At 57.9% G+C, this 42956-nt stretch carries 43 protein-coding genes, 1 tRNA gene, 3 pseudogenes and 1 riboswitch; of the genes and pseudogenes, 35 read left to right on the top strand and 12 right to left on the bottom strand.

Annotated elements, in window-relative coordinates:
* A partial coding sequence (locus SDD30_RS14825; RefSeq protein WP_434075710.1) for an AIPR family protein occupies positions 1 to 1428 on the top strand: 1428 nt, incomplete at its 5' end.
* 78 nt (positions 1429 to 1506) lie between these two features.
* Here the strand turns inward: SDD30_RS14825 and tnpC are convergent.
* The 5 genes and pseudogenes from tnpC to SDD30_RS14800 all read right to left on the bottom strand — a co-directional run.
* Positions 1507 to 3082 (bottom strand): annotated as a pseudogene (tnpC, locus tag SDD30_RS14820) (IS66 family transposase).
* Between the two features lie 142 nt (positions 3083 to 3224).
* A pseudogene (locus SDD30_RS14815) lies at positions 3225 to 4892 on the bottom strand (IS1634 family transposase).
* An 81-nt stretch (positions 4893 to 4973) separates the two neighbouring features.
* Complete coding sequence (tnpA, locus tag SDD30_RS14810) at positions 4974 to 5195, bottom strand: IS66 family insertion sequence element accessory protein TnpA (protein ID WP_434075709.1); 222 nt, start codon at positions 5193 to 5195, stop codon at positions 4974 to 4976.
* Between the two features lie 290 nt (positions 5196 to 5485).
* Positions 5486 to 6154 (bottom strand): hypothetical protein, encoded by a 669-nt coding sequence (locus SDD30_RS14805; RefSeq protein WP_434075708.1) that lies wholly within the window; start codon positions 6152 to 6154, stop codon positions 5486 to 5488.
* A 352-nt stretch (positions 6155 to 6506) separates the two neighbouring features.
* Positions 6507 to 6794 (bottom strand): annotated as a pseudogene (locus tag SDD30_RS14800) (DUF255 domain-containing protein); the annotation flags it as partial.
* A gap of 343 nt (positions 6795 to 7137) precedes the next feature.
* Between SDD30_RS14800 and SDD30_RS14795 the strand changes: the two are divergent.
* From SDD30_RS14795 to SDD30_RS14770, 6 genes are all read left to right on the top strand, one after another.
* Entirely contained in the window at positions 7138 to 7455 is a 318-nt protein-coding gene (locus SDD30_RS14795) for a hypothetical protein (RefSeq protein ID WP_434075707.1), read from the top strand.
* 440 nt (positions 7456 to 7895) lie between these two features.
* Entirely contained in the window at positions 7896 to 9149 is a 1254-nt protein-coding gene (locus tag SDD30_RS14790; protein ID WP_434075706.1) for an ATP-grasp domain-containing protein, read from the top strand.
* Positions 9150 to 9158: 9 nt separating this feature from the next.
* Entirely contained in the window at positions 9159 to 9449 is a 291-nt protein-coding gene (locus SDD30_RS14785) for a hypothetical protein (protein ID WP_434075705.1), read from the top strand.
* 35 nt (positions 9450 to 9484) lie between these two features.
* A complete protein-coding gene (locus SDD30_RS14780; protein WP_434075704.1) occupies positions 9485 to 10381 on the top strand; it encodes a succinate--CoA ligase subunit alpha in 897 nt (298 codons plus the stop codon).
* A 12-nt stretch (positions 10382 to 10393) separates the two neighbouring features.
* Complete coding sequence (locus SDD30_RS14775; RefSeq protein ID WP_434075703.1) at positions 10394 to 11290, top strand: HpcH/HpaI aldolase/citrate lyase family protein; 897 nt, start codon at positions 10394 to 10396, stop codon at positions 11288 to 11290.
* A gap of 84 nt (positions 11291 to 11374) precedes the next feature.
* Complete coding sequence (locus SDD30_RS14770; protein ID WP_434075702.1) at positions 11375 to 12595, top strand: NAD(P)-dependent malic enzyme; 1221 nt, start codon at positions 11375 to 11377, stop codon at positions 12593 to 12595.
* Between the two features lie 253 nt (positions 12596 to 12848).
* On the opposite strand, the gene paaI is transcribed toward SDD30_RS14770, so the two are convergent.
* The 3 genes from paaI to SDD30_RS14755 all read right to left on the bottom strand — a co-directional run bounded on the left by paaI (position 12849) and on the right by SDD30_RS14755 (position 14787).
* Positions 12849 to 13253 (bottom strand): hydroxyphenylacetyl-CoA thioesterase PaaI, encoded by a 405-nt coding sequence (gene paaI, locus SDD30_RS14765; protein ID WP_434075701.1) that lies wholly within the window; start codon positions 13251 to 13253, stop codon positions 12849 to 12851.
* 92 nt (positions 13254 to 13345) lie between these two features.
* A complete protein-coding gene (locus SDD30_RS14760) occupies positions 13346 to 13582 on the bottom strand; it encodes a hypothetical protein (protein WP_434075700.1) in 237 nt (78 codons plus the stop codon).
* A 62-nt stretch (positions 13583 to 13644) separates the two neighbouring features.
* The gene (locus SDD30_RS14755; protein WP_434075699.1) at positions 13645 to 14787 is read right to left on the bottom strand and encodes a glycerate kinase; all 1143 of its coding nucleotides are present in this window, start codon (positions 14785 to 14787) and stop codon (positions 13645 to 13647) included.
* A 134-nt stretch (positions 14788 to 14921) separates the two neighbouring features.
* A riboswitch (M-box (ykoK) riboswitch) is annotated at positions 14922 to 15087 on the top strand.
* A 58-nt stretch (positions 15088 to 15145) separates the two neighbouring features.
* On the opposite strand from SDD30_RS14755, the gene SDD30_RS14750 reads away from it, so the two are divergent.
* Positions 15146 to 16867, top strand: coding sequence for an ABC transporter permease (locus SDD30_RS14750; RefSeq protein ID WP_434075698.1), 1722 nt, complete (start codon positions 15146 to 15148; stop codon positions 16865 to 16867).
* A 14-nt stretch (positions 16868 to 16881) separates the two neighbouring features.
* Positions 16882 to 17631 carry an ABC transporter ATP-binding protein gene (locus SDD30_RS14745; protein WP_434075697.1) on the top strand — a complete coding sequence of 250 codons (750 nt, stop codon included), beginning with the start codon at positions 16882 to 16884 and terminating at the stop codon, positions 17629 to 17631.
* A 109-nt stretch (positions 17632 to 17740) separates the two neighbouring features.
* Here SDD30_RS14745 and folB read toward each other — a convergent pair whose 3' ends face one another.
* Together folB and folE are read right to left on the bottom strand one after the other, a co-directional pair.
* Positions 17741 to 18124: a dihydroneopterin aldolase gene (gene folB, locus SDD30_RS14740; protein ID WP_434075696.1), complete on the bottom strand. Its 384-nt coding sequence runs from the start codon at positions 18122 to 18124 to the stop codon at positions 17741 to 17743.
* A gap of 204 nt (positions 18125 to 18328) precedes the next feature.
* Complete coding sequence (gene folE, locus SDD30_RS14735; protein ID WP_434075695.1) at positions 18329 to 18886, bottom strand: GTP cyclohydrolase I FolE; 558 nt, start codon at positions 18884 to 18886, stop codon at positions 18329 to 18331.
* Between the two features lie 188 nt (positions 18887 to 19074).
* Between folE and SDD30_RS14730 the strand changes: the two genes are divergently transcribed.
* Together SDD30_RS14730 and SDD30_RS14725 are read left to right on the top strand one after the other, a co-directional pair.
* Positions 19075 to 19554, top strand: a complete 480-nt coding sequence (locus SDD30_RS14730; protein WP_434075694.1) for an AAA-associated domain-containing protein — start codon at positions 19075 to 19077, stop codon at positions 19552 to 19554.
* Between the two features lie 159 nt (positions 19555 to 19713).
* A tRNA-Ala gene (locus tag SDD30_RS14725) sits at positions 19714 to 19789 on the top strand.
* A 137-nt stretch (positions 19790 to 19926) separates the two neighbouring features.
* Here SDD30_RS14725 and SDD30_RS14720 read toward each other — a convergent pair.
* Positions 19927 to 20142 carry a tyrosine-type recombinase/integrase gene (locus SDD30_RS14720; RefSeq protein WP_434075712.1) on the bottom strand — a complete coding sequence of 72 codons (216 nt, stop codon included), beginning with the start codon at positions 20140 to 20142 and terminating at the stop codon, positions 19927 to 19929.
* Between the two features lie 9 nt (positions 20143 to 20151).
* Here SDD30_RS14720 and sfsA point away from each other — a divergent pair, with 9 nt between their 5' ends.
* The 17 genes from sfsA (at position 20152) to SDD30_RS14635 (ending at position 34389) form a co-directional block, all read left to right on the top strand.
* Positions 20152 to 20892: a DNA/RNA nuclease SfsA gene (gene sfsA, locus SDD30_RS14715; protein ID WP_434075693.1), complete on the top strand. Its 741-nt coding sequence runs from the start codon at positions 20152 to 20154 to the stop codon at positions 20890 to 20892.
* A gap of 604 nt (positions 20893 to 21496) precedes the next feature.
* On the top strand, positions 21497 to 21844 hold the full coding sequence (locus SDD30_RS14710) for an ArsR/SmtB family transcription factor (RefSeq protein ID WP_434075692.1): 348 nt from the start codon (positions 21497 to 21499) through the stop codon (positions 21842 to 21844).
* A 191-nt stretch (positions 21845 to 22035) separates the two neighbouring features.
* Positions 22036 to 22389 (top strand): DsrE/DsrF/TusD sulfur relay family protein, encoded by a 354-nt coding sequence (locus tag SDD30_RS14705; RefSeq protein ID WP_434075691.1) that lies wholly within the window; start codon positions 22036 to 22038, stop codon positions 22387 to 22389.
* A gap of 186 nt (positions 22390 to 22575) precedes the next feature.
* Positions 22576 to 22926 (top strand): DsrE family protein, encoded by a 351-nt coding sequence (locus SDD30_RS14700; protein ID WP_434075690.1) that lies wholly within the window; start codon positions 22576 to 22578, stop codon positions 22924 to 22926.
* A 91-nt stretch (positions 22927 to 23017) separates the two neighbouring features.
* Positions 23018 to 23314, top strand: a complete 297-nt coding sequence (gene tusB / locus SDD30_RS14695) for a sulfurtransferase complex subunit TusB (RefSeq protein WP_434075711.1) — start codon at positions 23018 to 23020, stop codon at positions 23312 to 23314.
* Positions 23315 to 23341: 27 nt separating this feature from the next.
* Complete coding sequence (locus tag SDD30_RS14690; RefSeq protein ID WP_434075689.1) at positions 23342 to 23569, top strand: sulfurtransferase TusA family protein; 228 nt, start codon at positions 23342 to 23344, stop codon at positions 23567 to 23569.
* Positions 23570 to 23580: 11 nt separating this feature from the next.
* On the top strand, positions 23581 to 24057 hold the full coding sequence (locus SDD30_RS14685) for a DsrE/DsrF/DrsH-like family protein (protein ID WP_434075688.1): 477 nt from the start codon (positions 23581 to 23583) through the stop codon (positions 24055 to 24057).
* Positions 24058 to 24072: 15 nt separating this feature from the next.
* On the top strand, positions 24073 to 24489 hold the full coding sequence (locus tag SDD30_RS14680; protein WP_434075687.1) for a glycine cleavage system protein H: 417 nt from the start codon (positions 24073 to 24075) through the stop codon (positions 24487 to 24489).
* 36 nt (positions 24490 to 24525) lie between these two features.
* Positions 24526 to 25002, top strand: a complete 477-nt coding sequence (locus SDD30_RS14675; RefSeq protein WP_434075686.1) for a 4Fe-4S dicluster domain-containing protein — start codon at positions 24526 to 24528, stop codon at positions 25000 to 25002.
* Positions 25003 to 25166: 164 nt separating this feature from the next.
* Positions 25167 to 26045, top strand: coding sequence for a CoB--CoM heterodisulfide reductase iron-sulfur subunit B family protein (locus SDD30_RS14670; RefSeq protein WP_434075685.1), 879 nt, complete (start codon positions 25167 to 25169; stop codon positions 26043 to 26045).
* Positions 26046 to 26048: 3 nt separating this feature from the next.
* Positions 26049 to 28892: an FAD-dependent oxidoreductase gene (locus SDD30_RS14665; protein WP_434075684.1), complete on the top strand. Its 2844-nt coding sequence runs from the start codon at positions 26049 to 26051 to the stop codon at positions 28890 to 28892.
* Complete coding sequence (locus SDD30_RS14660; RefSeq protein ID WP_434075683.1) at positions 28892 to 29332, top strand: hydrogenase iron-sulfur subunit; 441 nt, start codon at positions 28892 to 28894, stop codon at positions 29330 to 29332. The genes SDD30_RS14665 and SDD30_RS14660 overlap by 1 nt, the downstream gene beginning before the upstream one ends.
* A gap of 100 nt (positions 29333 to 29432) precedes the next feature.
* A complete protein-coding gene (locus SDD30_RS14655) occupies positions 29433 to 31025 on the top strand; it encodes a lipoyl protein ligase domain-containing protein (RefSeq protein ID WP_434075682.1) in 1593 nt (530 codons plus the stop codon).
* On the top strand, positions 31018 to 32040 hold the full coding sequence (locus SDD30_RS14650; protein WP_434075681.1) for a geranylgeranyl reductase family protein: 1023 nt from the start codon (positions 31018 to 31020) through the stop codon (positions 32038 to 32040). The genes SDD30_RS14655 and SDD30_RS14650 overlap by 8 nt, the downstream gene beginning before the upstream one ends.
* A 19-nt stretch (positions 32041 to 32059) precedes the next feature.
* The gene (locus tag SDD30_RS14645) at positions 32060 to 33109 is read left to right on the top strand and encodes a radical SAM protein (protein WP_434075680.1); all 1050 of its coding nucleotides are present in this window, start codon (positions 32060 to 32062) and stop codon (positions 33107 to 33109) included.
* On the top strand, positions 33099 to 34076 hold the full coding sequence (locus SDD30_RS14640) for a radical SAM protein (protein ID WP_434075679.1): 978 nt from the start codon (positions 33099 to 33101) through the stop codon (positions 34074 to 34076). Before SDD30_RS14645 ends, SDD30_RS14640 begins: the two co-directional genes overlap by 11 nt.
* A gap of 88 nt (positions 34077 to 34164) precedes the next feature.
* Positions 34165 to 34389: a sulfurtransferase TusA family protein gene (locus tag SDD30_RS14635; protein WP_434075678.1), complete on the top strand. Its 225-nt coding sequence runs from the start codon at positions 34165 to 34167 to the stop codon at positions 34387 to 34389.
* 7 nt (positions 34390 to 34396) lie between these two features.
* On the opposite strand, the gene SDD30_RS14630 is transcribed toward SDD30_RS14635, so the two are convergent.
* Positions 34397 to 35104, bottom strand: coding sequence for a LysR substrate-binding domain-containing protein (locus SDD30_RS14630; RefSeq protein WP_434075677.1), 708 nt, complete (start codon positions 35102 to 35104; stop codon positions 34397 to 34399).
* Between SDD30_RS14630 and SDD30_RS14625 the strand changes: the two genes are divergently transcribed.
* The 7 genes from SDD30_RS14625 to SDD30_RS14595 all read left to right on the top strand — a co-directional run bounded on the left by SDD30_RS14625 (position 34992) and on the right by SDD30_RS14595 (position 42816).
* Positions 34992 to 36887: a molybdopterin-containing oxidoreductase family protein gene (locus SDD30_RS14625; RefSeq protein WP_434075676.1), complete on the top strand. Its 1896-nt coding sequence runs from the start codon at positions 34992 to 34994 to the stop codon at positions 36885 to 36887. The genes SDD30_RS14630 and SDD30_RS14625 overlap by 113 nt on opposite strands.
* A 5-nt stretch (positions 36888 to 36892) precedes the next feature.
* A complete protein-coding gene (locus SDD30_RS14620; protein WP_434075675.1) occupies positions 36893 to 37588 on the top strand; it encodes a 4Fe-4S dicluster domain-containing protein in 696 nt (231 codons plus the stop codon).
* Positions 37581 to 38243, top strand: coding sequence for a formate dehydrogenase subunit gamma (locus tag SDD30_RS14615; protein ID WP_434075674.1), 663 nt, complete (start codon positions 37581 to 37583; stop codon positions 38241 to 38243). Before SDD30_RS14620 ends, SDD30_RS14615 begins: the two co-directional genes overlap by 8 nt.
* A gap of 152 nt (positions 38244 to 38395) precedes the next feature.
* Entirely contained in the window at positions 38396 to 40474 is a 2079-nt protein-coding gene (locus SDD30_RS14610; protein WP_434075673.1) for a PIG-L family deacetylase, read from the top strand.
* A 1-nt stretch (position 40475) separates the two neighbouring features.
* A complete protein-coding gene (locus SDD30_RS14605) occupies positions 40476 to 41462 on the top strand; it encodes a hypothetical protein (protein WP_434075672.1) in 987 nt (328 codons plus the stop codon).
* The gene (locus tag SDD30_RS14600; RefSeq protein WP_434075671.1) at positions 41456 to 42220 is read left to right on the top strand and encodes a phosphatidylserine decarboxylase; all 765 of its coding nucleotides are present in this window, start codon (positions 41456 to 41458) and stop codon (positions 42218 to 42220) included. Before SDD30_RS14605 ends, SDD30_RS14600 begins: the two co-directional genes overlap by 7 nt.
* On the top strand, positions 42217 to 42816 hold the full coding sequence (locus tag SDD30_RS14595) for a DedA family protein (RefSeq protein ID WP_434075670.1): 600 nt from the start codon (positions 42217 to 42219) through the stop codon (positions 42814 to 42816). The genes SDD30_RS14600 and SDD30_RS14595 overlap by 4 nt, the downstream gene beginning before the upstream one ends.
* Positions 42817 to 42956 lie beyond the last annotated feature (140 nt).

Here is a 42956-nt window from a genome sequence, read left to right as displayed (position 1 = left end):
CCTACCGGGGACGAAGTGCGCCCTCAATGTCAGGTTATTATGCGCTTAATTTCTCTACTTTCTCTTGACATAGCACACCTAAAGGAATCTAAAAACGTAGAACAGGAGTTATTGCGATTAGAGGGAACAGCAAGGGACATCCTACAAGGAAACTACAAAGACTGTGGTGTTGAAGAAATTGAAGTTAAAGCCACGGAAGTTGGCCAGCAAACACTTGAAGAGTGGTATAAAGCGTCATTAACACCCATATTGGTAACAGAAACATTCAGAATTAAAGTTTCTGGAGGCTATGAAATACGTTGTAAAGACTGGTGTGCGTTTGTCGCTGCAGTACCCGCATATTGGCTATATGAAGTTTATAAAGCTCATGGAGCTAAATTGTTCTCAGCTAATATACGCGACTACCTGGGAAGCAGGCGCAGTGATAGGAATATTAACAACGGAATTAAGGAGACCGCAAAATCTGATCCAGGCCACTTTTGGGTTTTCAACAACGGCCTTACAGGACTTGTTAATGACTTTCATGTAGAAGAAGAGAATCCGAAAACACTGGTCATTAAAGGCCTTTCTATAGTTAACGGGGCACAGACAACAGGGGCTATTGGATCATTACCAAATCCCCCAAAGGATGAGGCGATGGTTCCTGCTCGCTTTGTCAAATGCGATAACCAAGAAACCATCCAATCAATTATAAAATATAACAACAGCCAAAACAGGGTTGAGGCGGCAGACTTCCGTAGTAACGATGCTGTACAGGGAAGACTCTGCGAAGAGTTTAAAAAAATACCCAATGCCACTTACCTCGGGGGGAGAAGAGGTGGAGTTCAGGATACTATCTCCCGCCAGCCAAACTTAGTACCATCGAATACTGTTGCGCAGGCCTTAGCAGCATTTCACCAAGACCCGGTTACAGCATACAATGAGAAATCCAATATCTGGTCATCAGACAAGCTATACTCAACATATTTTAATGAAGGAACACATGCCGAACACATAGTATTTGCATACTCACTACTCCGTTGTATAGAAAACAAGAAATCCGACCTAAAAGCTGCAGAACGATCAGGGCAACCCATGACTGATGAGCAAAAAAAGCATCTTGGTTTCCTACGGCACAGGGGAGCTACGCTGTTATTTGTGGCGGCAGTGGCTAAGTGTTTAGAAACCTTCTGTGGTCAAAAAATCCCAAACCTATTCCGCTTGTCTTTTGGTCAGTTATCACCTCGAGATGCAGCCGAACGATGGGCTTCCATTGTTGACGCTACCATTCCATTTTGTGGGTGCCTGATACCGGCTGTGGAAAATGGGCTTAAAAGTAAAGAAAAGGTTACCGAAGTGACAGACCTGTTTAAGGCATTTGTTGAACAGAGCAAGGTTGTGATGCAAACGCATTATAGTAAATTTGCTGAGCACGTCGTTATAGATTAATAAGTCAGTACAATGGCTACTTCAAAGTAAGCGTAAAATAACCCCCACCATACAACTTAGGTGGGGGCTCAAACCAACTTAATTATTAACCCGGCAAAGTTGAGGCAAAGAAGTGGACCACGGTAGCAGCTCATCCAAGGCATTTTTATCGCCAGTATCCAGATTGGGAAGTCTTTCAAAGAGATAACCTAGGTACTGGAGGGGGTTCAACCCGTTTTCCTTGGCTGTCTCTATGATGCTGTAGGTGATGGCGCTGGCTTTGGCACCCCGCGGGGTGTTGGCGAATAACCAGTTCTTACGGCCGATGACGAAGGGCTTGATGGAGCGTTCGCTACGGTTGTTATCAAGCTCCAGGCGCCCATCCTGTAAAAAGGCGGTGAGTTTATCCCACTGGCCCAGGCAGTAGTTAATCGCCTGGCCGAAGGCGCTTTTGGGCAGCACCTGGGCTTTCTGGCTTTTAAGCCACGCCAAAAAGGCGTCCAGCAGGGGTTGGCTGCGCACCTGGCGGATTTGATAGCGTTCTTCTGGTGTTTTATCTTTCAGGTCCCGCTCGATGGCAAAGAGCCGGTTGCAGTATTCCAGCCCCTCCCGGGCGGCTACGGCTTTGTTGCGTTTATCTTCCGGCAGGGCCTTTAAGGCTTCGTCAAACTTGCGTCGGGCGTGGGCCCAGCAGCCGACCAGGGTGACATTGGCGAGTTCATTGTAGCCGGCATAGCCGTCGACGTGTAAATAGCCTTTAAAACCTGCCAGGAACCGGCGGGGGTGTTTGCTGGCCCTGGTGGTCTGGTAGTCGTAAAGGATGATGGGGGGGCCATCCCGCCCGGTACGATAAAGCCAGAGGAATGACTTGGTGGTAGCTTCCCTTCCCGGTTCTCTAAGTACCTGCAGGGTCGTCTCGTCGGCATGGAGGATATCTTTTTTAAGCAGGTATTCATGGAGACGGTCATAAATAGGCGTTAACCAGGTGTTCGCCCCGTGGAGAACCCAGTTGGCCAGGGTCTGCCGGGAGAGTTCAATCCCCAAACCTTTAAACTGCTGCTCCTGGCGGTAGAGGGGTAACCTCGCCCCGTATTTCTGGGTCATAATGTAGGCCAGGAGGGAAGGGGATACGGGGCTCCCGGGAAGTACGGGGGCCGGCATAGGTGCCGTGACAACGGGAGTACTTATCTCTTCCTTCTCGCAATTGCGGCAGGCATAGACGTAGCGCACATGTTTAACCACTTTTACCTGGGCCGGGATTATTTTGAGTTCCTGCTGTACCTCGGTGCTCATTTCGTGTAAAGGACCACCGCAGTGCGGGCAGACCTGCTCTTCCTCCGGCAGGCGGTACTCGACCGTCTCAACCGGCAGGTTATCCAGCACCATCTCCCGGCGGCCGCGCTCTTTACGGCGCTGGTAGGTGATGGTCTCCAAAGCCGGTTCAGCTGCAGCCGGCCGGGCTGCCACTTCCGCTTCATTAAAAAAGCATAAGCTGCTGGTGTTCCGAAGCGGTCCGTTCACTGGAAACACCAAATTGCCGCTTTTTACTTAAACGGAACTGCTCCATAAACCAATTTAACTTAGCGGTCAGTTCGGCGTTCTCCCGTTCCAGCTGAAGGTAGCGGCTTTGCAGCTCTTCTATGGTCATGGCAGCAATAGATTGCGAAGTGTTCATGCTTTAATGATTCGACGAATCGCGTCGAATTCCTCTAGAATCAACCACAAACAGAAAATATTTCTTTCTGGTGCTTTATATCCTACATTTCGCACCCTTGGATACAATTATCAATGTTTTCTTGGGGCACTAAAAAATACTTTTACCCGCCACCGCGAGGTGGGAAAAGGTAAATTTCCTTGCCGAAACCAGCAAGTTCAAGGGCTCTAATCACCTCCGACCCGTGATAGTTGATTAACGCCCGGTCCGAACCCTGTTTAACTACCAGGAGATAATCAAACATCTCCAGGAGTGCCCGTGCTGTAGGGTTAGTACTCTTACGTTTCCCCGGCAGGATTAAGGGGGACTCCTCTTGCTCCAGATTTTTTCTTACCCGATACTCCAGGTAAGCTGCCACCAGAAGGGCTAACTGGAAAACAAACGACATGGCTTCTACCCGGTTCTTATTCTTAAGGAAGATGGGCCTCAGGAGGATCGGCTGTTTTAAGAAACGGAACTGCCTCTCAACAGCGTTCTGTTCCTTATTCTCCTTGAGCACCGCCCGGTCGGGGTAAGCTTTGGTATCCATGAGATTGGTAATGAGGACAAAGGTGGAAGCCAGGTCTTTTTCATGGGCCATTGCTTCCCGGTCTTCCTCTATCTGGATATGGGCATGGTAAACGACTGTGTTCTGGGGCTGCTCTCCTTTTTTGGGCCGCCCAGGTCGGGCGTAGTTGCTCATTATTTCTTCAGCGACTGTGCCCTTTAGGATGAAAGGTTGGTGGCGGTATTCCCTTAAGAAGAGTTCCAGGGCTTTTTGGGCGTCGGCTTCACAGGCGAAAGGGCGCCGGGAAAGCTCCCGGGCGGCCTTTTCCATAACTTCTCTTTGCTTGGTCCACTTTTTCAAGAGACTATTCTTTTTACGTTTATCCAGGGTTGTGGAGTGGACCACGATTAACCGGAATTCATGACCGTCTATTTCCCGCACAAAGCTCTGGCTTTTATAGCAGGGAGCATCTTTCTTTGGGCTTAGTTTTCCGTTCTCCTGCCAGGTGCCGGTTCGGAAGGCTTCGGCCTTAATCTCCTCGTTAAGGCCGAAGTTCTCCGGTAACAGGGAGATAAACTGGAGGGCGGGTTTGTTATCTTCCTCTTGCATCAAAAGAGCCAGGTTATCCTTAGTTACCAGGGCGCAGTCCGCCACGAAGATAATCTCTTTAAGCTTTTCCGGGCTGAAGTTCTGAACCAATTCCTCAATAACCTGAGGATATCAGGACTTATCACTCGTATTGCCGTCCAGGCTCTGACCTAAAATGGGTAACCCGTCCTTGTTTACGGTTAAGCCGATGATAAACTGCTTGAGGTCCGGGCGATGATCTTTGCTAAAACCGAAGGTGATATCTAAATCTCCTTCGCCCTCATAGGCTCCCTGCACGGAAATGGAGGTAGTATCTACATGGATGCCCTCGATGGACACATCATGGGTAGCGGCGGCGGTTAAGGCAATGCTGGAAAACAACTTCTTCAGCTGGCCGCTGGCGAAGAGTTTATCCAGGGCCCGGCCCAGGGCGTCGTCGTTAAAATCTCCAGGCCGGACCTGTTGCTCAGCTCCAAACAAGACCTCCAGGTCCTGGTTCTCATAAAAGCGCTCCACATGAAAGAGGGCCTCCCGGTCTACCAAGAGATTAATGATCAGCGCCTTAACCCGTGTACCCGGGGAAAGATGGCATTGGACCGGGTCCCAGTCGACTACGGAATCAATAATTTCAGCTATCTTCAGGACATCACACATCCTGGCGATAAGGGCTGCGGCACCGGCCCGGAAGAAACGCATATTATCGATGGCTACAGGCATCGAACATTCCTCCAGAATTCTCTTAGAGGAATGATTCGATACTGAATTAGAAATTCCTGGTTAGAAGATTCTCTCTACTTTTATTTCCTTCTGTACCCTATAAAAATTATTTTTGGGTTGCTCACAGGGTGCGGAAGATGGGTTATACTTCTGCAGCCAGTACCATAACTGCCGGGGGCTAATGCCCTCATGGGTGGCACACCATTCTCTGACGCTCTGCCCGCTCATCTTATATTCGGCTATCCGGGTTGCCCATAGTTCCTGCAGTTCGGCTTTGGTCATATATATAATCTCCCTCCTTGGTATTCTTGTGGGAGATTATCCTATAAATCTTGCTTCGGTTCCAGGTGGGTTGTGTTTGACGCTTACTTACTTATGGTTAACCGGACCAGGGCAAGCCGCACCCGAAGGACCAGCCTGCTGCGACCGCCGGGACGGATCAAACGGCGATGCCGGACAGGGCGTGACGGCCGGGACGCCCGCGAGTTGAGGCTGACGCGGCCGGTTCATGAAAAAGCCCCGGTGCCCTCTTAAACGAGGGTCCGGGGCTTTTCATTGTCGGTACGATCAAGTTATTGCTGGACGGAAGGCGTCGACGGCGTCGGGCGAATCTTCCCTCCATGGCCGCCGAACTTACCAAAATGGGTCAGATCCATCTGCTCCAGTCTGGATAAAATCTTATTTTCAGTATCCTGGGTCATCTGGCCCTGGGCCACTTTCTGGTCCAGGGTCTGCTTTTCCTGGGCCACCAGCTTCTCCTTTAGCTGGTCCAGGGTCATGCCCTTTTCTTGCGCTATGTCCGCCAGGGTCTTACCGTTTTTCAACTCGCCGTTGAAGTCGGCCGGGCTCATGCCAAGCACGGAAGCCAGATTGGCGATGTCGCCGAAACCACCGGCAGGTGCCTTGGCTTTCCCGCCAAATTGCCCGAAGAAAAATCCTAACTTGTTATTGCCGTTCTCAATGGCTTGCTTGATCTGATCTGCCCTGTCCTGAGGAATTACGCCCTTGCTTACCGCCTCATCCACAGTTTCAATTGCCGATTGCTTAAAAGCCTGCTCGAGCTGGCTCACGTTAACCCCTAGGTTGGCCGCCAGGCGGGATATGAAAAACTGCTGCATCTCCCCGGCGTTTTGCCCCGGCGTTGTCGTGTTAGCGGCCACCGCCGCCCCGACCCCCAGGGCCAGAACCAGCACCAGGGCCACGACCCCAGCGATCCACTTTTTGCTTTTCAGTTTAAACATCACGAACCCCCCTTAATGATAGTTTTTGTTTGCAGGTTAATTGTATCATCTTCATGAGACTTTAACCTTAAAATTAGTTAAGAATTCAGGGCTGTTGTCGACTCCTTGGAACACCAGGGTATGGTATCCCCAAGGTGCCATCATCGTCGTTATTGGCCTGGGGGGATTTATTGCCTCCCTGCTTGCCATTTTAGCCTGTTGTCTTAGTTTTTTGACCCCTAATATTTGTCGCCTGTGGCCCGGGTTTCCCATCCTGCAGGACTACCGGCCGCTATACCATATTCCCCGGGCCACCCTTGAGGGTCATGGTTGTGCCAGCGGCATGGGCCTCGCTCCTACTAACGGTAGGGCTGAAAAGCTCCTCGACGTCCGGCCGCTCCTCCCGGTCGACCTTAATGGCGATAAAATCCTCGTTGAGGATGGCGGCCACTTCTTCATCGTTGAAGGATTCCCGGGCCATGACATGGCACCAGTGGCAGGTGGAATAACCGATGGATAGAAACACTGGCTTATCCTCCTGCCGGGCCCGGGCGAAGGCCGCTTCCCCCCAGGGGTACCAGTCGACGGGATTGTAGGCGTGCTGCAGCAGGTAGGGGCTTTTTTCCTGGATTAAACGGTTGGGCCGGCGTTGTGGGGGCATGGGCTCACCTTCCTCGGGGGTTATTTTACCCTGCCAGGTAGCAGATCATGAAGGGCGATAACAATTTTGGGAGCAGGCTTGGCACTCCCCTGTAATTGATAATTTTTGCCTTACTACCTTATCCCCCTCCGGACGACTTTCGATCCCTTTGCTGCCCGGAGCATAAAGGCAAGTAGAACCAGCAAGCAGGCAAAAGAGCAATATATTTAACCTGATAGTTAATTTTTTTCTCGTGTTGAAGGAGGATTCAAAGGCTAATTGTCGAACTACCTCGCAAAGTGCAGGTGGATGCCCGAAAAAACCAGCATTTTTGTTGTTCGGGAATGTGAAAGAGGTAATTAGCATGAAGACCCTATTCCTGGTGGCTATATTAGCGGTAGTATGGTTTTTAAGCATAATCGGCGTGCTGGGCGGGAAGATATCTTACTACTGGCATTACCGGCGGGAGAGGCAACAGGCTTTCTTGCCCACCGGCAACGTCGAACCGGCCGAGGGTAATTCCTCTACAAATTTATCTACAGCCGTGGCACCAGGAGCAGCGGGCGCTGGGGTTGACGCGGGGGTTGATAAGGTTGCGGGAAATATCTTCCCGGGAACTTTCGGCGTTCAGCCTCGTTCCGACAGTGATACTTCAGGAAATCCCCGGGCTTCGGGGCAATAACGGCCGATTAAGGAAACCGGTTGAGTAGAAGGGCAGCTGAAAACAAAAGGGAGGATGTTTTCATAGACCCCTATACCCATGGGTGGTAACGGAAAAGGGCGTAAAGTAGTGATGCCGGGTTATTTCCGGAGGATTTGCCGCTATTCATAGTACCCTGCCTACAAAATCTAATAAATTATTTATTGACACCATTTGTGAATATATGTTAAACTGGCCTTGTGAGGAGGAAGGAGATAGTGGCAAGCTTCCTTCCTCTAATTATAACCCCTTGCTACCCTGGCAGGGTATCCTGTAAGGTATTGCCAGGATAAGGCGGGGGGTATGAACAACGCAGAGAGATATCAGGAAGGGGGGAACAGTTTCCGGGTTGCAAGGCTTGCTAGCTGGAGCAAAGAAGCTGTGACAAAGTTTCTCTGCGGAAGGAAGGTTTAGATTAAGGCATGGCAAAATTACTGGAATATCAGGGGAAGGAATGGCTCCGGAAGGCCGGTTTACCGGTGCCCGTGGGCCGGGCGGCCTCATCGCCGGAAGAAGCCTACCAGATCGCCGGTGAGATCGGTAAACCTGTGGCCGTCAAGGCCCAGGTCCAGGCCGGCGGCCGGGGTAAATCCGGAGCGGTAAAGTTAGTTAACACCCCCGAAGAAGCCCGGGCCGCGGCGGCAGCCATCCTGGGCACCGAGATCAAGGGGTACCCGGTCCGGCAGGTGCTGGTAGAAGAAAAACTGGCTATCGCCCACGAGTATTACGTAACCATAATCGTTAATTCCGCCCGGGACGCCAGGTGCCCTATGCTGATGTTTAGTACCGAAGGCGGCATGGATATTGAGAGTGTTCCCGAAGAAAAGATCTTTCGTCTCTATATTAACCCCCTGGAGGGCCTGGAAGTCTACGACGCCGTAGATATGCTGGTCAAGGCCGGCATTCCCAATGACCACCTCCTGGATTTCGCCAACTTCCTGGTCAAATTTTGGGGCGCTTACCGTAAGTACGATTGCTTTACCCTGGAGACCAACCCCCTGGTCATGACGGCCAGCGGGGAGCTTTACGCCGCCGACTGCAAAATGGACGTTGATAACAGCAGCGTTTACCGCCACCCGGAAATGGGCATCGAGATTGCCCGCGACCTGGGCCATGAACCGACGGAACTAGACGTCCTGGGCTGGGGCATTGAAAAGACTGACCTTCGGGGTTCGGGCTTTGTCATGAGCATGGGCTTCGATGAAAAGAGCCCCGGCTATATTGGCTACCATCCCATTGGCGGTGGTTCGGCCATGATGGGTATGGACGCCTTGAATAACGTCAACCTGAAACCCGCCAACTACGCCGACACCAGCGGCAATCCCGTCGCTTCGAAAATCTACCGTGTCGCCAAAGTAGTCCTCTCCCAGCCAAACATCGACGGCTACCTCTTGGGCGGCTTCATGATGGCCAACCAGGAGCAGTGGCACCACGCCCATGCGGTGGTAAAAGTCCTGCGGGAAGTTCTCCCCCAGAAGCCGGGCTTACCCTGTGTTCTCCTCCTGTGTGGTAATAAAGAAGAGGAATCCCTGGCTATCCTGCGCGAAGGTTTAAAGGACGTTCCCGGTGCTACCAGAGTAGAGATCTATGGCCGCGAACACGTTACCGATACGGACTTCATCGGCCAGAGGCTGCTGGCTCTGGTCAAGGAATATCAAGAAGAGAAGCGAAAGTAGGGGAAAGCCGTGCTTGAATTCCTGGAAAGAAGCATCAAAGTCACCATTGACACTAGCAAGTGCCAGGAGTGCGAAAGTAAAGCCTGCATTGCTGCCTGCCAGAAATTTGCCCGGGGCATATTGCAGCTGCAGGATGGGATTCCCTCGGTGGCGCACCTGTCCGAAGATGAGGTTAAACGCCGGGGGACGGAATGCCTGGCCTGCGAATATGAGTGCTGGTTCCGCGGTAAGAGCGCGATCAAGATTGACGTTCCGGTTAAGGGTCTGGATGAGTACCTGCGTAAGCGCGAACTGGCCTGATCGCTATACCAAGGAAAGAATGAAGAGGGATTAAAATGGGGATTTTAATTGACAGGAAGACGACGGTGGTAGTTCAGGGCATCACCGGCCGGGAGGGTTCCCTGCGGGCGGCCTATATGAAGGAGTACGGCACCAAAGTGGTAGCCGGGACAAGCCCTGGGAAGGGTGGTCAGACCGTTGCCGGGATCCCCGTTTATCACACCGTCAAACAGGCAGTATACGAGCACGGGCCTATTGACTTCAGCGTCATCTTTGTTCCCGGCCGCGCGTTGAAGGCGGCAGTAAAGGAAGCCGCTGATGCTGGCATCAAAAACATCGTTCCCTGTGTCGAGTCGGTACCCATTCACGACATCATGGATATGGTCGCCTACTGCCGGCTGAAGGGCGTCCGGCTCATTGGTCCGGGATCCATCGGCATCATTACCCCCGGGGAGGCCGTCGTCGGCTGGCTGGGCGGTAATGTCGGCTGGGCCAACACCTTCTTTGAACCCGGACCCATCGGTGTCTTCTCCCGGAGTGGCGGCCAGTCGGGGACCATACCCTGGGTCCTCAAGGAAGGCGGCTTCGGCGTCAGCACCGTTGTCCACACCGGCACCGAACCCGTCCTGGGAACCTCCATGGCTGACCTGCTACCACTCTTTGAGGCCGACCCCCAGACCAAGGGCGTAGCCGTATTCTCGGAGATCGGCGGTACCCAGGAAGAGGAGTGTGCCGAAGTCATCGCCTCCGGCGGGTTCACCAAACCCTTCGTTATCTATGTCGCCGGTGCCTGGGCACCCGAGGGCCAGCGGTTCTCCCACGCCTCCAGCATTGTGGAGCGGGGCCGGGGTTCCGCTAAAAGCAAAATGGAAGCCATCAGAAAGGCCGGCGGTTATGTAGCCATGACGCCGACCGACATCCCGCGTATCCTTAAAGAAGTTGTCAAAGACTAGGAGGTCTTTATAATGGCTGTAATGCGCTCCATTCTCTATGTTCCTGGGAACAACCCCAAGATGGTGGCCAAAGCCCCCAGCTTCCCCGCCGACATCATCACCCTGGACCTGGAAGACTCGGTCCCGCCGGCGGAGAAGGAGAATGCCCGCAACATAATCAAGGAGAACATCAAGGCTGTTGGCGCCAACGGCTCCGAAGTCTACGTGCGGATCAATAACTGGGAAACGGAAATGACCAATGACGACCTGGAAGCCGTTGTTGTCGAAGGCCTGGCCGGTGTCACCCTGGCCAAAACGGGGCACCCGGACAACGTTAAACGTCTGGACTGGAAACTGGAAGAGCTGGAACGCCGCCGGGGCCTGCCCATCGGCAGCATTAAAGTATCCCTTCTCCTGGAGACCGCCAAGGGTATCATCAACGCCTACGAGTCTTGTATCGCCAGCCCGCGGGTAGTCAGCGCCATCTTTGGGGCCGTCGACTATTGTAAAGACATGCGGGTTAAACTGACCTCCGAAGCCACCGAACAGGCTTACGCCCGCGCCCATATGGCCGTGGCCGCCCGGGCCGCCGGGATAGTCGCCATCGACGCTCCCTTCGTGGCCTTCCAGGATATGGAGGCCTTTGAGAAGAACATCCGTGAAGGCCGCCAGATGGGTTACGAAGGCCGCATGATTATCCATCCGGGACAAATTGAAATCTGCAATCGCCTCTATGCCCCCGACCCCGCCGACGTGGAGTGGGCTCGCGGCGTAGTCAAGGTCTTTGAAGAAGAAGGCATAGCCAAAGGTAAAGCCGCTGTCTCCTACAACGGCAAGATGGTCGATACGCCGGTCTATTTGAACGCCAAGGACATCCTGGCCGCCCAGGCCGAGATTGACGCCAAAAACGCAGCCATGAAGAAAGACTGACGTTTATTTGCCGGTAGGGGCCAGTCCCGCCTAGCCGGGTAACTGGCCCCGGTTTATATAAGAATGAGGAGGCGAAGTAATTATATGGATATTCGGGAAAGGGCCCTGCAGCTGCACAAGGAATGGCAGGGTAAAATCGAGACCGGGGCGCGGGTGCCGGTTCGTAATGCCGATGATCTAACCATGGCCTACACCCCGGGGGTAGCCGAACCCTGCAAGGAGATCCATAAGGATCCTAAATTACTCGACGTCTACACCCGGCACTGGAACCTGGTAGCTGTAGTATCCGACGGCTCGGCCGTCCTGGGTTTGGGGAACATCGGCGCCCGGGCTGCCATGCCCGTCATGGAAGGTAAGAGCGTGCTGTTTAAATCCTTTGCCGGCGTGGATGCCTTCCCCATCTGCATCGACTCCCAGGACGTCGATGAAATCGTCCGCACTGTCCAGCTCCTGACGCCTACCTTTGGCGGTGTCAACCTGGAGGACATCGCCGCACCCCGCTGTTTTGAGATCGAACGACGCCTCAAGGAAACCACAGACATACCAATCTTCCATGACGACCAGCATGGTACGGCTGTAGTGGTCCTGAGCGCCATAATTAACGCCTGCAAGATTACTAACCGCGAATTGTCTGACCTGAAAGTGGTTATTAACGGCGCCGGCGCGGCCGGTATTGCCTGTGGTAAACTCCTCCTCGATGTAGGGGTCCAGGACGTGATTCTCTGCGATTCTAAAGGTATCGTTTCCTCAAAACGCAGCGACCTTAACGCCATCAAGAAAGAAATGCTCAAGGTCACCAATAAGGAGGACCGCTCCGGTACCCTGGCAGATGCCATGGTCGGGGCCAACTGCTTTATTGGCGTTTCCGTCAAGGACGCTGTGACCCCGGAGATGGTTCGCTCCATGGGTAAAGACGCTATCCTCTTTGCCATGGCCAACCCGGTGCCGGAGATCCTCCCCGACGTCGCCCGGGCCGCCGGCGCTGCCGTGGTTGGTACGGGCCGGAGCGACTTCCCCAACCAGGTGAACAACGTCCTGGGCTTCCCCGGCATCTTCCGCGGCGCCCTGGATGTCAAAGCCTCCGATATCAATGAGGCCATGAAGATTGCCGCCGCCCACGCCCTGGCTGACCTGGTGGGCGACAGGCTTTCACCCGAATTTGTCATGCCCGAGGCCTTTGATCCCCGGGTGGCCCCGGTGGTGGCCGCCGCCGTAGCCCGGGCCGCCGTGGCGAGCGGTGTGGCCCGAGAACCTAAAGATCCCGAATGGGTAAAGCGCCATACGGAGGATCTCATTGCCAGGTAACAGGTTCATCCTGAGATTAGGGTAACAGTAAATACCAGCCTGTATTACAGGTAAAAACCCCCGGAGAAAGTCCGGGGGGTTTTTTATGCCTGATACTTATTTGGCTATGGTCCCGGTAGTGACTGCGGCGGCCGGCTACCACGCCCTGTGGCCTTATGCAGGGTGACCCCTATTTCCCCGCCAGCATTCCAGGAATTACCTATATAGGCTTTACCGGCAGAAGTAGTACCATATAGGGGCCGCGCCCCAGGGCTTATTTTCCAGCCACCTGCCGGAAAACGGTCCCCCGGGCCAGGGCGATATTCGCACCGGCGCCGGTGGCCACCGTGATCCGGTAGACCCCGGTGCGGCGGGTACGGTGTTCCTCTTCCGCTGTAGCGATGAGATGCGTCCCTGGATGGGCCGGGACCAGGTAGTTAATGGTGACTGTCAGGGCCACGGCCGGGTCGCCGTGGGAATTGCTGGCCAGGCCCAGGGCGGTGTCGGCCAGGGTAAAGAGAGCGCCACCGTGGCCAATACCGTGGAAGTTGACCATATTATCCTGCAGTTTCATGGCCACCCGGGCGTAGCCGGGGGCCAGCTCCAGGAGTTCAATGCCCAGGGAACGGGGGAAGGTATCCCGGGCAAATTTTTCTTTGATCCCTTCCAGCTCATCCATTCCAGTTATCCCCTTTCCGCCAGCCCCCTACCTCAACCGGTATTTTTATAGTTCGCTGGTGGAGGCGCCAGTTCCCATGGGCGTTCCCCAGCTTATTCCAGGCGACTGGCGATAATGTGATAGGTTTTCCCGTCGCTGTCGCCGCGACTCTGGTAGTCCAGGCCGTGGTTGTCCAGGAGTTCCAGCAGCATGTCGGCCTGGTGGGCGTCGGCGGCTTCCATAGTTATGGTCAATTGGTCGCCGGGATGAAGGCGCGGCAGGGTATCCTTAACCCGGGCCAGGTCTTTATGGGTAATGGCTGGACCCATGCGCAGGGAGATGTCTGGCATAAGAGGCCTCCTTTGCAGCAGCTATTTTAGTTTCCCGCAGGGAGGCCTTTTTCATGCTGCCGTTATTTCTGCAGCAGGGTTACCAGCCGCACCAGGCGTTCGGCAGCGTCGGCCAGCAGGGGGGCGGCATTCTCCAGGCAGTAGCTTAAAGGTACCGGCCGGGGGACGATGCTCATAAAGCCCTGGATGCCGTGCTCGTAGACGGCGTCGGCCCCGGCGCCGATGGAACCCACCAGGGCGACGACCGGGATGCCATATTTCCCGGCAATGCCGGCCACCCCGGCCGGGACCTTGCCGTAGGCCGTTTGACGGTTAATCTCCCCTTCCCCGGTGATGACCAGGTCGGCGCCGGCAGCCAGGATGCCATCCAGGTCCACCGCCTCCATGACCAGATCGATACCCCGGCGCAGGGTTGCTCCCAGGAAGGCCACCAGGCCGGCGCCCAGGCCGCCGGCGGCGCCGGCACCAGGGAGGTCTTTAACCTCTACCTGCAGGTCCCGGGCGACGATATCTGCCAGGCAGGCCAGGGCGGCATCCAGGCGGGGCACCATCTCCGGCGTGGCGCCCTTCTGGGGCCCGTAGACTACCGAGGCCCCCCGGGGGCCGCAGAGGGGATTATCAACATCGCAGGCTACCAGGATCTCCACTTTTTTCACCCGCGGGTCCAGGCCCGTCATATCGATACGCTCCAGGTGTTCCAGGCCGGCGGCCCCCGGGGCTATTTCCTGGCCCTGGGCATCCAGGAGCTTTACCCCCAGGGCCTGGGCCATACCGGCCCCACCGTCATTGGTGGCGCTGCCGCCGATACCGACAATGAGCTTGCGGCAGCCGGCTTCCAGGGCCCGGCGGATTAATTCCCCCGTGCCGTAAGTGGTGGTAACCATGGGGTTACGTTTCTCCCGGGGTACCAGGGGCAGGCCGGAAGCCTGGGCCATCTCCACCACGGCGGTGCTGCCGTCCCCCAGGAGGCCCCAGACCGCCTGGACCGGCTCCCCCAGGGGACCGGTGACGGTGGCGGTTATTTCCCGGCCGCCGGTAGCGGCCACCAGGGTGGTGGTCAGGCCTTCACCACCATCGGCCATGGGTACGGCCACGGTTTCGGCCCGGGGTAATACGCGCTTAAGACCTGCTGCTATGGCCGCGGCTACTTCCGGGGCCGATAAACTCTCTTTAAAGGAATCAGGGGCAATGATAATACGGTGCATCTTTCCACTTTACCTCCAATCACAAAAGGCTTGCTTTAAGTATTCGCTGGGAAAATAAAAATACCTACTGCTTTGATCCTTGACACACAAAAAAGGGCTAACTATAATTGAGAGAGAAAGAGGCAATACTTTTCCTAAACCTTCGTTAGGTGAGGCTTCTGCATAGACAGACGCCACTGCCCGGAAACGTCGAAAGACGCCAATGGGTCAACAGGTATTACCGGCTTAAGGTTTTACCTAATGTGGCTGAGAAAACTCTCTAGCTATGCATGTGCCAAAGCTCAACGAGTGGGGGTAAAAAGGTTTATTTTGTCTTCCCCCACGGGAAGACTTTTTAATTGGTTGGGAGGTGAGTCCAGTGAACCGGGTAACCAATCTAGCCCTGACCATGATTGTGGCTGCCCTTTTAATCTCCTTCGCCTACTTTGCCTACCAGGGCCACCGGGCGCTGAGCCTGGCGGGGGGGACGGAGGTCGTTACCAGCATCGGCGTCCTGCCGTACTATGCCTTCCGTTCTTTCCTGCGCATGCTGGGGGCTTATATCTTATCCCTCCTTTTTACCCTTACTTATGGCTATAAAGCCGGGACCGATACCCGGGCCGAACGCTGGCTGATCCCCATCCTGGATATCCTGCAGTCGGTGCCCATCCTGGGCTTCTTCCCGGCGGCCGTTTACTTCTTTGTCTCCCTCTTCCAGGGCCGTCTGGTAGGCGTAGAACTGGCCTCGATTTTTCTTATCTTTACCAGCCAGGCCTGGAATATGACCTTCGGTTTCTACGAGTCCCTGACTACCATCCCCCAGGATCTCCAAGAAGCCACCGTAGCTTACCGGGTCAACGGCTGGCGCCGTTTCCGCACCCTTTACCTGCCGGCGGGCATTCCTAAACTAGTATATAACAGCATCATGTCCTGGGCCGGGGGCTGGTACTTCCTTATTGCCGCTGAAATTATCGCCATCGGCCCGGTGGAGTACTCCCTGCCGGGACTGGGCAGCTACCTGATCCGGACGACGGAAAAAGGGGAGCTGGGCCTGACCCTGGCCGGCCTCCTGACCCTGGTGGCTTTAATCACCATGATGAATATCTTCATCTGGCGGCCCCTCTCCACCTGGGCGGAAAACTTTAAATACGAGTTTGGTAGCGGCGGCGGTACCCGCCAGCCTGAAGGCTGGGGCTATCGCCTGTGGTGGCAGGCTCCTGGTTTTCGGGAGGTCCGGATCGGCGTAGTTAAGGGCTGGGCCTTCCTGGCCCGGGCCGGGTCCGGTTTGGTCAAGGGCCTGGCTCCGGAGCCGGAAAAATGGCGGCAGTGGTGCCGTTACCTGGGGTGGTTGCGGCGCCTGGGGGCCTGGGTCTTGGGCCTGTTCCTGGTCTATGCCCTGGTCCGGGGCCTGCTGGCCCTGGGCACCCTTTTCCTGGAACCCTGGCAGCCCCAGGTCTTAAGTATTCCGAAAGCCATGCTGTTTTCTTTCCTCCGCTTGCTGGCAGCCTACCTGATCTCCCTGGCCTGGACCTTGCCGGTGGCCATCTGGATCGGGCACAACGAGCGGGCAAACGAGCTGTTGACCCCGGTTTTTGAGATTCTGGCCTCCGTTCCGGCTACGGCCCTGTTTCCCATTATCGTGTTTATCCTGGTGGGCTTGACGGGGGGCATGAACCTGGCGGCCGTTTTACTGGTTTTGACCGGTATGCAGTGGTACCTGCTCTTTAACCTCATTGCCGGGGTGAAGAGCATCCCCGGTGACCTGAAGGAAGCGGCGGCAGCCTTCGGCCTGCGGGGGTCCATCTACCTGCGGCGGGTGGTCCTACCGGCCCTGGTCCCCTCCCTGATTACCGGCAGTATTACTGCCTGGGGCGGGGGCTGGAACGCCCTGATCGTCGCCGAATATGTCGTCTACGCCGGGCAGACCTATGCAGCCTTCGGCATCGGCTCCTTGCTGGATGCGGCTACCTACGGCAGCGGCAACTTCCAGCTGATCTGGTCCAGCCTCATTGCCATGATGGTGACCATCGTGCTCATGAACCGGTTCCTCTGGCGGCGGCTCTACGAAATGGCCGCCCAGAAGTTTAAAATAGAAGCCTAAAGGAGGTGGCAGGGATGGCCCTGCTGGAAGTCAACCATGTCTTTAAGACTTACACCGACGCCAACCGCTCGCTGACGGTCCTTGATGATATCTCTTTTAGCATCGCCAAGGGAGAATTTGTTTGCTTGGTAGGGCCCTCCGGTTCCGGCAAGAGTACCCTCCTGCGGATGGTCGCCGGCTTGATCCAGCCTTCCCAGGGGGAAATCTTTTACCGGGGGCAGCAGGTCAAGGGCGTTATGGATAAAATGGCCATGGTCTTCCAGTCTTTCGCCCTGCTGCCCTGGCTGACGGTCATGGGTAACGTCGCCTTGGGACTGGAGGCTAAAGGTATCCCCCGGGAAGAGCGGGAGGCCCTGGCCAATAAATATATTGATAAGGTCGGCCTGGATGGTTTCGAAGAAGCCTACCCCCGGGAGCTTTCGGGGGGCATGAAACAGCGGGTAGGCATTGCCCGCGCCCTAACTATGGAACCGGAACTCCTGTGCATGGATGAACCCTTTTCCGCCCTGGACGCCTTTACGGCCCAGAACCTGCGGGAGGAGGTCCTGGACCTGTGGCTGGACTTCTCGCTACCGGTCAAATCGGTCCTCATGGTGACCCACGGCATTGAGGAAGCCGTCTTTATGGCCGACCGGGTAATCATCCTCTCGAAAAGGCCGGCCCGGGTCCTGGCCGACGTCAAGGTAGACCTGCCCCGGCCGCGCAATATGAAGGATGAAGCCTTCGCCCGGGTGACGGATAAGATCTACTCGCTGCTGTTTTAGTTCCGGGCGGGATTTAACCATCGCCTCCGCCGCGGCTGGCAGAATGCTTGGCTTCTGGCGGGTGGGGCGGTTTTCAGTAGCAAGCAAAAGCGGGCAGCGCTGCTGGCATCTACCGACCGGTTTTGCACACCTGTTTCTGGCGCCGGATCTCTACGGCAGCGTGGTCAAATTTCCCGGGTAGGGGTGCCCGGGGTTTTTTTACCCGTACCAGGACCTCCTCCACCGGGAAACCGGCCAGGATGCCATCAGCAAGGGCCGTTGCCAGGGCTTCCAGGAGTTTAAAGGATCTCCCGGTAACGATTTCCCGGACCAGGCAGTAGATCTCCCCATAGTTTACGGTGGCCTCCAGGTTGTCGCTTCTTCCGGCCGGCTCCAGGTCCAGGAAAAGCTCAAGATCAACAATAAAGGGTTGCCCCAACTGGCGCTCGGCCGGGTGGTAACCATGGAAACCATAAAACTCCATACCGGCGAGGATAATTTTGTCCTGGTGCAAAGGAGTCTCCCCTTTACTATTCATTTTTCCCGTTCGCTGGCGGCGTTACCCCCATGAGGGAATCCCGTTCACCTCCGCCTCGCCACGGCTTCGCGCAAGTATCTAGCGCCTCGAACCAAACCACCCTCCGCCTGTACCCGCCAGCCTATCCTGTTGAAAGGCAAAGGTGACGGGGTCAGGTGGGTTGTCATTGGCCTTCTGATGTCATTGCCCCCGGATAAGGGACATGGCTTCTGCCCGGGCGGCCTGGTCGCGGAGGAACAGGCCCCGGACGGCGGAGGTAATGGTTAAAGCGCCTGGTTTTTTAATACCCCGCATGCTCATGCACAGGTGCTCGGCCTCGATCACGACCACCACACCGTAAGGGTTTAATTTTTCCATGATAATATCGGCGATCTGGGAGGTTAAACGCTCCTGCACCTGGGGTCGCCGGGCAGCGGTATCTACTACCCGGGCGAGTTTACTTAAACCGGTAATCTTTCCCCTGGGGATGTAGGCTACATGGGCTTTGCCCAGGAAGGGTAGAAAGTGGTGCTCGCAGGTGGAGTAGAGGGGGATATCCTTTACCAACACTAGTTCCTCATGATGCTCGTCGAAGACAACTGTTAATTCTTCGCCCGGGTCGCGCTTAAGGCCGGCAAAGATTTCTTCATACATATCGGCTATGCGGCGGGGTGTTTCTCGCAGACCTTCCCGGTCCGGGTCCTCACCGACGGCCTCGATAAGCATCCGCACCGCCCGGCGGATCTTTTCTTTGTCCATAGTCGTGCCTCCAGTTATATTTCTGGTAGCCCGTCACATAAAATATAATTCCCCGGAGAGAGAAGTTTTCCTGCTCAGGGGATCATAGAAATAGGTCATCTTGTTAATGAATTCTGTTCTAAGTTCTGGTATAATAAGATAAAATAATGGTACCTAGAAATGGTATCCAATAGGGGGTCATAGCCGCCGTGGATGTTGGACCTTTACCCCAGGTAGGTATAGGGATGGTCGTCGGTCTGCTGGAGATGTTGGACGATGCCCGGGGGAGGGAAGATATCTTTAAGCTTGCCGGTAATCTTTCCATGGAACTGGATGACATCGGCCCGGTAATCGAGGCCGCCAGGGTGCTGGGCTTTATTGAGACGACCAATGGTGACATAACCCTCACCAAACTCGGCACTAAACTTTTGAATGCCGATATAAATGAACGCAAGGATATAATCGCCGCTAGGCTCCAGGAATTACCGGCTTTTAAGGAAGTTTTACAGTTGATTAAGTCCGGGCGCGGCCAGCAGTTACGCCGGGAAGAGGTAATCAGGCGCTTTGCCCGTAGAATGTCCGACGAGGACGCTGAAATACTCTTTAAGACCGTAGTCGACTGGGGCCGCTTCGCCGAAATTATCGGTTACGATACTAAGGGCGAGTTTCTATTTCTAGATCAGGAATAGGTTATACTGGATGTAGCCAGCCCCCCCTCCTACACCTTGCGGGCTCCGGGAAAACAGTAACTGGACATTCCTGGTGCATCAACCTGTAAATTGACATTAACCGTTTGAGAACTGGCCCTTGACAAACAGGTCAAGGGCCAGTATAATAAGCATTGCTGCGGGGATATAGCTCAGTTGGGAGAGCGCTTGAATGGCATTCAAGAGGTCAGGGGTTCGACTCCCCTTATCTCCACCAGTTATACCTAGGCTTCTCGGGTTTACCGGGAGGCTTAAATTTTTATTGGTGTAGCAACCGTGTAGCAACGGGATTTATTTGGGCGGGAGCAAACCATCCAGTTTGTTGATGGCTTGCTCTTTGAAACCTAAGTTAGCTTAGGTGTAGATGTCCAGGGTAGTCGCTACTTGCGAGTGACCTAAAAGTTCCTGAACTACTTTAGGGTGGATGTTTTTCTCTGCCAAACGGGTCGCGAAGGTAGGCAGTAACACGTGTGGGCTTACACCTTCCAGGCCCGTCTTTTTTCTTAACCGCTGAAAAGTGCGGTTGTAGTGGTATGCGGGCGGCCGGGTTGAAGTTGGGCCCGAGTCAATCAGGGAAGGATGATTAAACTGCCAGCCTGTCTGGTTAAAGCAACTTTTATCAGCCGGCCCAACCGCTTTACAGTTATAGCGGCGAGGGATGGGCAGAGGCTAACGGCCTTCCTGGCCGATCCGGGCCGGTTGACGGAATTGCTGCAGCCCGGCGCCGAACTCTACCTGGCCCCAGTAACGTCCTGGCAGGGACGGAAGACGGCCCTGGATGTAGCCCTCCTACGCCAGGGGGATACCTTTATATCCCTGGACAGTCGCCTGCCTAACCGCCTGTTTGCCGTCGCCTTCCAGGCCGGGAGGTTAGAACCCTTTAAAAATTATCGGGAGTTGCAGGCCGAAGTCCGGGCCGGATCCAGCCGCCTGGATTTTTTGTTAAGGGAAGGGAAAGAGCAAGGGGGGAGGCCAGTAAGGAGGGAACTGCCACCGTGCTACGTGGAGGTCAAATCGGTGACCCTGGTAACCGATGATAGGGTGGCCTTATTTCCCGATGCCCCCACCAGCCGCGGTAGCCGGCACCTGCGGGAGTTGATGGCCCTGCGGTCGGAAGGCTACCGGGCGGCGATGGTTTTTATTATCCAGAGGGAAGACGCCGTCAGCTTTGCCCCCAACGGGGCTACTGACCCTCTTTTTGCCCGTACCCTGGGGGAGGCGGCTGCTGCCGGCGTCGAGATCTATGCCTACCGTTGCCACATCACCCTGGAGGCGGCTGATTTGGGTGATCCAGTGGCCATCAGACTCCCTAAAGAATAGGGTTCTGCCAAAAGGGTCCATATTGGTAAGCTTTCTGTAAGCTGGCGGGTACATACCCCAGGCTTCGCGGTTCTCGGCGAGCAAACTTAGCGCTCAGCCTTGCCCGGCGACCTTTTTCGTGGTTTCGTGGGGCATCAGCCATATGATTAGCTTCCCTGAGAATAGCTCAGAAGCACACCGCCTTAGATGCAAAGAACCCCGGTCGCCTTTAGGCTACCGGGGTTCTTTGCTGGGGGAAATGGGTTAGAGAATTGTCGCCGCTAAACGGGCCAGGGGGAGCGTTCCCCCTTGACCAGGGCAGCCAGGATGGCCGGGAAACCCGGTATATCGACGTGCCCGGTGATAGCCAGCCAATCAAGGCCCTGCCATTTTAGCATGGCAAAGTAAAGGGCAAATTAACGGCGGGTTATTTTTATGTGCCGGGGCTACTGCCCATTTTCCGACTTCGAACCCCCGCGATTTTCAGGGCCAGGCATGATGGGGCAATTATGATCTCAGCAAAAGCAATTTTTTTATCTTGACGGGGGATGGCTTTCATGGGATAATGAGATTAATAATTTAAAGATCATTAATCTGTTCATATATATACCTGAGGAGTACAAAGATGCTTTCGAAATCTGAATGTACCCTGGTAGCGGAGTTCCTGCAGGGCCTGGCCAACCCGGTCCGGGTGAAGATCCTCTGCGCCCTCCGGGAAGGCGAAAAGAGCGTCAGTGAGATCGTCCGCGAGACCGGGGAGAAACAGTCTAACGTTTCCCAGCAGCTGCAAATTCTCCTCCACAAAGGCTACCTCAGCCGCCGGCGCGAAGAGCGTAATGTCTTTTATGCCATCAAGAAAGCCGAGCTGTTTACCCTCATGGAGCAGATACGTTCCCTGGTACTGGCCGAAAACCAGGCTGGAGGGGGGGTGGAAGCGGGGAGCAGGGAAGATCGAGACCTGGTAGAGGGGTAAACTGCCCGTCCTATTCCAGATCCTCCAGCCCAATTATTCTTCCAGGCAGTACCTGATAGGGTCTTTCACCCCAACCACGAACCACAAGAACAAGGGTGCAATTAAACGTTCTACAAGGTGAACGGAGGTTTATCAATTCTCCAACTACGAAGGGAACAGAGGTGCCATCAAACTGTAAAGGGGGGAAAGGGATGTCCCAGCTCTGTTTCGTTGTCCAGACAGGACCCTACACCTATCAAAACCTGGATACGGCTTATGGCCTGGCCAAGGCCGCCCTGGCTAAAGGCCACGGTGTCAGCCTCTTTTTGTACATTGATGGGGTAGTGGCGGCCAATAAAAATATCGATGCCCCCGGTGAGCGCAACCTGGCCGCCATGCTCCAAGAACTGGCCGATGCCGGCGTTCAGGTTGCCGCTTGCGGTGCCTGCTCCAAGTTCCGGGGTGTTACCGAAGAGATGTACATCGATGGTGCGGAAATGGGCAGCCTGGTGGACATGGCTGATATGCTCCAGGAGGCCGATATCCTGGTGAATTTTGGGTTTTGATACCCCATCCGGCATTCCGGCGGCGTATTACTGGTAGTTATTGTTGGTCCAATTTCCTGACCGGGGCGGCATCGCAACAGGATGGCCTTTGTATACCGTTGGCAGTAGTGGTGGTGCAAGGCGATAGTCGTCAGGGACACTGAAAAACTAGTGTGACCAGTTTTATTATAGGCAGGTGACTGGAGATTGGAAAAAGTACTCATCTTGATCCCCTCGGCTCCCTACGGAACGGCGGCCATGGTTGAGGGCTATCGCTACGCCATCGGCATGGCCAGTCTGGAGGTGGATACCACCGTGGTCCTGCTGGATGACGGGGTCTGGGCCGTTCATCCGGGGCAAAAGCCAGAGGCCCTGCAGATGAAATCCCTGGGCGAGGCCTTCGGCAGCATTGAAGAGATGGGCGTGAAACTCCTGGTACTGGAGGAATCCCTGGCCGAGCGGGGGATCCCGGCGGTAGAGATCCTGGCCGGCCAGGTGGTGGACCTGACAGGCCTGGGGCAAGCCCTGGCCGCGGCTGAGGGAATCATTCAGTTTTAGGATGATAACAGGGAGTTACCATGGAAATTTTACAGCCGCTGATAGGTAAACGAGAAAAAGTAGTGAATGAGGAGGGATCCATTTGCTGGCAATGTTAACGCACTCCCCTTTCCAGCGCCTGGACTACCGGCGCAACCTCCGGCTGGCCATGACTCAACCAGGTTCGGAGGTAGTATTACTCCAGGATGCGGTACTGTCCCTCCAGCAAGCGCCGGCTGATTACCAGGCTATGGTGGACCGAGCCCGTAACCAGGGAATTAATTTCTACGCCTTGGCCCCCGATCTGCAGGCCCGGGGGCTGGATACCGGGGTACCTTATCCCGGGATCAGGATTATCGACTACGGCGAAATGGTGGATTTAATTGTTAAACACGGTAAAGTTTTGTGAAAGTCATCTCAAAGGAGGTCACCCCTAATGCAAGCTGATGCCGTCTTAAATGCCAAGGGGTTACTCTGCCCCATGCCCATCGTCAAACTCTCCCAAAAAATGAAAACCATGACACCCGGCCAAGTCCTGGAGGTCCAGGCCGACGACAAAGGCGCAGCGGTGGATATCCCCGCCTGGTGCCAGAAGACAGGGAATATCTTCCTTGGTTCCGAACCCGGTAACAGCTACACCAGTTATTTTGTTAAAAAGAGCTAGGAGGACGGGTCATGGCAGCCGACAAAATGGCCATTATCTGCTTCAGCGGCGATTTGGATAAAGCTCTGGCTACCTTTAACCTGGCCACCGGGGCCGCAGCCTCCGGTATGGAGGTAACGATTTTTTTTACCTTCTGGGGGATCAACCTTTTGAAAAAAACCCGCGGCCGCAAAGGGGCCAGCTCCCTTCTGGGCAAGATGTTTGACTGGATGATGCCCTCCGGCCCGGATAAGCTGCCCCTATCCAAATTTAATATGGGCGGTCTGGGGCCGTTTTTCATGAAAAAGCAGATGCAGAGCAAAAAGGTCCAGGCCGTCAGCGAGTTCCTGGCCCTGGCCCAGGAGATGGGGGTCAAGTTTGTCGCCTGCATTATGTCCATGCAGGTCATGGAGATCCCCGAGGAAGACCTTATCGACGGCGTTGAGTTCGGTGGCGTGGCTGCCTTCCTTCAGGAAGCCGCCGACGCCAAGATCAGCCTGTTTATTTAAGGAGGGGACCGGTAGATGCAGATTGCCACCTATAACTTTCCCGACGACCTTTACTACGACGATAAGCATAGCTGGGCCAGGATCGAAGGCGATATTGCTACCGTCGGGTTGACGGACTTCTCCCAGCAACTGGCCGGCGCCTTTATCCATATCAACCTGCCCAAAAAGGGTAAAACCGTGGCTCAGGGTAAACCCCTGGCTGCCGTGGAGTCCGGCAAATGGGTCGGCCGGGCCTACGCCCCGGTAAGCGGCGAAGTCATCGAAGTCAACGAGAGCCTGAAGAAACAAACCGGCCTAATGAACACTGACCCCTACGGGGAGGGCTGGATCGCCCGGATCAAAATGAGCAACCCGGCCGAGACGGCCAACCTCCTGCAGGGAGAAGCCTTAAAGGCCTTTATCGAAGCGGAAATAGCCAAACACCAGAAATAAAACATCAGAAACCATTTTGCGGAGGACGCGAAGGGAATGGAGCAAAGAAGGGCCCCCTTAACGGACCGGCCGGTCTTTAACACCATACGGGCCTGCTACCAGTGCGCCAAATGTACCTCCGGCTGCCCGGTGGCTACCCTGGATTCAGAGTATAACCCGCGCCGTTTCCTGCGCCTGGCGGCCATCAGGGAGGAAGAAGCCGTCCTCAAGGATGAGAAGCTCTGGTACTGCCTGGCCTGCTTCACCTGCCAGGAACGCTGCCCGGAGGAGGCTCGACCGGCGGAGGTTTTACTGGCCCTGAAGAACCTGGCCTGCGAGCGTGGTTTTGCCCCGGCGGCCCTCCTGGCGGCGGCTAAGCTCGTAGCTGAAGACGGCCGCCTCTATAACATCGATGAGTTTCACAACGAGTACCGCGAAGACGAGGGCCTGCCGGCTCTGGATGAAGAGACGGGGATTCTCAGTCGCCTTTTAGCCGGGACTGCTTTATTTGGAGAGCACCAGGACCAGAAATAGTAAAAAGCCTTATCTTCGGGAGAGGAGAGCAACAAAATGGTTACCCGGATGTTGCCGGCACCATCGGTTTCGGTAGGAAGCCCCTTCTCCAGTAGGCCGGGGAACTGTTGCCGCAGTCCGGTGGCTGCCGGGCAGGTGGGGTTGAAGCTCGGGGGGTTGGGTGCATGACGGGGCAGCGCTATACCCTCTTTTTGGGTTGTAACGTACCGGTGCGTAACCTGGGTTACGAACTGGCGGCCCGGCGGGCGGCAGAGGCCCTGGGGATAGAACTGGTCGATCTGCCCGGGTTTCGCTGCTGCGGCTATCCCTTGAAGGCCCTGGACAGCTACGCCAGCCTGCTGGTGGCAGCCCATAACCTCTGCCAGGCCGAGGCTGCCGGCCTGCCCCTTGTCACCCTGTGTAACGCCTGCAGCGGCACCCTGACGGAAGCCGACCTGGAGCTCAAGGAGGACGCATCCCTGCGAGAGCGGGTTAACCGGGACCTGGACCGGGTAGACCTCCATTACCAGGGTACAACCCGGGTCCAGCACTTCCTGCGCGTCCTGGACAGTGAAATCGGGTGGGAGGCTATCCGCAGACGGATCAGCCGGCCCCTGGATAACCTGCAGATTGCCGTGCACTATGGCTGTCACTACTTCCGGCCCACCAGGGTATTCCATAGTTACGGGGTGGAGCCCCGGGAGGACGCCGAAGCCCCGGCGGCCCTGGATCGCCTGCTGGCCGCCACCGGTGCTGTCAACGTTAGCTACGATGGTAGAAACGACTGCTGCGGCGGCGGTTTGCTGGGCTTACGGCCTGATCTGGCTCAGGAACAGGCGGGCCGCAAAGTCCGGGAAGTCCAGAGGCGCGGCGCCGATGCCCTGCTGGTGGCCTGTCCTACCTGCGGTTTAAATTTTAGCAACAGCCAGCCCGCAGACCAGGAATTAACCATCCTGTATTTCCCCCAGCTCCTGGGGCTGGCCCTGGGGCTGGACCCGGACGAACTGGGCCTGGAGCTAAACCAGATCCCCGCCGACGGGTTGCGGGAGAAGTTGGGGGTGTAGTCGTTGTTAGTAATAGACGTGCTGGTCGTCGGCGGCGGGCCGGCCGGTATGGCGGCAGCCCTGGACCTGGCCCAGGCGGGCCTGCAGGTAACGATCGTCGAGCAGGAACGGGTCCTGGGCGGCCGGTGGCTGGATTACGCCTGCAAGGCCGGGGTGGACTGCAGCCGTTGCAACGTCTGCCTGGGTTTTCCCCTGATGGACGAAATCGTCAGCCAGGAGAATATTACCCTGGCCACCGGGACGACAGTCGAGGAGGTTACGGGTCAGGCGGGTTCCTTTACTATCAATCTGGTGGCGACCGGGCCCCGGATTGACTGGCAGAAATGTGACTGCTGCGGCCTGTGCCAGGAAGCCTGCCCGGCCGGGGCCATCCTGCCGCCCCATCTCCGGGGGCTGCCCCGGGCCTACCGCCTGGATAACTCCCGCTGCCTGCGGGCGGGGGGCGAAGACTGCCAGGCCTGTAGGGCCGCCTGTCCCCGGACCGCCATTGAGCTGGAACCGGCGTCGCCAGGGCCTATCCACGCCAGGGCTATTGTGGTAGCCACCGGTTTTACCCCCTTTGCCGCCGCCGGATTGCCCGAATATGGCTATGGCTTTTACCCCCAGGTCATGACAGCCCTGGAGCTGGAGGCCACCCTCAGCCGGGGCGCTCTGGAGGTCCGGCGGTGGGAACGCCTGGCCTTTATCCAGTGCGCCGGTTCCCGCAGCCGGAAATTGGGCCATGATTACTGCTCCCGGGTCTGTTGCGGCTATTCTTTACGCCTGGCCAGGGCGTTGCTGGCCCGGCAACTGGTCCGGGAGGTCACCATCTTTTATATGGACCTGCAGCTCAATGATGCCGGGCTGCAGGCAATCTACGGGGAACTGCAGGCAACTCCCGGTGTCAAGCTGGTCCGGGGTATGCCGTCGGAGATCCGCCGGGGTGCGGCCGGCCGGGTCAGTATCTATTATGAAGACCTGGGCCGGGGAATCCTCACCACGGCAGAATTTGACCGGGTGGTCCTGGCCGTAGGGATTACCCCGGTTGAGGGTGAGATTCTACCCGGCCTCTCCCTGGAGCGGGACCCTACCGGCTTTTTGGCCACCGGGGACGGCGGGAACGGTGTCCAGGCCGGCGTGCCGGGGGTTTTCCTGGCCGGCACCTGCCAGGCCCCCCGGGACATCCAGGAGAGCATCGCCCACGCCCGCCTGGCGGCGGCCCGGGTCGGGGAGATGCTGGCGCAAACCCTCCTGCCCGTTACCGGTACCCCAGCGGGGGTGATGCCTGCTCCTGGTGCTTATCCGGGACAAATAGTACCGGCTACCCGGTTCCCAGAAGATGAAAAAACAGTACTGGAGATGGCATCCAGGGGTACCGCAGGGGATGTTAACGGCACTATCCTGGTGGTGGGCCGGGGAACCAGCGCCCTGCTGGCGGCCCGGCGTTTCCTCGCTAAAGGACGTCAGGTAATCCTCCTGGACGATGATGGCAACTTCGATCCCGCCGACCCGGCCGGTAGCCTGGCCGGCAGCCTCTGGGAAGAGATAACGGCTAACCCCTTGTTTACCTATCTCCCCGGCCTGGAGGTCCTGGCGGTGGATGGCGACGCCGGCGCCTTCAGCATCGTGGTGGGAGATGGCCGGCGGGTGCTAACCCTCCAGGCCGGAGCCATCCTCCTGGCGGCCCGCCTGGCTGCCACCCTGCCGGCGGCGCTGGTGCCGGCAGCCCCGGATGGCGTACCCGTCCTCACCCAGCAACAGCTGGCCGCGGCCCTGGCTACGCTAGAGGACAGCTCGATATTAAGCCAGGCCCAGGTGCCGGCCGGTCCGTTAGTGGAAGGGACATCAACTTCAGTCCAGCAGCAGCCCGGGCTAGCCGGGGATGGTCCCTCGCCAGCGGAGCTAGCCGGCGTCAACGCCCTGGCAGGGTTAAAAAACGGAGGCGCGATAGTCTTCTGGCTGGACGTCAACAGTGATGCTCCCCCGGCCATTCACGACCTGGCCTGGCAGAACCTGGCTGCTTTGCAGGCGAAGCTGGGACCAGATCGTCCCCTCTACTTTCTGGCGCGGCAGATGCGGGTAGCCGCCACACCGGAACTGGAGGCCCTTTACGGCCGCCTGCGGGAGGCCGGGGTGCTCTTTATTAAATCGGAGGAGCCGCCTGCCTGGAACGGTATGGACCTGCTAGTCAGGGACCCCACCTGGCAGCCCCCTGCCGTTCCGGAAGAGTCCCCTGGGGCTATGGGCCATCACCAGCTAACGCCAGGGGATGACCAGCAGGGGAGCCCTCAACCGGGCCCAGGGCAGCCAGTTACTGCGGCAACGCCGGCTTCTCCTTTAGCAAGCGCAACCCGCCTTTCCCCGGCTTTGCTGGTGGTCGGGGAGGAGATGGCCGCTACCCCGGCTACCTGCAGGTTATGGCAGCGCCTGGGCCTAAAAGCCGGCCAGGGGAAACCAGATAGTGTAAGCGGCCTGGACAGCCTGTACAACCGCACGGTGACTACTAACCGTAAGGGCATCTTTTTACTGGCCGCCGGCAGGGAACCGCTGGCGGCCGGGGAAGCCCGCCAGGCGGCTGTTCTGGCGGCAGCAGCAGTCCTGGAATTCTTGCAGACAGAGGAACCGGAAAAAGAGGGCGTAACCTTTGCCTTCCGGCCGCCGGACGCGGCCTGCGCCGCTTGCTTGACCTGTGTCCGCACCTGCCCCCACGGGGCCATGGTGGTCCAGGGCAAGGCTCTGGTGCGCACCCGCTCCTGCCAGGGCTGCGGCATCTGCGTGGCCGAGTGCCCGGCCCACGCCCTGGAACTGCCGGGATCTACTGATACAGACTTACTCCAGGTAATGGCAACCGGGGAGGTGGACCGGTAATGGCTGCAAGGCAAGACCGGATTATAGCTTTCTGCTGCCAGCACTCGGCCTGGCGGGCCGCCGCCCGGGCGACCCAAGAGGGCCTTTCCTTGTCGGCGCCAGTGCCGGTGCAATTAATCCCCGTACCCTGCTCAGGCCGGGTAAGTATGGAACTGATCTTGGCGGCCCTGGAAAAGGGGGCCCAGGGGGTCATGGTCCTGGGCTGCCACCCGGGGGCCTGTCACCACCTCTACGGCAGTGAAAGGGCCCGGGAACGGGTCGCTGCCGTGCAGCAACGCCTGCAGGCGGCCAGCCTGGAGCCGGAACGGGTAGTCTTCGCCACCCTGGGCCCCGACAGCGCCGCCGACCTGGCCCGTATCCTGGCCGACTTCGAAACAAGTATAATGGCCCCAAGAAGCATCCATCATGGCTCGCCATCGCCAGCGAACGGAAGAAAATAGTGGCAGGTAGGCTTTAATCAGGAACTGGCGCAGCCAGTTCCTGCAAGCCTCCCACATCTCACCTCCCACTTCCCACATTTCATTAAGGAGGAGAGGCTACGTGTACCAGTGGCGTTTGCTGGATACCGGCAGCCGGACGGCGGCCGAGAATATGGCCCTGGACGAAGTCCTGCTCACGGCCCGTTCCGCGGGGCAGGCCCCGGATACCGTGCGCTTTCTCCAGTTTAGTCCAGCCTGCGTCCTGGTCGGCTTTCACCAGGTAGTGGAGCAGGAAATAAGGCTGGAGTACTGCCGGCAGGAGGGGATAGAGGTCAACCGTCGCATTACCGGCGGCGGTGCCCTGTTCTGGGACACCAACCAGCTGGGGTGGGAGGTTATCACCACCTTGGATTACCCCGGCGTGTCCCGGCGCCTGGAGCAGCTCTATGCCCAACTTTGCAGCGCCGTAGCCAGGGCCCTGCAGCGCCTGGGGGTGCCGGCAGCCTACCGGCCCCGTAACGATATTGAAGTCCAGGGCCGCAAGATCTCTGGCACCGGGGGAACGGAGCTGGGGGGAGCCTTCCTCTACCAGGGGACCCTGCTCATCGACTTTGACGTCGAAACCATGCTCCGGGCCCTGCGTATCCCTACTGAGAAGCTCAAAGCCAAAGAGATCAATTCCCTGAAAGAGCGGGTCACCTGTCTCCAATGGGAACTGGGCCGGGTACCGCCCCTGGCAACCATCAAGCAGGTCATAGCGGAAGAATTTTGCCGGGAATTCCAGATGGAGCTGACCCCTGCCGGCCTGATGCCGGCGGAAGAAAACCTTTTGGCCGAACGTTTACCCTACTTTCAGTCGGAGGAATGGATTAACGCCGTCCAGGGGACTGAAGGACGCATGGAACTGCGCTCCGGCCGGCGTACCCGGGGCGGCCTTATCCGTAGCTCCCTGATCCTGAGCCCAGGCAACCGCCGCATCGAGAGCCTTTACCTAACCGGCGACTTTTTCGCCCATCCCCGGCGGGCCATCTACGACCTGGAGGCGCGGTTTAAAGGCCTGCCCGCCGAGCCGGAGATAGTGACCCGGGAGGTTAACGAATTTTTTCGGCAGACCGGCGCCCGCCTGCCAGGACTTAACCCCGCCGAAGTGGCAGCCACCATCAACGACGCCCTGATAAAGAAAGACCACGCCACCCAGGGCCTACCGGCAGCAGCCGTAAACAGCGTCGCTACCGTCGTCAAACCCCTGGCAGAGATAACAGCAGCCCCGGTAGTCCTTTTGCCCTACTGCGCCAAACTGCCCACCTGCCGTTTCCGCAGCCGCCAGGGGTGCAGTGAGTGTGATCGTTGCGCCATTGGTACAGCTTATAGCCTGGCCCGGCAATACGGCCTGGAACCCCTGACCATCCAAAACTACGAGATGCTGGCCCGGGTCTTGCGGCGCTTAAAGCAGGAAGGAGCGCCGGCCTTCCTTGGGAGCTGCTGCGAAGCCTTCCTCACCAAACACCGCCGTGACCTGGAACGCATCGGCCTGCCTGGCATCCTTCTGGATATCGACAGTTCCACCTGCTATGAACTCGGCCAAGAGCGTGCCGCCCATGCGGGCCAGTTTGAAAACCAGACTACCCTTAAGCTGGACCTCCTGAAGCTCCTCATGGCCCGGGTAGCCCCGGGTAAGGCCCGGCGGCAGGTGGCGGTGGCCGCCCATGCTTAACTACGATGCCGTCGTCGTCGGCGCCGGGCCGGCGGGGAGCACGGCCGCCAGGGTAATGGCCGCTGCCGGCGCCCGGGTACTTTTAGTAGAAAGGAAAGGCCGGGTGGGTTATCCCGTCCAGTGCGCCGGATACGTCCCGGCATTAATCAGCCAGGAGGTTGAACTCCCCGTGGCTGCCGTTGCCCAACCCGTCCAGACCCTGGAAACCTTTTTCCCCGATGGCAGTTGTACCCGTACCGCCGCCCCGGGCTATATCCTCAACCGGGAGATTTTAGATAGCGCCCTGGCCGATACCTCTATCCGTGCCGGGGCGGAGCTCTGGCTCCGGACCAGGGTAATTGATCTTAAAGGTGAGGTCCTGGTTATCCAGCGAGGCGGGGAAAGGGTGGCGGTGAAGGCCGGGGTCATCATCGGCGCCGACGGCCCCCTCTCCCTGGTGGCTCGCCTTTCCGGCTGGCCACGGCAGCCCCTGGCTGCTGCAGCCCAGGTAGAGATAACCCTGCCGGAATCCCTTGGTGTTACCCGGGTCTACTTTGACCCCCTTTACCGGGGTGGCTACGCCTGGGTCTTCCCCAAAGGGGAAACGGCCAATGTGGGGGTGGGACTGATGCCGGGAGAAATCAACCCGGCTGCAGCCCTGGCCCATTTTCTCCGGCATCCGGGCTGGCAGGGGCAGAGGGTAATCCGGCGGACGGGCGGCCTGATCCCTGCGGGTGGTACTTACAGTGAGGTGCACCGGGGCCGGGTGCTCCTCTGTGGCGACGCCGGCGGTTTCACCCACCCGGTGACCGGAGCCGGCATCCTGACGGCCATTCTGAGCGGCCGCCTGGCCGGGGAAGCGGCCGCCGCTTATCTTAGCTCAGGAGCACCCCTATCAGCTTATGAAGAGAGCTGGCGGGACCTCCTGGGCTGCACCTCGGCACGGGGCCAGGCCAACCGGCGGCGCTGGCAGGAAGAGTGGAGTACGGGTGTTCGTGACCTCAGCGAACTTTTGCACCAGACCTGGCTGACCTGAGAGAACGGAGGAATTAATTATGCCTGGAACCAGTCCGGAGTACGTTAAAACCAGTACCGCGGCGGCCATCACCCTGGGCTTTCAGCCCGGCAGCTTTCACCGCAATGCCCGGCTGACTGGCCTCAACCTCCTCCTGACCTATAACGAACCCTGCGCCGGCCGCTGTGCCTACTGTGGTCTCTCCGGTAATCGCCGGGCCAGCGTCAAACCAACCTTTATCCGCGTCGACTGGCCGGTATATACCCTGAACTCAATCCTGGCAGAAGTCCAGCGGGATCCCCGCGGCCTGGAGCGGGTGTGCGTTGGCATGCAGACCCACCGCCGGTCGTGGCCGGACCTCCTGGCAGTTGTGAACCGTTGGCACGGGGAGAGCGATCTCCTAATCAGCGCCCTCCTGACTCCCACCGCCTGCCGCGGCCGGGATTTTGCTGAATTACAGGCAGCGGGTGCCGATATGGTCGGTATTGCCATCGATTGCGCCACCTCGGAACTCTTTGCCCATTATCGCGGTCGGGGGGTTAAAGGCCCCCACCGTTGGGAGGAATACTGGGAGGGAGTCGCCCGGGCCGTCACCGTCTTTGGTCGCGGCCGGGTCGGCATCCACCTGATTGTTGGCCTGGGGGAAACCGAGGCCGAGATGATCCAGACTATCCAGAGGGCCCAGGATATGGGGGCCAAAACCCATCTTTTCAGCTTTTTCCCGGAAGCCGGCACGACCCTGGCCCGCCGCCGCCAGCCGCCCCTGGGTCAGTACCGCCGGGTCCAGCTGGCCCGTTATATCATTAACGAGGGCCTGGGGCGGGCTGAAGATATGACCTTTAATGACACCGGCCAGGTGGTGGACTTCGGGATGGATATTACTTCCCTGGTTAGAGCCGGGGAAGCCTTTCGGACCTCCGGTTGCCCGGGAAAGGACGGCCATACCGTAGCCTGCAACCGTCCCTACGGTAATGAACGCCCCTCCCAGGCCATCCGCAATTTTCCCTTCGCCCCGGAACCAGGCGATATCCGGGCCGTCGAGCACCAGCTCCGGCAGGGGCTTAAGGAGGCCGCAGCCCATGCCGGTTGAACTGCGCCGGCAATTGGCTGGGATCTATCATCTCCCCCTGAAAGAATTGCTGGCGGCGGCCTGGCGGCTGCGTTTAAAGAATTTTTCTCCCGTCCTGGGCCTGGCCACCCCGGGGAGTAAACACTACGACAGTGGCGACCACCGGAATGATCGTCGCCAATTTGTTACCATCAGTATTACCGGGCAGGGCTGCCGCCTACAGTGCGAGCATTGCCGGGGGGAACTCCTGCAAAGCATGTACCCGGCCGGAACGCCGGCGGCTCTTCTGCAGCTGGGCCGGCGATTGAAGGATGACGGCTGCCGGGGGGTGCTGGTCAGCGGCGGCGCCGACCTTAATGGCCGGGTACCCCTGACACCCTATCTGGAGGCCCTGGCCGGTCTCAAGGGCCTGGGGTTAAAGGTTATCGTCCACACCGGCCTGGCCGGCCAGGCTACTGCCAGGGGATTGAAAGACGCCGGTGTCGACCAGGTCTTGCTGGATATTATCGGCGACCGGGAAACGGCGCGCCGGGTCTACCACCTGACAATGGGGCCGGCTGAATACGGTGCTGCCCTGGAAAACTTCCTGGCCGCTGGCCTGAAAGTCGTACCCCATATAGTCGCCGGGTTAAACTTCGGCCGCCTGACCGGAGAACTGGAGGCCCTTTACCAGGTCCTGAGCCGGGATTGCCGGGACCTGGTCCTAGTGGTTTTAACACCCTTGCCGGGCACTCCCATGGCCGGCGTCACCCCGCCAGCCCCGGCGGCGGTAGGCCGCCTCCTGGCTACGGCCCGCCTGGCCGGACCCCGGTTAAACCTCCTCCTGGGGTGCGCCCGGCCGGCTGGCTGGCACCGGCTGCGGACGGAATTTTACGCCCTCAGGGCCGGGGTGAACGGTATAGCTTACCCCCATGAAGCAACTTTATCCCGGGCGCGGCGCCTGGGCCTGCAGACCTTTTTTAGTGATCTTTGTTGTAGCCTGCTTTAAAAGTGGAGAGCGGGGCAGGATTTACCCAGCCGGGGACGAATTTTTTTAATGCGGGTTGCAAAGATAAAATCTAAGGCAGGGAGCAGGGGTGGCTGTTTACCGGCTGGATATGTGCGGGGAGATGTGCCCGATACCCATCGTGCGCACTAAGGTTAGGCTTAAGCAGCTGGCCGGCGGCGATATCCTCATTGTGACCACTGATCATAACTGTACCAGCCAGTCCCTGACCGAGGCCGTACGCAAACTGGGCCACCGGGTTGAGGTCAGCGAGGTAGATAATGGCATCTGGGAAATTATAATTGAAAAGAAGTAAAGCCTTCTTAACAGAAGGCTTTCTTATTGGTTAACAGGAAACGGAAAAACTTCTTCTGCAGATTACTGGCCGGTTTGCCGGCCGGGTAAACGATGGTAAAGGTGCTGCGAAAGGAGATTCCCTCCACCTGCAAGGCTTTTAAGGTACCAGCGTGGATCTCGCGCCGGGTGGCCAGGCGGGAAAGGAGGGAAACCCCGTGGCCGGCCGTAATGGCCGATTTGATGGCGTCGTTGGAATTTAACTCCAGAACAACGTTCAGGTTGGCAATACACAGATCCTGCTCGGCCAGGGCCCGGGCGATGACCTGGCGGGTACCTGAACCCTCTTCCCTGAGGATGAGGGGCAGGCGGCAGAGTTCTGCCAGGGTAATACTCTCCTGGCCCTGCCAGCCGGCGGGGACAATTAAAAGCAATTCATCCTCAGTTACACCCCGGGTGGCCAGGCCGGGCTGGTCTACCGGGCCTTCGATGAGCCCAATGTCAATAGTTTTATCCAATAGTTTCTGGATGGTCTCCTCCCGGTTGCCGACCAGGAGCTTGATATTGGCGCCGGGATACTTCTCCTTAAAACTATAAATGGTACAGGGCAGGGCATAGCTGCCGATGCTGCTGCTGGCGCCGACGATAAGGTGTTCCTGGCCGCTTTTCCAGTTATCCAGGTCACGCCGGAGGTTTTCTGCCAGCTGGGAGCAGGCCTTCCAGGAGATCGGCAGCAAGTTAAAGGAGTTGAAGGAGCAGTACGGTCCCCAGACCCTGGTCTGGCTCGCCCACCCCGAGCTGATCTCACCCCTGGAAAAACACTTTATGGCCGCCTTCGGTTCTCCCAACTATACCGGCCACGGCCCTACCTGTTACAGCAGCCGTAACGTGGCCTTCGAGCAGATGTACGGCGGCGTACCCGGGGTGGACTACCGCAACGTCAAGTACTACATCGCCTGTGGCCGCAACCTCACCGGGGGTATTAAGAACCCGGATGTGCAAAAAATCGTAGCCGCCAGGGCCGAGGGTGCCCACCTGGTGGCCGTGGACCCGCGCCTGAGTGACTTTGCCTTTTTTGCCGACGAGTGGCTGCCTATCCGGCCGGGAACCGACCTGGCCCTGGTGCTGGCCCTGATTAATGTGTTAATCAACGAAAACCTCTATGACCCTGCCTTTGTGGCCGCCCATACTACCGGCATGGCAGAATTAAAGCAGGGGGTTAGCGATTATACTCCCGCCTGGGCGGCCGGGATTACGGGCCTCGAGGCCGGGACCATTAGCCGCATCGCCCGGGAGCTGGCGGCAGCCAAGCCAGCGGCAGCCATTGACCCCGGCTGGCACGCCGTCACCGGTTCCCAGTACGGCAACAGCGTTATGACCGGCCGGGCCATCGCCGCCCTTAACGCTCTCCTGGGTAACCTGGGTGCTAAGGGCGGCCTGTCACTGCCGCCGGCTATCAAGTTTGGCAGTCCCGCCGGGATTATGGGGCCGAAACCACCGGCTGCGACGGCGCCCCGTTGGGATGGGGCCGGTAGCGCCAAATGGCCCCTGAACAAAGCCCACGGTATGATCCAGGTCTTCCCGGAGAGGGTGCAGCAGGACCAGCCCTATCCAGTTAAAGCAGTCATCATCCAGCACCTAAACCCGGTGCGCTCCAGCACCAATTCCCTGGCCTTCATCGAGGCGTTACAGAAGCTCGACCTGGTGGTGGCCATTGACATCCAGATGAATGATACCGCCTATTACGCCCACTACATCCTCCCCGAGGCCACCTACCTGGAGCGTTATGACCCCTTGATGACGGTGGGTAACAAAGTGGTCCTGCGCCAGCCGGCCATTAAGCCCCTTTTCGCTAACAAAGGCGCCGAGGAGATTATTGCCGGCATCGGCCGGGCTGCGGGCCTGGGAGAGTATTTTAACTTTACTCTGGAGCAGTATAATGACGCCCTGCTGGCTCCCCTGGGCCTCACCCAGGCCCGGCTGGCTCAAGTGGGGGTGGCCGAGGTGGAGGCCGCCAAACCGGATTACAGCAAACTGAAAACCCCCTCCGGGAAGATCGAGCTGGCCTGCTCGGCCTTCGTTAAGGCCGGCAGTACCCTGACCCCGGTCTGGGAACCGCCCCTGGTTAAACCTAAAGATGATAGCTTCCGCTTAATTCAGGGCCATGTACCCATGCACACCCACACTACTACGGATAATAACAGCTACCTCCACGCTATCATGCCGGAAAATGAGCTCTGGATCCATACCAGCCGGGCCAGTAAGCTGGGCATCAAGACCGGGGACCTGGTAGAGGTAGCTTCAGAAGCAGGTAAAATTAGGGTCAAAGCCAGGGTAACGGAGGCCATCCACCCGGAGGCCGTTTTCCTGGCCCATGGTTTTGGCTGCCGGGTACCCCTACGGCACCTGGCCTATAACCGCGGTGCCAACGGCGGCGACCTGATCCCCATTATGACGGCGCCGGTCTCCGGGGCGGCGGCCCAGTGCGAGACCCTGGTAACGGTAAGGAAGGCGGGATAGGTTAAATGGCACAATATGCAATGCTGGTCGACTTGACGCGCTGTGTGGGCTGCCACGGCTGCACCGTGGCCTGCCAGGCTAAATGGGAGCTGCTGCCGGAGATCCAGTTTACCAGGGTACACCGCTATGAGGTCGGTAGTTTCCCCGGTGTCAAGGGTGGGGTGGTCACCACCCAGTGCATGCACTGCAATAATCCCCCTTGTGCCCGCGTCTGCCCCACCGGGGCTACCCAGAAAAAGCCTGACGGTATTGTCGTCGTCGATGAGAGCAAATGTATCGGCTGCCGTTACTGCCAATCGGCCTGCCCCTATGACGCCCGGAGCTTCAACCCGGAGCGGAATATTGTCCAGAAGTGTTATTTCTGTTATGACTTTGTAGCCCAGGGCCAGAAACCGGTCTGTGTGGATACTTGCATGGCCGGGGCCCGGGTCTTTGGCGACCTGGAGGATCAGGGCGGTGAGCTCAACCGGGCCATAGCTGTCAAAAAGGCCGTCCGGATCAAGGGTACCTCGATCTTTTATGTGCCCCCCCGCAACCTGGATGCCTCCTACCTGCCCCCGGATTTCCGGGAGTCCGGAGCCGTACGCATCTGGCAGGATATCGTCCACCCCGGTGGTAAAACAGTCATGGGCCTGGCTGCCGGCGCCGTCGTCACCAGCCTGGTAATTAACAATATTAAAGGAGGCGGAACTAATGCCTGAGGAAAGGGTAGAACGCTTTAACCTGGCCGAGCGCCTGGGCCACTGGAGCCACGGTATCGCCTTTATTGTCCTGTTGCTGACGGGTTTAGCCCTGGTCTTTCGCGGCTTCGGGGGTGGGGGCCTGCGCCTTTTCCGCAGCGTGCATCACTTCATGGCCTATCCCTTCACCTTCCTGACGGTCCTGATCCTCCTCCTGGGAACGCCACGGACGATGGGCCAGTGGCTGAAAGAATGCCTGACCTGGCGGGCCGATGATTGGCGTTTCGTCGCCGCCTTTCCCCGGGAATTCTTCGGCCTGAAGGTCCAGTTGCCCGAGCAGGGCAAGTTTAACGCCGGCGAGAAGCTAAACTCCCTGCTGACCATTAGCGGGTCCCTATTAATGGCCGTGACAGGCTGGCTCCTGATCTTCCGGGACAGCTTTTCCCCGGCAGTCGTCGCCTGGGCCCTACCCCTGCATTCGGCCGGGGCCCTGGTGATGGGGGGCGTTATCTTGGGGCATATCTACCTCGCCCTGGGTCACCCCAACTCCCGGGAATCCATCAATGGCATGTTATCGGGCAAGGTGGCCGCGAAATTTGCCCGGGAGCACCACGCCCGCTGGTACCGGGAACTCCAGGAAAAGGATCCCCGGGGAAAAAAACAACAAGTGGCTTAAAAAATCTCTTCTGTTTCTATGTTGCCCTGGACTTCTTCCAGGGCAATAATTATTATAGAGGAAGGATATCCTTAACCTGGTAGCGAATTATAGAAACCTGTCCCTTTATAGACAAGATAATTTTGCGCACATCTCATTTTGGAGGATAGGATATGGGCGTTAGTGCCATTATCCCGGCCTATAATGAAGCAGCTACCGTAGGGCAAGTAATCGATACCCTGGGCCAGGTCGTCGCGGTTACGGAAATCATTGTCGTCAGCGACGGTTCGGAAGACGACACCGCCACCGTGGCCCGCCGCCACGGAGCCAGGGTGATTGAGCTGGCCGTTAACATCGGTAAAGGTGCTGCCATGACGGCCGGGGCCCGGGCCGCCGGAGAAGACATCCTTCTCTTTCTCGATGCCGACCTGGAGGGCCTGCTGCCGGGTCATGTTCAGGCCCTCCTGGAACCCCTCCTGGCCGGCCGGGCCGATATGACTGTAGGTATCTTCAGCCAGGGCCGCTCCATGACCGACCTGGCCCAGGTGGTGGCTCCCCATCTCTCGGGCCAGCGGGCTATTCGCAAGGACCTGTTCCTAGCGGTGGGAGCAGAAAAGAGCCGCTTTGAGATCGAGGTCCAGCTTACCAGCGAGGCTAAAGCCCGGCACTGGCGGGTAGAAAAAGTACCCCTGGTAAACATGACCCATATCATGAAAGAAGAAAAGCGGGGGCTGTACCGGGGGGTAGTGGCCAGAATGGGCATGTATAAAGATATCGCCGGTTTTTTTTGGCGCCTGACCAGAAAGAAACTCAAGGCCCGGCCGGTTGCCATTCTGCTGGTACTGGTATCCCTGGGGCTGGTTTTTAATTATGACAACTCGCGGGTAGCCTCGGCCGAGGCCAGCAGGATGCCTGACTTGAACCTGGCTGCCGAGCACCGCCTGCTGGTCATTTCACCCCACCCCGATGATGAGACCCTTGGCGTCGGGGGGTTAATCGCTACGGCCAGGAAGAGGGGCTACCCGGTTAAGGTAGTCTTTATGACCAATGGCGATGGCTTTCGCCGGGGTGTGGAGGAGTTTAACGGGTTCCTGCCGGCCAGCGCCGGGGATTTTTTAAACTATGGCCGGGTACGCCAGCAGGAAGCAGTGCAGGCCCTGGCCAACCTGGGGGTCAGTAGCAGTGACATTATCTTTATGGGTTATCCGGACGGTGGTTTGGCCGCCCTTTGGTGCAATTACTGGCAGGAGGATAAACCCTTTCAATCAACTACTACGCGCCAGGCGGCTGTACCCTATAAACTGGCCTTTGAGCCGGGCGAACCCTACACCGCCCCGGCCCTGCTCAATAACCTGGAGGCGATCTTCCGACAGTACCGGCCTACCGACATCTGTGTCACCGACACCAATGACAGTCATCCCGACCACTGGGCCACCGGCGCCTTTACCCTGGCAGCGGTTGGTAAACTAAAAGGGGCCGATCCCTCTTTCCAGCCCCGCATTTATACCTTTGTTATTCATACCGGCATCTGGCAGATGCTGCCGGTATTTGACCGTAGGGAAAAACCCCTCTTACCGCCGGGATATTTCCTGGCCCAGGGCATGCCCTGGTATAAATTCCTCCTGTCTCCGGAGGTTTTGCGACAAAAACAAAAGGCGATTGCCGCCTACCGCACCCAGGAAAAGGTTATATCGACCTTTCTGGCCAATTTTGCGCGGCCCAACGAGGTTTTCGCCCGCCTGCCGGAGATTACTGCGCCTAACCTCCCGGCGGCCCCTGGCTCCGGCGGCAAGGTTGAGGACTGGCCCCCGGAGGCCGCTATCGCCCGAGATCCGGGTGGTGACCTGCTGACGAAAAAAGTAGAGCGAGGCGGCGATTTAAAGGCTGCCTATCTGGTCCAGTTCGGCCGGACGACATACTTACGCCTGGATACCTGGGGCCGGGTGGGTTTTCCGGTGGGTTACAACGTTAGCCTTTACCTGCTGCCGGCCTCTTCGGGGGATAGCGTCCGGCGCTTTACCTGGGCCTGGGCACCCGGAGAGCGGGGAGTCAGGTGGTTGACCCGGCCGGCTGATTACGACGGGCAGGCCGTCCAGGTGGTCGCCGGGAGCAACAGCCTGGAATTTATCCTGCCGGACCTGGTGCCGCCGGGGGAACACTACCTGATGTTCGCTGCCGGTACCACCATCAGCAGGCTGCCTTTGGACCGCATTCCCTGGCGCCTCGTCAAGATAGACGGGGGCGTTTTGTGAAATGACCGCGCTGCATTTTGGCCTGGAAGAAGAGGTCTTTATCACCGAACCCGACAAACCAACCCTGCAGTCCCTATACTACCTGGCTCGTTTACTTTGGCATGATCCGGGCTATTACTACACCCATACCGCCTGTAACTTCAACCGCGGCAAGGACCTGCGCTGGGGTCTCATGAGTGGTATCGAGATTTCTACCGGGATCTTCGCCGACCCCACAGAACTGGTAGCCGACCTGCGTCATCGCCGGCAGGAGTTGGCCGCCGTCTGCCCGGGACTCATTGTCCCCGTGGGGCATCTCTTTGATCAGGTGACCCCTACCAATATCTGCGGTATGCATATCCACGCCAGCGGTTTCCCGGACCGGGAACGGGCCTACCGCAACCTGGTCTATTTCTTACCCCTCCTGGCCTTGCTGGTAATTAATTCTCCAGTTGCCGGCGGCCGGCGCTACGGGCAGTCCTACCGCTGGGCTGAGGCCTTCGCCATTGGTCCCCTGCGGGCGGACAGGCTCTACCGTTTCCAGGACCTAATCGAATCGAAAAGGTTGGGTACCCTGGAGATCCGGGTCTTCGACCCGGTGTGGGATCTGGAGCGGATCCACCTCTTGCTGGCCTGTCTCCAGGCTATTTTAGAGGCGGAGACTGACTACCCGGGGGATGTGGCGACTTACAATCGCCTGCGGCGCCAGGTGGCCCGGGAGGGTTACATCCGGGAACTGCAGCCGGTCTACCGGGAACTCGCCCGGCTGCTGCCGGTCCCGGAGGAATGCTTTCGGCAAACGCCGGCCGATGCCATGGGCGCCATCTGGGCCGGGGAGGGAACCCTGGCCGCTTACACGGCCCTGGATAATGCCTACCGCGGCGGTCGCCTCCAGCCCCGGCCGTTACAGCCCATGCCCGTGCGCTGGCCCTTGATGCTGGCCGGTTTTTGCGGTTATTATATACCCAGGATGCCTTATAGCATAAAGAAGGTGTTGTCCGAATGGTAGCTTACAATCTGACTCTGGCTGTCCTACCGGCCTGCGCCGCAGGCGGGACCTTGTTAAAGTTCTTTATTCCCCTGATCGTCGTCATTGCCGCGGTGATGTGGTTTTTGCGCCGGGTATGGTTTTACCGTGACCCGGTCCGGGTAGCCCCGGCGGAAGAGGGCGTCATTCTAGCCCCGGCCGACGGTATGGTGGTTTATATCAAACCCTTCCAGAACGGGGAGGTGGTGGCCGCCAAACTGGGCCAGCCCATCCCTATCCAGGAGATCATGAAGGCCCCCGGCCGGGGTGTCCGGGGCTGGATCCTGGGGGTTTATATGTCACCCCTGGACGTCCATTTTAATTATGCTCCTATCGCTGGCCGGGTGGAGGAGATGGTCCATACCCAGGCCAAAGTCAACCTGCCCATGGTGGATCTCTGGGAGTATATCCGCCTGACCTATCTCCGGCGGGCGGTGGACCTCTTTAGCCACCGCTACCGACTGGTAAATGAACGGTTGACCGTTTTCCTGGAGGGTGAGGGCCTCAAGATGGCCATGGTAGAGATAGCCGATAAATTCGTTAACAAGATTAATAGCTTTATTACTCCCGGTCAAACAGTCACCCGCGGTCAGAAGGTCTCCTTTATCGAGCGGGGTTCCCAGGTAGATCTGGTTATATTTAACGAGGACATCGAGTTTACTGTCCAGGTGGGGCAGCAGGTATACGGCGCCAGAACGGTGGTGGCCCGTTACCGGCCGGCAAGCGGGGTGGGCCATTGACTGCCATCCACGCCTACCTGGCCCTCTTTGGCCTCCTAGCCATCGAAGGGACGGGCATGCCGGGTGTACCCTTTGAGCCGGCCTTTATCGCCGCTGGATACCTGATTGAGCGGGGGGAGATGAGCTTCTGGGGGGCGGTGCTTGTCGGGACGGCCGCCAACCTCCTGGGGAACCTTATTGGTTACTGGCTGGGGGCGCGGCCGGGTCGCGGTTTCATTGAGCGCCTCCTGCACCGGGGCTGGGGGCCAGAGGGTATGACCACCGCCCGCTACTGGCTGGGCCGTTATGGGGCCGTAGTTATTATCCTGGCCCGCTGGTTCGGCCCCATCCGCACCCCGACCATCCTGGCCGCCGGGGTGGTAGGTATGGAAGCTAGCATCTACACCCTTTACTCGGCCCTGGGGGCCTTTACCTGGACCCTGGCCTGGCAGTATGCCGGCTGGAAGGGGACCCATTACTTCCTGGGCTGGTGGCAGCTTTACCGCCGGTATGCTACCTGGTGGATGGATGCTCTGCTGATCCTGCTGGTCCTGGCCCTTACCGCCGCTTCCATTTACTACTGCTGGCGGCGCTGGTATGCCGGCAGGGCTCACTGAAAACTTAGCCCCAGCTGCCTGCGGGTTGGCCTACCGACTCCCCTACACTCCCCTACACTCCCATGTCAAGGGACAATGAAAATGTCACTATAAAAACACCTTAAAGGGACAGAGAAAATGTCACCCTCCTTGAGAAAGGG

Source organism: Moorella naiadis (nom. illeg.) (assembly GCF_051020825.1).
Taxonomy (GTDB): Bacteria; Bacillota; DSM-521; order Neomoorellales; family Neomoorellaceae; genus Neomoorella; species Neomoorella naiadis.
Note: the sequence above shows the minus strand (reverse complement) of the source record. Positions and strands in the feature narration are given on the sequence as shown.

Coding starts and splice junctions, on each gene's coding strand:
- tnpA (WP_434075709.1), bottom strand. CDS start 5,195: ATGACCAAAGCCGAACTGCAGGAACTATGGGCAACCCGGATAGCCGAA.
- SDD30_RS14805 (WP_434075708.1), bottom strand. CDS start 6,154: ATGTTTAAACTGAAAAGCAAAAAGTGGATCGCTGGGGTCGTGGCCCTG.
- SDD30_RS14795 (WP_434075707.1), top strand. CDS start 7,138: ATGAAGACCCTATTCCTGGTGGCTATATTAGCGGTAGTATGGTTTTTA.
- SDD30_RS14790 (WP_434075706.1), top strand. CDS start 7,896: ATGGCAAAATTACTGGAATATCAGGGGAAGGAATGGCTCCGGAAGGCC.
- SDD30_RS14780 (WP_434075704.1), top strand. CDS start 9,485: ATGGGGATTTTAATTGACAGGAAGACGACGGTGGTAGTTCAGGGCATC.
- SDD30_RS14775 (WP_434075703.1), top strand. CDS start 10,394: ATGGCTGTAATGCGCTCCATTCTCTATGTTCCTGGGAACAACCCCAAG.
- SDD30_RS14770 (WP_434075702.1), top strand. CDS start 11,375: ATGGATATTCGGGAAAGGGCCCTGCAGCTGCACAAGGAATGGCAGGGT.
- paaI (WP_434075701.1), bottom strand. CDS start 13,253: ATGGATGAGCTGGAAGGGATCAAAGAAAAATTTGCCCGGGATACCTTC.
- SDD30_RS14760 (WP_434075700.1), bottom strand. CDS start 13,582: ATGCCAGACATCTCCCTGCGCATGGGTCCAGCCATTACCCATAAAGAC.
- SDD30_RS14755 (WP_434075699.1), bottom strand. CDS start 14,787: ATGCACCGTATTATCATTGCCCCTGATTCCTTTAAAGAGAGTTTATCG.
- SDD30_RS14745 (WP_434075697.1), top strand. CDS start 16,882: ATGGCCCTGCTGGAAGTCAACCATGTCTTTAAGACTTACACCGACGCC.
- folE (WP_434075695.1), bottom strand. CDS start 18,886: ATGGACAAAGAAAAGATCCGCCGGGCGGTGCGGATGCTTATCGAGGCC.
- sfsA (WP_434075693.1), top strand. CDS start 20,152: ATGATTAAACTGCCAGCCTGTCTGGTTAAAGCAACTTTTATCAGCCGG.
- SDD30_RS14710 (WP_434075692.1), top strand. CDS start 21,497: ATGCTTTCGAAATCTGAATGTACCCTGGTAGCGGAGTTCCTGCAGGGC.
- SDD30_RS14705 (WP_434075691.1), top strand. CDS start 22,036: ATGTCCCAGCTCTGTTTCGTTGTCCAGACAGGACCCTACACCTATCAA.
- tusB (WP_434075711.1), top strand. CDS start 23,018: ATGTTAACGCACTCCCCTTTCCAGCGCCTGGACTACCGGCGCAACCTC.
- SDD30_RS14690 (WP_434075689.1), top strand. CDS start 23,342: ATGCAAGCTGATGCCGTCTTAAATGCCAAGGGGTTACTCTGCCCCATG.
- SDD30_RS14685 (WP_434075688.1), top strand. CDS start 23,581: ATGGCAGCCGACAAAATGGCCATTATCTGCTTCAGCGGCGATTTGGAT.
- SDD30_RS14680 (WP_434075687.1), top strand. CDS start 24,073: ATGCAGATTGCCACCTATAACTTTCCCGACGACCTTTACTACGACGAT.
- SDD30_RS14675 (WP_434075686.1), top strand. CDS start 24,526: ATGGAGCAAAGAAGGGCCCCCTTAACGGACCGGCCGGTCTTTAACACC.
- SDD30_RS14670 (WP_434075685.1), top strand. CDS start 25,167: ATGACGGGGCAGCGCTATACCCTCTTTTTGGGTTGTAACGTACCGGTG.
- SDD30_RS14660 (WP_434075683.1), top strand. CDS start 28,892: ATGGCTGCAAGGCAAGACCGGATTATAGCTTTCTGCTGCCAGCACTCG.
- SDD30_RS14650 (WP_434075681.1), top strand. CDS start 31,018: ATGCTTAACTACGATGCCGTCGTCGTCGGCGCCGGGCCGGCGGGGAGC.
- SDD30_RS14645 (WP_434075680.1), top strand. CDS start 32,060: ATGCCTGGAACCAGTCCGGAGTACGTTAAAACCAGTACCGCGGCGGCC.
- SDD30_RS14640 (WP_434075679.1), top strand. CDS start 33,099: ATGCCGGTTGAACTGCGCCGGCAATTGGCTGGGATCTATCATCTCCCC.
- SDD30_RS14625 (WP_434075676.1), top strand. CDS start 34,992: ATGCTGCTGCTGGCGCCGACGATAAGGTGTTCCTGGCCGCTTTTCCAG.
- SDD30_RS14620 (WP_434075675.1), top strand. CDS start 36,893: ATGGCACAATATGCAATGCTGGTCGACTTGACGCGCTGTGTGGGCTGC.
- SDD30_RS14615 (WP_434075674.1), top strand. CDS start 37,581: ATGCCTGAGGAAAGGGTAGAACGCTTTAACCTGGCCGAGCGCCTGGGC.
- SDD30_RS14610 (WP_434075673.1), top strand. CDS start 38,396: ATGGGCGTTAGTGCCATTATCCCGGCCTATAATGAAGCAGCTACCGTA.
- SDD30_RS14605 (WP_434075672.1), top strand. CDS start 40,476: ATGACCGCGCTGCATTTTGGCCTGGAAGAAGAGGTCTTTATCACCGAA.
- SDD30_RS14600 (WP_434075671.1), top strand. CDS start 41,456: ATGGTAGCTTACAATCTGACTCTGGCTGTCCTACCGGCCTGCGCCGCA.